The organism is Streptomyces litchfieldiae (genome assembly GCF_031845365.1).
Taxonomy (GTDB): domain Bacteria; phylum Actinomycetota; class Actinomycetes; order Streptomycetales; family Streptomycetaceae; genus Streptomyces; species Streptomyces litchfieldiae.
In genome coordinates this window covers 1-55,947 of record NZ_JAVREL010000018.1, presented here as the reverse complement: position 1 = coordinate 55,947, position 55,947 = coordinate 1, and the positions used below count along the sequence as shown (strand labels likewise).

Genomic DNA, 55,947 nt, shown 5'->3' with positions numbered 1-55,947 from the left:
GGAGATGTGCGCCTCCAGCGAGGGCAGGTCGCGCGTGCGGCGCTCCTCGTCCACGTACGTGATCATGTACGCGGCGAAGTAGATGACCTTCTCCAGGTCCTTCGGCGCCAGGTCCAGCAGGTAGCCCAGGCGCGACGGAACGCCCTTGAAGTACCAGATGTGGGTCACGGGCGCGGCCAGCTCGATGTGGCCCATCCGCTCGCGACGCACCTTGGCACGGGTCACCTCGACGCCGCACCGCTCACAGATGATGCCCTTGAAGCGGACGCGCTTGTACTTGCCGCAGTAGCACTCCCAGTCCCGGGTCGGACCGAAGATCTTCTCGCAGAAGAGTCCGTCCTTCTCGGGCTTGAGGGTGCGGTAGTTGATGGTCTCCGGCTTCTTGACCTCGCCGTGCGACCACTGACGGATGTCGTCAGCGGTGGCCAGGCCAATGCGCAGTTCGTCGAAGAAGTTGACGTCGAGCACTCTCGTCAATCCCTCTCAGGGTCGTGTCAGTCAATGGTCTGTCGGGGTCCGGGTGGGGAGGCCGGACGGGATGGTGCTCCCGTCCGGCCCGACCCGTCAGACCTCTTCGACGCTGCTCGGCTCGCGCCGGGACAGGTCGATGCCGAGCTCCTCCGCGGCGCGGAAGACGTCCTCGTCGGTGTCCCGCATCTCGATGGACATGCCGTCGGACGACAGCACCTCCACGTTGAGGCACAGGGACTGCATCTCCTTGATGAGCACCTTGAAGGACTCGGGGATGCCGGGCTCCGGGATGTTCTCGCCCTTGACGATCGCCTCGTAGACCTTCACGCGGCCGGTCACGTCGTCGGACTTGATGGTGAGCAGCTCCTGGAGGGCGTAGGCGGCGCCGTACGCCTCCAGCGCCCACACCTCCATCTCGCCGAAGCGCTGACCGCCGAACTGGGCCTTACCGCCCAGCGGCTGCTGGGTGATCATGGAGTACGGGCCGGTCGAGCGGGCGTGCAGCTTGTCGTCGACGAGGTGGTGGAGCTTCAGGATGTACATGTAGCCGACCGAGATCGGGTCGGGGAACGGCTCGCCGGACCGGCCGTCGAACAGCCGGGCCTTGCCGGAGGGCAGCACGAGCCGGTCGCCGTCGCGGTTCGGGATGGTGGACTCGAAGAGACCGGCCATCTCGTCCTCGCGGGCACCGTCGAACACGGGCGTCGCGACATTGGTACCCGGCGCGACGTCGTCGGCGCCGATGGCCGCGAGCCGCTCCTTCCAGTCCGCGTCGGCGCCCTCGACCTGCCAGCCCTGGGAGGCCAGCCAGCCCAGGTGGATCTCCAGCACCTGACCCGGGTTCATCCGGGAGGGCACGCCCAGCGGGTTGAGGATGATGTCCACGGGGGTGCCGTCCTCCATGAACGGCATGTCCTCCACGGGCAGGATCTTCGAGATGACGCCCTTGTTGCCGTGCCGGCCGGCCAGCTTGTCGCCATCGGTGATCTTGCGCTTCTGCGCCACGTAGACGCGGACCAACTGGTTCACGCCCGGGGGCAGTTCGTCGCCCTCCTCGCGGTCGAAGACGCGCACGCCGATGACCTTGCCGGTCTCGCCGTGCGGCACCTTCAGCGAGGTGTCGCGGACCTCACGGGCCTTCTCGCCGAAGATCGCGCGCAGCAGGCGCTCCTCCGGGGTCAGCTCGGTCTCGCCCTTCGGGGTGACCTTGCCGACCAGGATGTCGCCGGCCTCGACCTCGGCGCCGATGCGGATGATGCCGCGGTCGTCGAGGTCGGCCAGGACCTCCTCGGAGACGTTCGGGATGTCCCGGGTGATCTCCTCGGGGCCCAGCTTGGTGTCGCGGGCGTCGACCTCGTGCTCCTCGATGTGGATCGAGGACAGGACGTCGTCCTGCACCAGGCGCTGGGAGAGGATGATCGCGTCCTCGTAGTTGTAGCCCTCCCACGGCATGAACGCGACCAGCAGGTTCTTCCCGAGGGCCATCTCACCGCGCTGGGTGGAGGGGCCGTCGGCGATGACCTGGCCGGCCACCACGCGCTCGCCCTCCTCGACCAGGACCTTCTGGTTGTAGGAGGTGCCCTGGTTGGACCGGTGGAACTTGGCGAGCCGGTGCGTGACGTGGGTGCCGTCGTCGTTCTGGATGGAGATGTAGTCGGCGGAGACGTCGGTGATGACGCCGTCCTGCTCGGCCTTGATCACATCGCCCGCGTCGACGGCGGAACGGTACTCCATGCCCGTGCCGACCAGCGGCGACTCGGCCTGGATCAGCGGCACGGCCTGCCGCATCATGTTCGAGCCCATCAGGGCGCGGTTGGCGTCGTCGTGCTCCAGGAACGGGATCATGGCGGTCGCGACCGACACCATCTGGCGCGGCGAGACGTCCATGTAGTGGACCTCGGTACCGGACACGTAGTCGATCTCACCGCCGCGGCGGCGGACCAGCACGCGGGCCTCGGCGAAGCGGTAGTCGTCGGTCAGCCTCGCGTTGGCCTGCGCGATGACGTACCGGTCCTCCTCGTCCGCGGTCAGGTAGTGCACCTCGTCGGTGACGACACCCTCGGAGACCTTGCGGTACGGGGTCTCGACGAAGCCGAACGGGTTCACCCGGCCGAAGGCGGCGAGCGAGCCGATCAGGCCGATGTTCGGGCCCTCGGGGGTCTCGATCGGGCACATCCGGCCGTAGTGCGAGGGGTGCACGTCACGAACCTCGAGGCCGGCCCGCTCACGGCTCAGACCGCCCGGGCCCAGCGCGTTGAGGCGGCGCTTGTGGGTGAGCCCGGAGAGCGGGTTCGTCTGGTCCATGAACTGGGAGAGCTGGCTGGTGCCGAAGAACTCCTTGATGGAGGCGACGACCGGCCGGATGTTGATCAGGGTCTGCGGCGTGATCGCCTCGACGTCCTGCGTCGTCATCCGCTCGCGGACCACGCGCTCCATGCGCGCCAGACCGGTGCGGACCTGGTTCTGGATGAGCTCGCCGACGTTGCGCAGGCGGCGGTTGCCGAAGTGGTCGATGTCGTCGGTCTCGATGACGATCGTCCGGTCCCCGGCGACGACCGTCTCGGTCTCCCCGGCGTGCAGCCTGACCAGGTACTTGATGGTCGCGACGATGTCCTCGACGGTGAGCACGCCGGCGTCCAGCGGCTCGTCCCCGCCGAGCTTCTTGTTGATCTTGTAACGGCCGACCTTGGCCAGGTCGTACCGCTTGGGGTTGAAGTACAGGTTCTCCAGGAGGGTCTGCGCGGCCTCGCGGGTCGGCGGCTCGCCCGGGCGGAGCTTGCGGTAGATGTCGAGCAGCGCGTCGTCCTGCCCCTGGGTGTGGTCCTTCTCCAGGGTGGCGCGCATGGACTCGTAGTCGCCGAACTCCTCCAGGATCTGGTCGGAGGTCCAGCCCAGCGCCTTGAGCAGCACGGTCACGGACTGCTTGCGCTTGCGGTCGATGCGCACGCCGACCATGTCGCGCTTGTCGATCTCCATCTCCAGCCAGGCGCCCCGGGAGGGGATGACCTTGGCGGAGAACAGGTCCTTGTCGGAGGTCTTGTCGATGCTGCTGTCGAAGTAGACGCCCGGCGAACGGACCAACTGCGTGACGACGACACGCTCGGTGCCGTTGATCACGAAGGTGCCCTTGTCCGTCATGAGCGGGAAGTCGCCCATGAAGACGGTCTGGGACTTGATCTCGCCGGTCTCGTTGTTGGTGAACTCGGCGGTGACGAAGAGCGGCGCGGCGTACGTGAAGTCGCGCTCCTTGCACTCGTCGATCGAGTTCTTCGGCGGCTCGAAACGGTGGTCGCGGAAGGTCAGCGACATGGACCCCGAGAAGTCCTCGATGGGGGAGATCTCCTCGAAGATCTCCTCAAGACCCGACTTCGTCGGGACGTCCTGTCCACTCTCCAGCGCGGCCTCGACGCGGGCTTTCCAGGCGTCATTCCCGAGAAGCCAGTCGAAGCTCTCGGTCTGCAGCGCAAGGAGATTCGGAACCTCTAGCGGCTCCTTGATCTTCGCAAAAGAGACACGCAGGGGTGCGGTGCTGGTGCCATTATTCGTACTGTTGGTCGAGGCGTTGCGCGAGGCGGCCAAGAGGGGGTCCTTCCGAGGGCTCGGACTCTCTGCGCGCGTGCCGACCCTCCTGGTGACGGGCAGGGAGTAGCCAGGCAGCGCAAAGGGTCAGTGTAGCCACAAGACCCACTGATGTCCAATGTGCTTATCCAGCATCGAGGAGCCACCCTCGGAATGCCTCACGCACTGCCCATCCGTCGCCCTCCGGACCTGCCTCCGACGGCCTCGATCGCCGGGTGCTGATCCACCTGCCGCATCACTTCCCGCCCCGCCGGGGATTCATGCCTCGAATCCCGGACCGATCTGGCGGCGCGAGAGGAGAATCGCGCGCCCAGTGCGGTTCGTCAAGGCCCCAGTTCCCTCGTCACCCGTCCCGGGTGTGGCCCGTGAGCGACCGAAGATCACCATACCCCGCGCTGCGCCGGGGGCAAGGAGCCAGTCGCCACAACGCCCAGGGGCGACCACCCGACTGGGTGATCGCCCCTGGCAGGACTACGCGGAGCGTCCCGAGGTCACTTGACCTCGACGCCGGCGCCGGCGGCCTCAAGGGACTCCTTCGCCTTCTCGGCGGCCTCCTTGTTGACCTTCTCGAGAACCGGCTTCGGCGTGTTGTCGACCAGCTCCTTGGCCTCCTTCAGACCCAGGGAGGTCAGCTCGCGCACGACCTTGATCACCTGGATCTTCTTCTCGCCCGCACCGGTGAGGACGACGTCGAACTCGTCCTTCTCCGGCTCGGCCTCGGCGGCGGCACCCGCGCCACCCGGGGCCGCGGCGACGACGGCGGCCGGGGCGGCGGCCTCGACGTCGAACTTCTCCTCGAACTTCTTCACGAAGTCCGAGAGCTCCAGCAGGGTCATCTCCTCGAACTGCGCGAGCAGCTCGTCCTGGCTCAGCTTCGCCATGATGGCGGTCCTTCCACTTCAGTCGGCAGGTGCCGGTTTGATATATCGGGCGTGGGCGATTGCCTACTCGGCCGGAGCCGGCTCGCCGGCACCGCCCTGCTCCACCTTGCTGCGCAGCGCGTCCGCGGTGCGGACGAACTTCGTGAGCGGGGCCTGGAAGGTCGCCGCGGCCTTCGCCATGGACGCCTTCATGCCGCCGGCCAGCTTGGCGAGCAGCACCTCGCGGGGCTCAAGGTCCGCGAGCTTGGTGATCTCCTCGGCGCTCAGCGTCTTGCCGTCGAGAACGCCGCCCTTGATGACGAGCGCGGGGTTCTCCTTGGCGAAGTCGCGCAGACCCTTGGCCGCCTCGACCGGGTCACCGGTCACGAAGGCGACGGCCGTCGAGCCCTTGAAGAACTCGTCGAGCCCGGTGACCCCGGCCTCGTTGGCCGCGATCTTGGTCAGCGTGTTCTTCGCCACGCGGTACTGGGCGTTCTCACCGAGAGAACGGCGGAGCTGCTTGAGCTGCGCCACGGTGAGCCCGGTGTACGCGGTGACGACGGCCGCGTTGGAGTTCTGGAAGTTCTCCTTGATCTCCGCGACAGCCGCACCCTTGTCGGTACTCGCCATAACCTCGGCCCTCCTTCCGGGTCATTCGGGACCGCACGGAAGGGACCGGACAAAAACGAAACGCCCTGGCGCAGGCGCACAGGGCGGACGAAAAAACTCGTCTCTCCACGGTCACCTGCGCAGGCCGTCCGCGTGAGCGGATCCTTCGGCCGCCCGGAACCCCCTGAGGGATCTCCGGGACAACAACCAGCGGTCTTTGGCTACCCTGAGAGGCTACGTGAACGGGCGGGCGCGAGGCAAATCAGCCCAGATCCATCCCCGATTCCAGCTCGCCCATCAGGTCCATGAAGTCCAGCACCGAGCCGGCCGGCGGGGCCTCGACCGTGACGTCCGCGCCGAAGTCGCTGTACCGGACCTCGTACTCCACCGGCCCCGAGTCGGTGTCGTAGGACTGGTTGATGCGCACCGGAAGGTCGTTCTCGTCGACCCAGACGTCCAAGTGGTAGCTCTCGATGCCCTGTTCGCCCATGGCGTCGGCGAGCCGCCGGCGCTCCTCCTCGGTGAGGAGACCCGCGCCGCCGCCGTTCTCCAGGGCGTCCTCGGTGGAGATCGTGCCCCGGTAGTGGCTGACCTCGACGCCGTCCAGGGTCTCCTCGCCCACCAGCTCGATCTCGGGCGACTCCAGCAGCAGCGCGAGCTGCTGGGCCGGGTCCTGGTTGGCCGAGTCGAGGCCGAAGGACATGGCGTCCGCGACCGCCTCGTCGCCCGTCTCCTGGGCGAGGGCCATCAGGTCCATCGCCATCCAGTTGCGGCCCTCGAACTCGGCCGCGAAGTCCTCGCCCATGTCCATGTACATCACGTCGTCCACCCAGCGGACGGACACCTCGGCGGGCATGCCCGGCGCGGCGGCAAGTCCGTCCCCGGACATCGTGAGGTCCATGGCCAGCTCGGGCTCCCACGACATGGAGCCCGTCATCTCCAGGTCGCCGCCGGCCGACTGCGGCGAGCTCATCACGGCCTCGAAGTTGGCGGAGGTGACCTCCTGGGTGGTCTCCGCCGCGGCGGCCACCGCCTCGAAGGCGTCGCCGCCGGGCGCGGTGTCCCCGCCCCTGCTGTCAAACGGGCTGCCGGACTCGGAGCCGCCGCACGCGGCCGTGCCCGCCAGCAGCACTGCGGTCGCGGCGCCCAGCGCGACCCTGCCTGGTGAACGCATGGTGTCCCCGGTTCTTCCGTGGTGTCCCGACTTGCCGGTTCTCCCCCAAGCCTCACGCTAACTCAGCGGCGGGACGACGAAAATGCCCGTCCCCGCTCTGTGACAGAACGGGGACGGGCGGGCACGAGCGGTCAGACGGCCGTTTCCTCCGCGAGCAGGTCACGGGTGCGGTTGGTGTCCACCGGCACACCCGGGCCCATCGTGGTGGTGATGGTCGCCTTCTTCAGGTAACGCCCCTTGGCCGCGGACGGCTTGAGCCGGAGGATCTCCTCCAGCGCGGCGGCGTAGTTCTCCACGAGCTGCGCCTCGGCGAAGGAGACCTTGCCGATGACGAAGTGCAGGTTCGCGTGCTTGTCCACGCGGAACTCGATCTTGCCGCCCTTGATGTCGGTGACGGCCTTGGCCACGTCAGGGGTGACGGTGCCGGTCTTCGGGTTCGGCATCAGGCCGCGGGGGCCCAGCACCCGGCCGAGGCGGCCGACCTTGCCCATCAGGTCCGGCGTCGCCACGACGGCGTCGAAGTCCAGACGGCCGCCGGCGACCTCCTCGATCAGCTCGTCGGAGCCGACGATGTCGGCCCCCGCGGCTTCCGCGGCCGCGGCACGCTCACCGGTCGCGAAGACCAGGACCCGGGCGGTCTTGCCGGTGCCGTGCGGCAGGTTGACGGTGCCGCGGACCATCTGGTCGGCCTTGCGCGGGTCGACGCCCAGGCGCATGGCGACCTCGACGGTCGCGTCGAACTTGGCCGGGGAGGTGTCCTTGGCGAGACGGACGGCCTCCAGCGGCGCGTAGACGCGGGTCCTGTCGACCTTCGCCTCCGCGCTGCGGAAATTCTTGCTGCGCTTCACTACTGCTCCTGCAAGCTCTTCGCTTCTCAAAACGGGCATGGAGTCGTGGTCCGGGCCAGCGCCTGGCCCTGCCACGGAGTTCCGGAACGGCGCGAGGTCAGCCCTCGACGGTCACGCCCATGGAACGGGCGGTGCCGGCGATGATCTTCTCGGCGGCGTCCAGGTCGTTGGCGTTGAGGTCGGGCATCTTGGTGGTGGCGATCTCCCGGACCTGGGCGCGCGTGATCTTGGCGACCTTGGTCTTGTGGGGCTCGCCGGAGCCCTTCTCCACGCCCGCGGCCTTGAGGATCATCTTGGCGGCCGGCGGCGTCTTGGTGATGAAGGTGAAGGAACGGTCCTCGTAGACCGTGATCTCCACCGGGATGACCCACCCGCGCTGCGACTCGGTCGCGGCGTTGTAGGCCTTGCAGAACTCCATGATGTTGACACCGTGCTGGCCCAGCGCCGGACCGACAGGCGGGGCGGGGTTGGCCGCGCCAGCCTGGATCTGGAGCTTGATCAGCCCTGTGACTTTCTTCCTAGGCGGCATGCGCTCGCCCTCCGGGTCCTTCGTCGTGGATTTCGATCCTGCCCCCGGGCGGCCTGATGGACGTCATCGGCGTCATCGGCACGGAGGCATACCGCACCACGGTAACGGGTCACGTCATCCGGCCAAAATCCGCCCGGTCGGTCAGGAGTCCCCGAGACCCGCGACGATGAAGTCGAGCCCGGCGTGGAACTCCGCCTCCGGGCTGCTCCCGGCCGCCGCCTCGGCGATCTCGATGAGCCGGGGGAAGCGCTCCTGCGGCAGCGCGCGCACCCGCTCGATGATGGCGCCGGCGTCCTCGTCCGGCGCGATCGACAGCGGGCCGGCCAGCTCCGCCTGGGCGAACCCCATCACGAAACCGGTCACGGCCCGGAAGGCGACCAGCAGTTGGGCCCCCGAGCGCCCGCCGCGGGCCAGCGTGCCGAGCAGCTGCTCGGCGCCCGCGAGCGAGGACGGGTCCACGCTGCGCCGGGTGAGGATCAGCGGGATCACGTCCGGGTGGGCCCGGACCGCGCGCCAGTGCGCCTCGGCGACGGCCCGCACATCGGCCCGCCAGTCCGCCGAGGGAACGCCGGGGACCTGCCGGACGCCGCTCAGCACGGCGTCGACGAGCAGCGCCTCCAGCCCCTCGCGCCCGTCGACGTAGTTGTAGATCGTCATGGCGCCGGTGCCGAGGGCGGTGGCGACATTGCGCATGGTCAGGGCGGACAGGCCCTGTTCGTCGACGAGTGCCAGCGCGGCGGCCCCCACCTGTTCCCGACTGAATTTGCGTGGCGCCGGCATGACTTCCTCTCCTTGACCTACGTACATCGTACGTGTTCGACTGGGCGGCCCCGTTTACGTACGTGGTACGCGAACGCGTGCCCGTTCCCCCTGTCCAGGAGGAATCCATGGCCCCTGCCCAGCCGTTCACGCCCCCGGTCCAACGGACCGGCCGGCCCCCGGACCCGGCTCCGCCGCCCCGCGGGCGGCTGCTGGCCGTCGTCCTGACCGTGCAGTTCATGGTCGCGCTCGACGTCTCGGTGGTGAACGTCGCGCTGCCGGACATCCGCGCGGACCTCGGCTTCACGGGCGACAACCTGACCTGGGTGATCAACGCCTACGCGCTCGCGTTCGGCGGGCTGATGATGCTCGGCGGGCGGCTCGGCGACCTGGCCGGGCGCCGCCGCACGCTGCTGGCCGGGCTGGTGGTGTTCGGCCTGGCCAGCCTGGCCGGCGGCCTGACGCAGTCCCCGGGCTGGCTGATCACCGCCCGCGCCGTGCAGGGCGCGGGGGCGGCGGCGCTGGCGCCCGTCGCGCTGGCGCTGCTCACCACCGGATTCCCGCGCGGGCCCGCGCTCTCGCGCGCGCTCGGCCTGTGGGGTGCGACGGCGGCGGTGGGCGGCGCGGTAGGCGTGCTGGCGGGCGGCCTGCTGACCGAGGCGTTCGGCTGGCGCGCGGTCATGCTGGTCAACGTGCCGATCGTCGCCTTCGCGCTGGGCGCGGGCCTGCGGCTGGCCTCCGAGCCCCGGGCGGGGGGCGCCGCCCGGCGGCCGGACCTCGCCGGGGCGCTGTTCGTGACGGCCGGGGCGGCGGCGCTGGTGCTCGGCGTGGTCCGCACCGGCGAGGTCGGCTGGGCGTCGCCGGCCACCGCGCTGACGCTGGCCGCCGCGGCCGTGCTGCTGGCGGCCTTCGTGGCCGTCGAACTGCGCGTCCGGGAGCCGCTGTTGCGCATGCGGCTGCTGGCCGTGCGGCCGGTCCTGGGCGCCAACCTGTTCATGATGCTGCTGTTCTCCGGCCAGTTCGCCGCGTTCTTCTTCACCTCGCTCTACCTGCACCGGGTGCTCGGTTACGGGCCGACCGCGGCCGGGGTGGCGTTCCTGCCGTTCTGCGTGGGCATCGTGCTCGGTTCGGCCATCGCCACCAGGGCCGTCGCCCCGCTCGGACTGCGGCTGCCGCTGGTGCTCGGTGGGCTGGTCGGCGCCGCCGGATTCGCCTGGTTCGGCCTGGCCTTCGCGGCGAACGGCGGCTTCTGGACGGCGATCCCGGGCCCGTCGCTGGTGGCCGCCACCGGCATCGGGATGTGCGTCGTGCCGCTGGGCACGGCCGCGACATCCGGCGTCGAGCCGGGCGAGGCCGGCATGGCCTCCGGGCTGATCAACACCTCGCGCCAGGTGGGCGGCTCGATCGGGCTGGCCGTGCTGGACACCCTCGCCGCCACCGTGATGGGCGGCCACGGCGGCGCCTCGACCGCCGCCGCGGCCGACGGCTACGGCGCGGCCCTCGGCGCGGCCGGGGCGCTGCTGGCCGTCGCGGCGGCGGTGGCCCTCGCCCTCATCCCCGGCCGGCGCCCCGCGTCCTGACCGGCCCCGGGCCGCACGACAAAGCCCCCACCGGCGGTGAACCGCCGATGGGGGCCTGCCCGCGTCGCGCGAGCGGTCAGTTCTTCTGGATCTGGTCGAAGCTCAGCTCGACCGGGGTCTCCCGGCCGAAGATCTCCACCAGGCCCTTGACCTTCTTCGAGTCGGGGTTGATCTCGTTGATCGTCGCCTGGAGCGTCGCGAACGGGCCGTCGGTGACCGTGACCGAGTCGCCCACCTCGAAGTCCAGCACCTGGACCTCGACCTTGCGCCCGGCCGGGGCGCCGCCCTCGGCCGCAGCCTCCGCGGCGGCCTTCTGCTCGGCCTCGGGGGCGAGCATCTTGACGATCTCGTCCAGCGTCAGCGGGTACGGGTCATAGGCGTTCCCGACGAAGCCCGTCACGCCCGGGGTGTTCCGCACGACGCCCCAGGACTCGTTCGTCAGGTCCATCCGCACCAGCACATAACTGGGGAGCTTGTTCTGCTTGATGGTCCGTCGGTCGCCGTTCTTGATCTGGACGACCTCTTCCTGGGGCACCTCGACCTGGAAGATGTAGTCCTCGACGTTCAGCGAGACGGCCCGCTGCTCCAGATTCGTCTTGACGCGGTTCTCATAACCGGCATACGTGTGCACGACGTACCACTCGCCAGGCAGAACCCGCAGCTCCTCGCGGAGCTGGGCGACGGGGTCGACCGGCTCCGGCTGCTCCGGCTCCGCCGCGGCGGCTTCGTCCTGCTCGACGGCGTCGGCCGACTCGGCCTCGGCTGCCTCGCGCGCGGTGTCCTCGCCCTCGGCGTCGGGCGCGGCGTCATACGGATTCGGGTCGGACACGGTAGCTGCTTCTTCCTGACTGCTGGACGAGGGGTGCGACATCAGCCGAAGACGTACTCGACGGTGCGGCTGAACCCCCAGTCAAGCACGGTCAGGAGACAGATGACGACGATGACGAAGACGATCACCGCGGTGGTGTAGGTGGTCAACTGGCGCCGCGAGGGCCAGACAACCTTCCGCAGCTCGGCGATCACCTGCCGGTAGAAACGCGCGAGCCGACCCAGCGGGCCCTTCTTTGCGCGCCTGCCGCCCCGGCGGCCGGTGCTGCCCTCGCCCCGGGGCTCTCGGGGCTCTGGCGTCTCCACGGAGTCCGTGATCCCAGCCACTCGTCCTCACCTGATCCCGGTCATGGTCATAAGCCGCCCGGCCACCCGGACGGCTGTTCACTTTGTGTAGCAGGGCCGGAGGGACTTGAACCCCCAACCGCTGGTTTTGGAGACCAGTGCTCTACCAATTGAGCTACGACCCTTTGCCGCGTGGTGCCCGACAACGTACCGCATCGGAGGCGCCACAGGTGAGGAGTGTACGTGCTGAATCGCCAGTCGTCGAACGGTTGGTGGTCCGCCGGGGGCGGTCGAGGGGCGGTCGAGGGCCTCGCGCGCGCCCGCGACCGCCCCCTAACCCGGGTGCCGCGCCCCGGGGCCGTCTGCGACGATGCCCCTATGACTGCCGCATCCTCCTCCCCAGCAGAGCGCCGGGTCTCCGCCCGGATCGGCGCGATCTCCGAGTCCGCGACCCTGGCGGTGGACGCCAAGGCCAAGGCGCTCAAGGCCGCCGGGCGCCCGGTGATCGGCTTCGGCGCCGGTGAGCCGGACTTCCCCACCCCCGACTACATCGTCGAGGCGGCGGTGGCCGCGTGCCGCACCCCCAAGTTCCACCGCTACACCCCGCCCGGCGGGCTCCCGGAGCTCAAGGAGGCGCTCGTCGCCAAGACGGTGCGCGACTCCGGGTACCACGTCCAGCCCTCGCAGGTGCTGGTGACCAACGGCGGAAAGCAGGCGATCTACGAGGCGTTCGCCGCGCTGCTCGACCCGGGCGACGAGGTGATCGTGCCCGCGCCGTACTGGACCACCTACCCGGAGTCGATCCGGCTGGCCGGCGGCGTCCCGGTCGACGTGGTCGCCGACGAGACGACCGGCTACCGCGTCTCCGTCGAGCAGTTGGAGGCGGCCCGCACCGAGCGCACCAAGGTGCTGCTCTTCGTCTCCCCGTCGAACCCGACCGGCGCGGTCTACACCCGCGAGCAGACCGAGGAGATCGGCCGCTGGGCCGCCGAGCATGGGCTGTGGGTGCTCACCGACGAGATCTACGAGCACCTGGTCTACGGCGGGGCGACCGCGTCGTCGCTGCCCGTGGTGGTGCCGGAGCTGGCCGACCGGTGCGTCGTGGTGAACGGTGTGGCCAAGACGTACGCGATGACCGGCTGGCGGGTGGGCTGGCTGATCGGCCCGCAGGACGTGGTCAAGGCCGCCACCAACCTTCAGTCGCACGCCACTTCCAACGTGAGCAACGTGGCGCAGGCCGCCGCCCTCACCGCGGTCTCGGGCGATCTGGCCGCCGTCGCGGAGATGCGGGAGGCGTTCGACCGGCGGCGCCGGACGATCGTCCGGATGCTGAACGAGATCGAGGGCGTCACCTGCCCCGAGCCGGAGGGCGCGTTCTACGCCTACCCGTCGGTCAAGGCGCTGCTGGGCAAGGAGATCCGCGGCCGGCGGCCGGCGACCTCCCTGGAGCTGGCCGGGGTGCTGCTGGAGGAGGCGGAGGTCGCGGTCGTCCCGGGCGAGGCGTTCGGCACGCCGGGCTATCTGCGGCTGTCCTACGCGCTGGGCGACGACGACCTGGTCGAGGGCGTCTCGCGGTTGCAGAAGCTGCTGGCCGAGGCCACGGACTGAGGCTCGTGAGAGTCGCACAAGCGGGCAGCCGGTCTCGACCGGCTGCCCGCTTGTGCGTTCAGGTAAGCACTCGTTCGGTGAACTCGGCTTCCTGGGCCAAGACCCCTTGCGGCAAGATCTTGGAGTGACTCCTCCCCCTGATTCGGGGGCTTCTCGCTCGGCCGTCGGCGACCTCGCGACGGACAAGCCCTGCCCGGCGCCCCAGGGACACGCACAGGAGTCTACTGGTAACGGAGAGCCCATGAAAACCACTCGTGACGTCCGCTCGCTGCCGAAGGCCCATCTGCATCTGCACTTCACCGGCTCGATGCGCCCCGGCACCCTGATGGAGCTCGCCGACAAGTACGGCGTCCATCTGCCGGAGGCGCTCGGCAGCGGCCGGCCGCCGCGGCTGCGGGCCACGGACGAGCGGGGCTGGTTCCGTTTCCAGCGCCTGTACGACATCGCGCGGTCCTGTCTGCGGGCGCCGGAGGACATCCAGCGCCTGGTGCGGGAGGCGGCCGAGGAGGACGTGGCCGACGGCTCGCGCTGGCTGGAGATCCAGGTGGACCCGACGTCGTACGCGCCGCGGCTGGGCGGGCTGATCCCGGCGCTGGAGATCATCCTGGACGCCGTGGAGACCACGGCCCGGGACACCGGGCTGGGCATCCGGGTGCTCGTCGCGGCGAACCGGATCCGGCATCCGCTGGACGCCCGGACGCTGGCCCGGCTCGCCGTCCGCTACCGCGACCGGGGCGTCGTCGGCTTCGGCCTGTCCAACGACGAACGCCGCGGTTTCGCCCGGGACTTCGACCGGGCGTTCGCGATCGCCCGGGACGGCGGGCTGCTGGCCGCGCCGCACGGCGGGGAGCTGTCCGGGCCGGCCAGCGTGCGGGACTGCCTGGACGACCTGCGCGCGGCCCGGATCGGGCACGGCGTGCGGGCCGCGGAGGATCCCCGGCTGCTGGAGCGGCTGGCGGAGGCGCGGGTGACGTGCGAGGTGTGTCCCGCGTCGAACGTGGCGCTCGGCGTCTACGAGAAGCTGGCGGACGTGCCGTTGCGCACGCTGTGGCGCGCCGGGGTGCCGATGGCGCTGGGGGCGGACGACCCGCTGCTGTTCGGCTCGCGGCTCGCGGCGCAGTACGAGATCGCGCGGGAGCACCACGGCTTCGACGACACGGAGTTGGCGGAGCTGGCCCGGCAGTCGGTGCGGGGGTCGGCGGCGCCGGACGACGTGCGGGACAAGATCCTGCTGGAGATCGACGAGTGGCTGGCGGTGTAGGCCGGTAAATCGTTCAGAGGCTGACGTCGACGGTGACCGGCTCGTTGACCAGGGTCACGCCGAACGCGTCGCGCACGCCGTCGCGCACCTCGCGGGCGAGGGCCAGCAGGTCGGCGGTGGTGGCGCCGCCGCGGTTGGTCAGGGCCAGGGTGTGCTTGCCGGAGATGCGGGCCGGGCCGGTGCCATAGCCCTTGGCGAAGCCGGCGCGGTCGATGAGCCAGGCGGCGGACGTCTTGGTGCGGCCCTCGCCGGCGGGGTAGGCGGGCGGGGTGACGTCGGGGCCCAGGCGGTGGGCGACGCGGTCCCGGAAGTCGGCGAACTCGGCCTGTTCCAGCACGGGGTTGGTGAAGAACGAGCCGGCCGACCACGTGTCGTGGTCCTCGGGGTCGAGCACCATGCCCTTGCCGGTGCGCAGCTTGAGCACGGCGTCGCGCGCGGTGGCGGCGGGCACCCGCTCGCCGGGCTCGACGCCGAGCAGGCGGGCGGCCTCGGCGTACTGGATGGGGGCGGAGAGCCCGCCCGCGTCCTCCAGCTCGAACCGGACGCGGAGTACCACGAAACGCCCGGGGTCGGCCTTGAAGCGGCTGTGCCGGTAGGCGAATCCGCAGTCGTCGGCCGGGATGGCGCAAACGGCGCGCTCGGCGCGGTCGTAGGCGATGACCTCGGTGAGGACGGCGGCGACCTCCTGGCCGTACGCGCCCACGTTCTGAATGGGGGTGGCGCCGGCCGAGCCGGGGATCCCGGCCAGGCATTCGAGGCCGGCGAGCCCGGCCTCGACGGTGCGGGCGACGGCGGCCGACCAGTTCTCCCCGGCGGCGAGCGTGAGCCGGGTGCCGTCGAGGTCGAATCCGGTGGTGGCCACGCGCAGCGCCGTGCCGCGGAATCCGGCGTCGGCGATCACCAGGTTGCTGCCGCCGCCGATGATCAGCAGCGGGGTGCCGGCGGCGTCCGCCTCGACGACCGCCGCGACCACCTCGTCGTCGGTGACGGCGGTGACGAGCCGGTCCGCGGGCCCGCCGAGCCGCAGGGTGGTCAACGGGGCGAGCGGGGCGTTACGCGTCTCGTGCACGTCGTTCAGCATACGGCGCGGCCGTCGGGCGGGTCGCGCCCGACGGCCGCGCGGGCCGGACAGGGTCTAGGAGTCGGCGGTCACCGGGGTGCGGGCGCGCGGGGGCGCGGACGCGGCCGTCGCGGCGGGGGCGGCGGCGGCCCGGCGGCGGCCGGGGGCGATGAGCACGACGGCCGTCGCGGCGAGCAGGGCGATCACGCCGACCCACAGCGCCGGGACGAGGCCGTCGGTGAAGCGCTCGGGCGTCTCATAGCCGCCCTGGGTGGCGAAGATGGAGGCCAGGAGCGCGACGCCGAGGGCGCCGCCAACCTCGCGCAGCGCGTTGTTCACGCCGGAGGCGATGCCCTGTTCCGCGGCCGGCACGGCGCCCATCACCATGGCCCCGGTCGGCGCGAAGAACATGGCCATGCCGATGCCGCACAGCACGAACGCCGGCACCTGGCTGGCGTAGCTCACGTCCGGCTCGGCCAGCAGCGCGAACCAGCCCAGGCCCACGGCCATCAGCGTCAGCCCCGAGGCGACGATGGACCGGCCGCCGATCCGGTCGGTCAGGGCGCCCGCGATCGGCGCGACGACCATGGGCATGGCGGTCCACGGCAGCATCCGCAGCCCGGCCTCCTGCGGCGAGTAGCCCTGGATCAACTGGAGGAACTGGGTGAGCAGGAAGATCGAGCCGAACATCCCGAGGTACATCAGCAGGCTGGCCGCGTTGACGGCGGAGAACGTCCGGGAGCGGAAGAAGCGCATCGGCAGCATGGGGTTGGGGGTGCGCATCTCGAACAGGACGAACGCGATCAGCAGGGCGCCGCCCACGATGAACCCCGTCAGGACCGGGCCGGAGGCCCAGCCGTGCTCGTGGCCGCGGACGATCGACAGGACGACGCCGAACAGGCCGCCGCTGGCCAGGACGGTGCCGACGAGGTCCAGCCGGTCGTTGGGGCCCCGGCTCTCGGTGAGGCGGAAGAGGACCAGGGGCAGCACGGCCAGGCCGATGGGGATGTTCAGCCAGAAGATCCACTGCCAGGACATGTGTTCCGTGATGGCGCCGCCGATGAGCGGGCCGCTGGCGATGGCGAGTCCGTTGACCGCGCCCCAGATGCCGAACGCGGTGCCGCGCCGCTCGGGCGGCACGACGGCGGAGATCAAGGTGAGGCTGAGCGGCAGCAGAATGGCAGCGCCCGCGCCCTGGGCCGCGCGGGCGGCGATCAGCACCTCGGTGGACCCGGCCAGCGCGGCGGCGGCGGAGGCGACGGTGAACAGGGCCACGCCCGCGGCGAAGACCCGGCGGCGGCCGAACCGGTCGCCGAGCGCGGCGCCGAGGAGCAGCAGGCAGGCGAACGGCAGGGTGTAGCCGTTGACGATCCACTCCAGGTCGGAGAGGTCGCCGCCGAGGTCGTCGCGTATGACGGGCAGCGCGGTGGTGACGACGAGGTTGTCCAGGGCGGCCATGAACGTGGCGGCGCCGGTGACGATCAGGGTCCAGACGACGAGGCCGCGGTGGGCCGTTCCGTTCGGTGGTGCTTTCTCCTGCATGACCCCTCCCGGGGAAAGACGGTGAACGAGCATCCAGCTAGTGATCGATCAATAACTTTCCGGGACAGGCGTATGCCCCGACAGGCCTGGAAGGGACCCCCTCGGCCCTTCTCAGCCCTCCTCAAAGATGTCGCAGGCCGCCCAGACCCGGTGGCCCTCGGTGAACCCCATGGTCAGCAGGACGTTGATGAGCATGCCGGTGCCGAAGAAGTCACCGACCTCCTCGTCGTCCGCGCCGAGCAACGGCCGTACGGCGTCCCACAGTTCGAGCCAGGCCCGGCGGATCACATCGCCGAACTCCGTGTCCCCGGACGCCGCGGCGTGCTGCACCGCGACATACATCTGCATCTGGAAGAGCAGCTTGTCGCGGTCGGCGATCAGCTCGACATAGGCGCGGCTCATCGCCATCCGCGCCTCCTCGGGGTCGTCGAGGCCCCGGGCCGCCCGCTCGAAGGCCAGACGGATCTCGTCGGTGCCGCGGCGGGCCGCCGCCAGGAAGATCTCCCGCTTGTCACTGAACAGGCGGAAGAGGTAGGGCTGCGAGACCCCCACCCGGCGGGCGATGGCGGCCGTCGAGGTGCCCGCGTATCCCCCGCGTGCGAACTCGGTGATGGCCGCGCGAACGACGCTCTCGCGCCGCTCGTCGGCGGACATCCGGCTGCTCTCCTTGGCCATGGGCAGAAAGTTAGTGGTCAATCACTAACTAGTCAACCCTCTTCATCGGGCGAGCAAGCTCGTTGGGTCAATCCTCACCGTCAGGCGAGCCGGACCACCGCGCGCGCCATGCCGAGCACCTTCTCGCCGGCGCTGTGCGCGGTCAGGTCCACCCGCACCGTGCGGGCCTCGTCGTCCAGCTTGGCGGCCACCTTCGCGGTGACCTCGATCAGCGCCCCGGTCTCGTCGTTCGGCACCACCACGGGCTTGGTGAAGCGCACTCCGTACTCCACGACGGCCGCCGGGTCCCCGACCCAGTCGGTCACCACGCGGGCCGCCTCCGCCATGGTGAACATGCCGTGCGCGATGACGTCCGGCAGGCCCACCTCCCGGGCGAACTTCTCGTTCCAGTGGATCGGGTTGAAATCTCCCGAAGCGCCCGCGTACCGCACCAGCGTGTCGCGGGTGACCGGGAACGAGGCGCCCGGCAGCTCGGTGCCGGCCTCGACGTCCGCGTAAGCGATCCAGGCGGTCAACGCCCCTCCTCCTCGTCATCCTTCTTGCGGGCCACCAGCTTGGTGAACGCGGTCACCACGTGCTCGCCCATCGCGTCGTGCACCTCGCCGCGGACGTCCAGCACCTCGTTCCCGGCCATGGACCGCACCGACTCGACCGTCGAGGTGACCGAGAGCCGGTCCCCCGCGCACACCGGGCGGGTGTAGACGAACCGCTGGGCGCCGTGCACCACCCGGTCGTAGTCCAGCCCCAGTTCGGGGTCGCGGAGCACCACGCCGGCGGCGGCAAAAACGATGGCGAACACGAACGTGGGCGGCGCGATCACATCAAGGTGACCCAGCTCCTTGGCCACGTCCGGCTCGGTGTAGGCCGGGTTGGCGTCCCCGATGGCCCGCGCGAACTCGCGGATCTTCTCCCGGCCCACTTCATACGGCTCGGTGGGCGGATAGGTCCGTCCGGCGAAGGACTGGTCGAGGGCCATCGGCGGGTTTTCCTCCGTCTGATGCGAGGAGGCCGTCCCCGGACCCGGGGACGGCCTCACACGGCAAAACTACGTTCGGGGTGCGCGCTCAGCGGGTCTCGCGGTGCGCGGTGTGCGCGTTGCAGCGCGGGCAGTGCTTCTTCATCTCCAGGCGGTCCGGGTCGTTGCGCCGGTTCTTCCGGGTGATGTAGTTCCGCTCCTTGCACTCCACGCAGGCCAGCGTGATCTTCGGGCGGACGTCGGTGGCAGCCACGTGAGTGCTCCTTGACGGATGGACGGGTTTAACACAGAGAGAGTAGCCGATCGGAGGACCGACCCCGCAATCGGCTACTGTGCGTAGCGGCGACCGGACTTGAACCGGTGACACAACGATTATGAGCCGTTTGCTCTACCGACTGAGCTACGCCGCCATGAGACGAGAGACGACTCCCACACCGGGTGGGAGGTCTCACACCTCAGAGCCCCAAAACGGAATCGAACCGTTGACCTTCTCCTTACCATGGAGACGCTCTGCCGACTGAGCTATTGGGGCGAGCGCTCAAGAGATTACACGCTCAGGGCCGCAAGGCGAAATCAGAAAAGTGCGGAGCCAACCGCCCAGGCCGCCCCGAGGGCGGCTCCGCCGGTACGACTATTCCGTCGTTCCCGGTCACGGCCCCGCGCGCACCGTAATCTCGCTTCCGATGCCAGAGCGCCTCGTACTCAGCGGACCGCGGCTCGCCGACGGGCGGCGCGTCGATGTGCGGCTGAGCGCCGGCCGCATCGAGGCCGTCGGCACCCCCGGCAGCCTCTCCGGACCGGCCTCCGACGCCGGTACCCGCGTCGATCTGTCCGGCTACCTGCTGCTCCCCGCCCCCGCCGAGCCGCACGCCCACCACGACACGGCCCTCACCGGCGCCGCGCCGGGGCCGCCGCCGGACGGGCCCGAGGAGCTGCGGCGGCGCATCACCGAGGCGGCCCTGATCCAACTCGGCCACGGCGCCACCGCCCAGCGCAGCCATGTCCGGGTCGGGGACGCGGGCGGGCTGGCCGCCCTGGAGGCGGCGCTCGCCACCTCGCGCGCGCTGCGCGGGCTGGCCGACCTCACCACCGTCGCCGTCGCGGGGCAGCTCACCGGGCTCGCCGGCGCGGACAACCGGGCGTGGCTGCGGGACGCCGCCAAGATGGGCACGGGCGCGCTGGGCGGCTGCCCGGACCTGGACCCGGACCCAGCCGACTATCTCGACACGGTGCTGCGGCTGGCCGACGAGCACGGGCGACCGCTGGACCTGCACACCGAGGGCGACGACCCGGCGAAGCTGACGCGGCTCGCGTCCGCCGCCGGTGCCTGCCGTTTCGGGGTGGCCATCGGCCCGTGCACCGGGCTGTCCCGGCTGCCGGCGCCGGTCGCCACGCGGGTGGCGGACCGGCTCGCCGCGGCGGGGGTCACCGTTGTCTGCCTGCCGCAGGGCGGCTGCGGGCTGGCCCCGGCGCGGCCGTGGGAGCCGGCCGGCACGCCGGTGCGGCTGCTGGCCGCGGCGGGGGTGCGGGTGGCGGCGGGCGGCGGGGCGCTGCGGGACGCGGCCAACCCGGTGGGCCGCGGCGATCCGCTGGAGGCGGCGTTCCTGCTGGCGTCGCGCGACGGGTGCGGGGCGCTGGACGCCTATGGCGCGGTCAGCGGCCGGGCCAGGGCGGCGCTGGGGCTGCCCGAGGTGCGGGTCGAGGCGGGCTTCCCCGCCGAACTGCTGGCCGTGCGCGGGGAGTCGGTGGCCGGCGCGCTGTCCCAGGCGTACAGCCGGCTGGTGATCCACCGCGGCCGGATCGTGGCGCGCACCAGCGCGGTACGGGAGTTCTGCGGCTCGCCGGCGGACGGCGGCTTGGAGCTGCCCCGGCAGGCGACGGGCTGACGTTCCCTCGCCCGCCGCCGGGGAGGCGTACGGTCGGGACATGCGCGCAGTCATCGCTGGGGGACACGGCAAGATCGCCCGGCGCCTGGAGAAGCTGCTGTCCGGGCGCGGGGACCAGGTGGCCGGGCTGATCCGGAATCCGGGCCAGGCGGGGGCGTTGCTCGCCGCCGGCGCCGAACCGGTCGTCTGCGACCTGGAGTCGGCACACGTCGAGGAGGTGGCCCGGCATCTGGCGGGGGCCGACGCGGCCGTCTTCGCGGCGGGCGCGGGGCCGGGCAGCGGCGCGGCCCGCAAGGAGACGGTGGACCACCGGGCGGCGACGCTGTTCGCGGACGCGGCCCAGCGGGTCGGGGTGCGGCGGTTCCTCGTCGTCTCGGCCATCGGGGCGGACGAGGAGCCGCCGCCGGGGACGGATCCGGTCTTCGCCGCCTATCTGCGGGCCAAGGCCGCCGCGGACGCGGACATCCGGGCGCGCACCGGGCTGTTCTGGACGATCCTGCGGCCCGGCCGGCTCACCGACGACCCCGGAACGGGCCTGGTGCGGCTCGCTCCGACCACGCCGCGCGGCGAGGTGACGCGGGATGATGTGGCGGCCGTGCTGATGGCGTTGCTGGACCAGCCGGGCACCTCTGGTCTGACGCTGGATCTGATCGGCGGCGAAACCCCCATCCCCCAGGCGGTGTCCGAGCTCGTGGGCTGATGTTCGCCTTGTCGTGAACGCCTTTGTCCCCCTATCGTCCAGGAGGTCGGATGTCTCCGGCCGCCCCGATCAGGTGGATCGCCCGCAAGCCAAGGAGCCAGTGAAGCGATGACGTCCCCGATCCCGGTCATGCGTGTGCTCTTCGTGACGGCGGCCCTGGGGGCGCTGGCCACCGCGGCCGTCGCCCTGGCCGATCCGGGTCCGGGTGGTGATGGGCAACGGCCCAGCGCGCGCCCCGGGAAGTGCGACTCCTCCGTGCCGTTCACCTCCGGCGAGGACGGTTACGACACCTTCCGGATCCCGGCCGTGCTCACCACGACCGAGGGCACCGTGCTGGCCTTCGCCGAGGGGCGGGTCGGCGGCGCGGGCGACGCGGGCAACATCGATGTGGTGGTGCGGCGTTCGCTGGACGGCGGCTGCACCTGGGAGCCGCTGACCGTGGTCGCGGCGGGCGAGGGCGACACCCGGGGGAATCCGACGCCCGTCATCGACCCGGCCACCGGCGACATCGTGCTGGTCACCTGCTTCAACGGCGGCGAGGCCAGCGAGGCGGAGATCATGCGCGGCGAGGTGCCGCCCGAGGAGAGCCGCCGCGTCTTCGTGCAGACGAGCCAGGACGACGGCCGCTCGTTCTCCCCGCCCCGGGACATCACCGCCGAGGCCAAGCTGCCGGACTGGCGCTGGTACGCCACGGGCCCGGGCCACGCGATCGCCCTCACGCACGGGGAGCACGCGGGCCGGCTGCTGATTCCGGCCAACCACTCCACCGCGCCGCCGGCCGGCTCGCCGGACACCGGCCAGGAGGCCAAGTACTACGGGGCGCACGCGCTGTACAGCGACGACGGCGGCGCCACCTGGCAGATCGGGTACGTGGACGACTCCTACGACGGCGTTCTCAACGCCAACGAGTCGCTCGCCGCCGAACTGCCGGACGGCCGCGTCTACTTCAGCTCCCGCGACCAGAACGGGACCGAGCCGGGGAACCGGCTGGGCGCCTACTCCAGCGACGGCGGCGAGACGCTGGACGCCCCGTTCGCCGTGCAGCCCACGCTGAACGACGTGCCGGTCGTCCAGGGCAGTGTGCTCCAACTGACCGGCCGGAACGCCCCGTTGCTGTTCGCCGGGCCGTCCAACCCGCAGGCCCGGCAGGCGATGGCGCTGTGGCGCAGCGACGACGCGGGGCAGTCGTTCACCCGGGTGACGACGCTGTCGCAGCAGCCGGCCGCCTACTCCGATCTGGTGCAGTTGGACCGGCGCACGGTGGGCGTGCTGTACGAGACGGGCGTGGCCGGGGCCTACGAGACGATCGAGTTCCGGCGGCTGACCGACCAGCTCTAGGGTCCGCCTCCTCCTCGTCCTCAGAGCAGGCCGGCCGCGGTCAGCCGTTTGGCGACGTCGTCGGTCTCGCCCTCGCTCAGCGGGATCTGCGGCGGCGCGGTGGTCGCATGGTCGATGACGCCGCGCAGCCGCAGCGCCGCCTTGAACGCGCCGATTCCGGCCGATCCCCGGCCCATCCGGGCGGGTGATCCGGCGTCCACGATGCCGAACAAAGCGCACAGCCGCTCCTGTTCGGCGCGGGCGCGGTCCCACTCGCCGGCGGCGCAGTGCCGCACCAGCCGGACATAGCCGTGGGGGTCGACGTTGCCCAGGCCCGGCACGACGCCGTCGGCGCCCATCAACAGGGCGGTGTCGACGAGGAGTTCGGATCCGGTGAGCACGGAGAACCCGGGAACGCGGGCCGCGATCACCTCCCGCAGGGTGCCCTGGTCGCCGCTGGAGTCCTTCAGCCCGGCCAGCACGCCGTCCCCGGCCAGGCCCAGGACCAGGTCGGCGCCGAGCTTGGAGTGCACCGAGCCGGGCAGGTCGTAGGCGAGGACGGGGGCGCCGGTGGCGGCGGCGAGCAGCCGGAAGTGCCGGTCGATCTCGGCGGGATGGGTGCGGGTGTAGAACGGCGCGGTGGCGACGACGGCGTCCGCGCCGGCCGCCAGCGCGGCGCGGGCGTGCTCGGCGACGCGGGGCGTGGTCATGTCGATCGCCCCGGCCAGCACCGGGATGGCCCCGGCGACGTGACCGGTGACGGTGCGCACGACCGTGCGGCGCTGGGCGTCGGTGAGGAAGGCGACCTCGGAGGTGGAGCCGAGGACGAACAGCGCGTCGACGCCGGCCCCGGTCAGATGGTCCACGAGCCTGATCAGCGAACCGGTGTCCACGTCGCCGTCGGGGGTCAGGGGGGTGCAGACGGGTGGGATGACGCCGGTCAGGCGGGCGGGGAGGCTCATGTGCGTTCCTTGGAGCTCGTTGCTTGGGCGACCAGATCGGTGGTGGACTCGGTTTCCCCGACGGGGTGATGGCAGCGGAACCGGTGCACATCCGGAGTTTCCCGGCCGTCCGCGACGAAGTCGGGCATCGACGCGGCGCACGTCTCGTCCGCCTTCCAGCACCGGGTGCGGAAGGGGCAGCCGCTGGGCGGGCGCACGGCGGACGGGACGGGACCGGCCAGGGGTATCGGTTCGATCGGGTCGAGCAGCCCGGGTGTCGCGGAGAACAGCGCGCGGGTGTACGGGTGCCGGGCGCGGGTGGTGATCTCCCCGGCCGGCGCCTCCTCGACGATGCGGCCGAGGTACATGGTGATGACGCGGTCGCTCATGCGCCGCACGGTCTGGATGTCGTGCGAGACGAAGACGAGCGCGAGACCGAGGCGTTCCTTCAGGTCGAGCAGCAGGTTGAGGATCTGGGCGCGCACGGAGACGTCCAGGGCGCTGGTGGGCTCGTCGGCGATCACCAGCTCCGGCTCCAGGGCCAGCGCGCGGGCGATGGCGACGCGCTGCCGCTGGCCGCCGGAGAGCTGTCCGGGCAGCGCGTCGGCCAGCCAGGGCGGCAGGCCGACCAGCGACATCAGCTCGCGGACGCGTTCCTCGCGCTGGGCCGGGGTGCCCCGGCGGTGCACGTCGAGGGGGTCGCGCAGCACGCGGCGCACGGGCAGCCGGCGGTTGAGGGCGGTGGCCGGGTCCTGGAAGATCATGCCGAGCCTGGTGCCGATGGTCTCGCGGCGCTCGGCCGCGCCCATCGCCCACAGGTCCCGGCCGCGGTAGGCCACCGTGCCGCTGGTGGGGCGTTCCACGCCGACGAGGACCCGGGCGAGCGTCGACTTGCCGCAGCCCGACTCGCCGACCACGCCCACGGTTTCGCGCGGCGCGACGGTGAGGTCGGCGCCGGTGAGCGCGTACACCCGGTCGGAGCGGAAGAGGCCCCCGGTGCGGGCCGAGTAGACCATGTGCGCGTCGCGGACGGTCATGAGGGTCACCGCGCGGCCTCGCTTTCCGTGCTCGGCGTGCTGTTCGGTTCGGTGGGCGCCGGGTGGTGGCAGGAGACGAGGTGCAGCCGCCCGGGAGCGGGCGTCTCGGGAACGGCCGTGGCGCAGACCTCGTCGGCCAGCGGGCAGCGGTCGGCGAAGCGGCAGCCGGGCGGGAAGTCGGCCGGGGAGGGCACGACGCCGCGGATCTGGGTCAGCCTCGTCGCGGCCGACTCCAGGGAGAGCACGGAGCCCAGCAGGCCGCGCGTGTAGTGGTGCGCCGGGTGCTCGACCAGGTCGGCGGTGACGCCCGTCTCGACGAGCTGCCCGCCGTACATGACGACGACCCGGTCGGTGACGTCGGCGACGAGCGCGAGGTCGTGGGAGACCAGGATCAGCGCGAAGCCGAGTTCGGCGCGCAGGCGCAGCAGCAGTTCGATGATCTGCGCCTGCACGGTGACGTCCAGCGCGGTGGTCGGCTCGTCGGCGACGATGAGCCGGGGGTCGCGGGAGAGCGCCATGGCGATGAGCACGCGCTGGCGCTGGCCGCCGGAGATCTCGTGCGGGTAGGCGCGCAGGGTGCGTTCGGGGTCGAGGCCGACCAGTTCCAGCAGTTCGGCGGGGTCGCGCCGGCCGCCGCGGCGGACGAGCTGTTTGAGCTGGGCGCGGATGGTCATGGCCGGGTTGAGGGAGGACAGCGCGTCCTGGTAGACCATCGCCATCTCGTGGCCGAGGAGGCGGCGCCGGGCGCGGGCCGGCAGGCCCAGCAGTTCGCGGCCCTGGAACAGGACGCTGCCGCCGACGCGGGCGGTGCGCGGCTGGAGGCCCATCAGGGTGAGCGCGGTCAGCGACTTGCCGCAGCCGGACTCCCCCACCAGTCCCAGGACCTCGCCGGGGCGGATGTCGAACGAGACGCCGTCGACGATGTCCTTGTCGCCGTGCTGCCCGTCGAACCGGATGGTCAGATCGCGGACGGAGAGCACGGGTTCGCCGGTGACCGGCGGCCGGGCCCTCTCCCGCAGCCGCCGGCCGGCCTCGGCCAGCCCGGGCAACGGCAGCACACCGGGGGCGCCCTCGGGCCGCTCCACCGCTGCTGTTTCCGCGGTCTTCGCCACCGCCTGCGGCGGGATCGTGCCGCCGTTGTCCGGCACCCGGGGCACGGATCCCGGCACGCGCAGGGCGCGCGCCCGGGGCGCGGCCCAGGCGTCGGACACGCCCTCGGCGAGGACGTTCAGCGCCAGCACGGTGAGCAGCATCAGCAGGCCCGGGAAGACGGTGGCCCACCAGCCGCCGAGCAGCACCAGGTTCTTGCCGTCCGCGATGACGCTGCCCCAGGATGGCTCCGGCGGTCGCACGCCGGCGCCGATGAACGACAGCGACGCCTCGAAGACGATCGCGTCGGCGACCATCACCGTGCAGAACACCAGGATGGGCGCGGCGCAGTTGACGGCGACGTGCCGGATGAGAATGTGCGGGGTGCGGGCGCCGATGACGCGTTCGGCGGTGACGTAGTCCTCACCGTACTGGTCCATGACGTTGGCCCGCACGACCCGGGCGATGGGCGGGGTGTAGAGGAAGGCGATGGCGCAGATCAGCACGGGGATGCCGCCGCCGAACACGGAGATCAGCACGGCGGCCAGCGCGATGCCGGGGAAGGCCATCACGATGTCGAGAACGCGCATCAGTGCCTCGTCCACGGCCTTGCGGGAGGTGGCCGCCACCGCCCCGATGAGCGCGCCGGCCGCGAGCGCGAGCAGGGTGGCGCCCAGGCCGATGGCCAGCGACCAGCGGGCGCCGTGCATCAGCCGGCTGAGGATGTCGCGGCCGAGGCTGTCCTGTCCCATCCAGTGCTCGCCCGAGGGCCCCTCGGACACTCCGGCCTGGGCGTACGGGTCGTGCGGCGCGAGCAGCGGCGCGAGCAGGGCGGTCAGGATGATCGCGGCCAGGACCACGAGCGCGGTCCGGGACAGCACGGGAAGGCGGGTGAACCACTTCACGCGGCGCTCCTCAGCCGTGGGTTGACCAGGAGATAGAGGATGTCGATGACGAGGTTGATGACGACGAAGCCGGCCGCGGTGGTGAGGACGACGCCCTGGACGACGGCGGGGTCGCCGTTGCGCACGGCGTCGATCATCAGCTTGCCCATGCCGGGCAGCGAGAAGATCGTCTCGATGACGACCGCGCCGCCCAGCAGATAGCCCACGCGCAGGCCGAGCACGGTCAGCGGGTTGATGAGCGCGTTGCGCAGCACGTTCCGGCCGACGACGACGACCGGCGGCAGGCCGCTGCCGATCGCCGTGCGCACATAGTCCTTGTCCAGCTCCTCGACCACGGCCGTGCGCACGACGCGCGTCAACTGCGCGGCGACCGGCAGCGAGAGGGCCAGGGCGGGCAGGGTCATGGACTCCAGCCAGCCGGTGAAGGAGTCGTTCGGATTGACATAGCCGCCGGTGGGGAACCATCCGGCCTCCACCGACAGGTACTGGATCATCAGCAGCGCCAGCCAGAAGCTGGGCGCGGCCACGCCGGTCAGCGAGACGACGCGGATGATCTGGTCGGGCAGCCGGTCGCGGTAGATCGCGGCGGTGACGCCGAGCAGCAGGGACAGCACGACGCCGACGCCGAGGCCGAGGAACGTGAGCTGCATGGTGAGCGGCAGCGCGGTGCTGACCTGGTCGATGACGGGCGTCCGGGTGAGCACGCTGATGCCCATGTCGCCGGTGAGCAGGTCGCCCACGAAGGCGACGTAGCGGACGGGCAGCGGGTCGAGCAGGCCGTTCTCCTCGCGGAACTGGTGCAGTTGCTCCTGCGTGGGGTTGGCGCCCTGGAAGTACGCGGAGGCCGGGTCCATGTCCGAGAACCGCATCACGAGGAACACGAACAGCACGATCCCCAGCATCAGCGGCACCAGGAGGAGCACCCGGCGCAGCAGCATCCTGGCGACGATGATCACGCGGGCCTCGCCTGGAGGACGTTGATCCCCGGGTACGCCTGGGCCCGGATGCCGGTGATCCGGCTGGGGTCCCAGGCGGTGAGCAGTTCGTTGTGGACGACGGGGTAGAGGACGGCGTGCTCGGCGATGAGGTCCAGGTACTGGTGGGTGAGGTCGAGCTTGGCCTGCGGGTCCGCCTCGCGGGTGGCCCGGTCCATCAGCTCGAACAGTTCCCGCGCGTCGTCGCTGTCCTGCCAGCGGGCGTACTGCATCCACAGGCCGTCGGCCGTGTAGTTGTAACGCATGATCAAGTCGGCGTCGAGGCCGAACTGGTTGGGGTTGGAGACGGCGGCGACGACTTGATAGTCCTGGTTCTGGTCCATCTTGGTGAACAGGGCCGAGGTCTCCTGCGGCTCCAGGGTGGTGGAGACGCCGATGGCGTCCCAGGACTCCTTGATGGTGGGCAGGCAGTCCACCAGCCAACTCACGTTGACGGACATGAGGTTGACGCTGAGGCCGCTGACCCCGGCCTCGTCGAGCAGCGCCTGGGCCCGCTCGGGGTCGTAGGTGTAGACGGTGGCGGCGGGGGCGTGCGAGGGGTTGTCCTCGTTGAGGAACGAAGTCGGCGCTTTGCCATAGCCCTTGAGGCCGACCTCGATCAACTGGTCGGTGTTGATCGCATGGAGGAGCGCTTGGCGCACGCGGACGTCGTCGAAGGGCGGGTTGCCCGTGTTGAACATGAGGAAGGCATGGTTCATGCCGGCGCCGCCCTGCACCTCCAGGCCGTCGCCGCGGAGCTGCTCGACGTTGGCGTAGGGGATGTTGTCGGAGATCTGGGCGTCGGCGCTGCCCCCGGAGATCTTGGCGACGCGGGGGGCGGCGTCCACGATCGTGAGCCAGTTCATGCGCTTGAACGCGGGCGGGCGCGGGCCGTTGTAGCCGTCGAAGGCCACGAAGGTGGTGTTGGTCTTGGGCTGGTGGGAGTCCAGCGTGTACGGCCCGGAGCCGACGGCGAGACCGCCGGTGGCCTCGTCCCAGGCGCCCTCGCGGCCGAAGATGTGCTTGGGCATGATCTTGGCGATACCCAGCCGGGCGGCGGCGTCGGGGAAGGGGAAGTGGAAGTCGAGTTCGACGGTCCGCTCGTCCACCTTCCTGGCCTCCCGCAGCCAGGTGACGAAGAACGAGCGGGCCAGCGTCCGGACATCCGGGTTGAGTATCCGCTCGAAGGTGAAGACGACGTCGTCGGCCGTGACCGGCTCGCCGTCGTGCCAGGTCGCGCCGTCCCGGAGGGTGAACTGCCAGGTGGTGGCGTTGCGATCGGCGGGCAGGGCGGCGGCCAGGGCCGGGTAGGGCTCGCGGGTGATGGGATCGGTGTCGAGCAGGCCCTCGTAGATGTGCTGGATGCCCGCCATCGCGAACGCCGAGGCGGTCTGGGTCGGGTCCCAGCTCTGGTCGTTGCCGTAGCCGATGACCGCGGTCAGCTCTTCCAGCCCGCCGCCGTCGCCGTCCCCGCTTCCGTCGCCGGTGGTGGAGGCGGGGCCGGAGCAGGCGCTCAGGCTCGCGCCGATCGCGCCCGCCGCGCCCAGCGCGCCCGTGAACTTGAGAAAGGCCCTGCGATCGAAACTCTGACTCACGACGCCTCCAGCGCGGCTCTGAGGGGAGGTTCAGCTCGGGGAAGTTCGAGGAAGTTGGGGAAAGTTCGAGGGGTCGTTCAAGGGATGTCCTACGTTCTACGTCCAGGGCGAACGTAGGAGTGCGCCGCCGAAGAGGTCAAGACCTGTGCGCCGACTGTCAACGGACCAGACATCCCATGTCCTATCTCCGGTGGCAGAATGTGAACTCAAGGTCAAGACTTGGTGATCATCGCTCCGGGTAGAGGGAGGGCCGGCCATGGCAGCTCGCCGCATGATGTCCGAAGAGGTGCAGGGCCAGATCAAGAAGCTGATCCTGCGCCGCCGCCTCGCTCCGGGGGACCCACTGCCCACGGAGAGCGAGATGATGAGCCTGTTCGGCGTCAGTCGCAACTCCGTGCGGGAGGCGCTCAAGGCGCTTCAGGCGGTCAGCATCGTTGACATCCGGCACGGCTTCGGCACGTATGTCGGCTCGCTGAGCCTGGACTCGTTCGTCGAGGGCATGGTCTTCCGGGCGGCGGTCCGGCACCGGCGGGGCGAGGCCAGCCTGGGCGAACTGCTGGAGGTGCGCGAGGCGTTGGAGGCCGGGCTGATCCTCAGCGTCGCCGGGAAGGTGCCGGACGACGACCTGGAGGCGCTGCGCGAGCTGGTGCGGACGATGGAACGCGAGGCCGGCGTCGGCCGGGTGACCGCCGCCACCGACCGCGCGTTCCATCTGGCGCTCTACCGCTCCCTGGGGAACCACCTGCTCAGCGAGGTGCTGGACGCGTTCTGGGCGGCGTTCCACCGGGTGCGGGAGGACTTGAAGGAGGACCATCAGGATCCGCGCGTCACCTGCGCCCGGCACCAGGACATCCTGGCGGCGCTGGAGGCCGCGGACGGCCCCCGGGCGGCGGACGCGATGCGCCATCACTTCGCCGGGATCCGCCAGTTGCTGTCCGAGAGCGCGGCGGGCCGGGCATGAACGGCGCCGTTCAAGTCCCGGGTGTGACCGGGGCCGTTCATGCCGGTCCGCCGGGCTCCTCGACGACCTCGATGTCGGTGCCGCCGCCGTTCGCGGCCCAGGTGCCGGCCTGTCGCGCCTCGCTGGCGTAGGGGAACGGGCCGAAGGTCCGCGGGGTGCCGTCCGCCGCGCGCCAGCGCAGGTAGAACTCGCCGCGCGGCTCCCGGGGCCCGGCCGGCCGCGGCCGTTTGCGCCGGTTCCCGCGGGGCGCGCCCGGGCGGGTGCGCCGCCAGTGGGCGATGCGGCCGCGCGTGGCCTGGGAGTCGGGGTGCTCGGGGCCCAGCAGTTGCTCCCGCTCCGCGAGCAGGTCCTCCAACTCGCGGACGGCGCCCGCCCGATCGCCCGCCTCGCCGCGCCACTCGGCGATCCGGGCGCGGGTGGCCAGGGTGTCCCGGTGGCCGGGCTTGAGCACGCGCCGCTGATCGGCGAGCAGGTCCTCCAGGGCGGCGAGGGCGTCGGCCGGTGTGCCGGTTCTCCCCCGCCACTCCGCGATCCGGGCCCGGGTGATCAGGGTCGACCGATGGTCGGGGCCGAGCACCCGGAGCTGGTCGGCCAGCAGCTCCTCGAACGCCCGCAGCGCGCCCTCCCGGTCCCCCGCCCGGCCGCGCCAGTCGGCGACGTCTGCCCGGGCTATCAGCGTGGACCGGTGCTCGGGCCCCAGGATCCGCAACTGGTCGGCCAGCAACTCCTCCAGCGCCTTGACCGCGCCCGCCGCATCGCCCGCGCGGCCCCGCCACTTGGCGATGCGCGAGCGGGTGATCAGGGTGGCCCGGTGGTCCGGGCTGAGCAGCCGCAACTGGTCGGCCAGCAGCTCCTCCAGCGCCTTCGCCGCCCCGGCCGGATCGCCCGCGCGACCCCGCCACTGCGCGATGCCCGCCCGGGTGGACTGGGTGTCGGGGTGGTCCGGCCCCAGCAGCCGCAACTGGTCCGCCAGCAGCTCCTCCAGGGCCTCCACCGCGCCGGCCCGGCCGCGCCACTGGGCGATCCGGGCCCGGGTGACCAGGGTGTCGCGGTGGTCCGGGCCGAGCACGCGCAGCCGGTCGGCCAGCAGCTCCTCCCAGGCCCGCACCGCCCCCTCCCGGTCCCCGGCCGGGCCGCGCCACTCGGCGATGCCCGCGCGGGTGGCCAGCGTGTCGGCGTGGTCCGGCCCCAGCAGCCGCACCCGGTCGGCGAGCAGCCGCTCCAACGCCTCGACCGCGCCCGCCGGATCGCCCGCGCGCCCGCGCCACTCGGCGACGCCGGCCCGAGTGGCCAGCGTGTCGGGATGGTCCGGGCCGAGCAACCGCTCCCGGTCGGCGAGCAGTTCCTCCAGCACCTTGACCGCACCGGCCGAATCGCCCGCCCGGCCCCGCCACTCCGCGATGCCCGCGCGGGTGGCCAGCGTCTCGGGGTGGTCGGCCCCCAGCAACCGCTCCCGGTCACCGAGCAGTTGCTCCAGCGCCTCCACCGCGCCCCACTGGTCGCCGGCCTGCCCGCGCAGCTCGGCGACCCGAGCGCGGGTGGCCAGCGTGTCGGCGTGATCGGGGCCCAGCAACCGCAGTTGGTCGGCGAGCAGGTCCTCCAGCGTGCGGACGGCGCCCGCGCCGTCCTGCGTCATCTCCTGCCACTGGGCGAGCGAACTCCGGGCGGTCAGCGTGTCCTTGTGGTCGGGGCCCAGCAACCGGAGCCGGTCGGCGAGCAGTTCCTCCCAGGCCCGCACCGCTCCCCTCCGGTCCCCGGCCTCGCCCCGCCACTGCGCGATCCGCGCCCGGTTGGTCAGCGTCTCGGGGTGGTCGGGCCCGGCGATCCGCAGCCGGTCGGCGAGCAGGTCTTCCCATTCCTGAACCGCCCCCTTCCGGTCCCCCGCCTCACCGCGCCACTGCGCGATCCGCGCCCTGACAGCGAGCACATCGGGGTGGTCGCGGCCCAGGTGCCCCTCGGCGGCGTCGCGCAACTGCCGCCAGTGGGCGCCGACCGAGAGCACGAACCGCGTTCTCTCCAGGCTGAGCCCGACTTGAAGCAGGACGGGGTGCACGCCCGAAGTCCACAGCCGGGGCCCGGCGTTCGCCTGTAGCGCCTCGGCGTTGGCCCGCAGCACGCCGCCGCCCGTCTCCTGCTCCACCTCGGGCCAGCCCTCCAGCAGCGCCTGCGCGGCGGCCGTTACGGCCCGGTCGGCCTCCTCGTCACTGAGCTCGTCGCGGGTGGCGCGCTGGATCATGCCGTGGGTGCGCACGCCGCCCTCGCCGCCGTCGCCCACCAGATCCACCAGGTTGAGCCGGTGCAGGCAGCGCAGCGCGTCGCGCGCCGCGTCCTCGTCGACAAGTCCGCCGGGGCGGCACGACGCCACGTACTCCAGGGCGGCGGGGCTGGTCAGCACGGCGGCGGGGATGCCGTTGGCGTCGAGCATGCTGGCCAGCCGGAGCATGGGCCGGGCCAGTCCGACGGGCTTGAGCTGGTCGGCCCGTTCCACCGACAGGGACCAGGTGGCGGCCATCACCGTGCGCTGCTCGTCGGGCAGCGCCTCCTCCTCGGGCAGCACGTCCGCGAGGGTGCGCCGCCGGTCCGCAAGCCGCTCCCGGTAGTCGGCGCAGCCCAGGCCGGGGCGGTCGACGATATAGGCGGCGGCCTGCGCGAGGGCCAGCGGCAGGTAGCCCAAGTCCTGGGCGAGCGCGACGAGTTGCTCCGGATCCTCGCGCACGCCGCGGGCGGCGAGCGTGGTGGCCAGATAGGCGCCGGCCTCCGCCGGGGTGAACAGCCCGACGTTCACCACACACCGCCCGTCCTCGGTCAGAGCGGCGTCCCGGCGCCGGGTGGTGGCCACGGTCCGGCCGGTGGGGCGGCGCGGCGGCCAAAGCCCGTTCGCCTCACGGGGCGCGACCAGGTCGTCCAGCACGACCAGCCAGCGCCGGCCGGTGGTCCGCAGCCAGTGCAGAAAGCGCTCGGCGGCCTCCTCGGGGTCCTCCCCGTCGGCGCCGGCCACGCGCCGGCCCGCGCGCGCGTAGGCGGACACGATCGCGTCCCGGGTACCGGCGCTGATCCACACCAGCAGGTCCAGCTCCCCGGCCTCCCAGCGCCGCCGGGCGTAGTGCGCGGCCAGTTGCGTCTTGCCCACCCCGCCGGTGCCGGACAGGATCTGGCACAGCACGGCCGTCTCGCCGCCGGCCACCGCGGCGTCGAGCGCGTCGACGGCGTGCCGGTGCTGGAAGCAGTGCGCCTGCCGCGGGATCACGCCGATCTGCTGCGGCCAGGCCACGGGGGCGGCGGGCGCGGCCTGGTTGATGGTCACCGCGCCGATGCTCCCGGCGGCGATCCCGCCGTTGTTCGCGATGAGGGCCGTGGATGCGGCGCCGGGTCCGGTCAGCCCCTCTCCGGACCCGGCTGGCGAGGGCGGTGGACGGTCACATCCCTCATGCTCAGGGCGGCGACCGAACCGTGGTCGGCCGTGAGGGACACGTCCCCGCCGAGGACGGCGACCGCCCGCCGTAACGCGTCGGCGAACGCGGGGTCCCGCTCGGCGGCGTCCTCCAGCGCGTCGGCCAGCCGGCGCCGGGTCCGTTCCGTCGGTTCCGCCCGTCCGGCCGCGGCCTCCTCCCGCGCCCGCCGCAGCGCGGGGTCCTGCCCGAGTCTTTCCCGGACGAGTTCACACAGCCGGTCGAGTTCGGGCAGCCGGTCCAGTTCGCGCGGCAGGCCCGGCTCGGGACCGGCCCGCCGTTCCGCGTCACCGTGGGCGGCTCCCGCGAACAGATACCCGACCACTCGCTCCATGTCTGTCACCGTCCCCCCGGACTCCGCACCGCAACGGCCTTGAACCGTACCTCTCATCCTGCCCGCGAACGGACGGGGTCACCCGGAAAGGACGGCCGGGGCTCCGCGGCCGGTTCCAGCAGGCGGTGGCGGAGGGCGGCGAGCAGGCCGGTGCGGTCCTTGCCGGAGGCGCGGTGGAACACCGCCGGGCCGCCGTCCGGGTCCGGGTAGCCGCCCAAGTCACGGAAGCTGTAGGGCCGTTCGAAGGCCAGGTGTCCGTTCGCGACGCTTGACTCCATGTCCCTCCGGTCACCCAGGAGTTACTTTCACCACAAAGATCTCATGGCGGAGATCACCGCACTCCACGCCGTCAACGCGCCCAAATCCGCGGCGTGACGAGTATGGACACCGCTCAATCGCCGGGGATAAGTTCTGCGCCGAAGCCAACGCCGCCCTGGACCGGTTGAGCGCTGCTCTCCTTGCGCGGGGGCGCCGACCGGTGTGTGCCGTGGCCGGTGGCGGAGCCGATCAACCGGACGGAAGACCCAGTTCATGCGCGGAAGAATCCTGCGGCGACTCGCCGTGCTGGGGAGCGCGATGGCGCTTCTCAGCTCATGCAGTGCGATCGGTGGCGGCGACGACGGAGTCGTCACCCTTGACTTCTGGTGCTGGGGGGACGTCCCGGGCGACCGGGTCGACGCGTTCAACGCCTCGCACTCCGACATCCAGGTCCGGCGCACCGACGCCGGCGGCGGAACGGACTCCGCGACCAAGCTGCTGACCGCGAGCAGGGCCGGCAACGCCCCCGACGTCTCCTGCATCGAGTACCAGACGATCCCCGCGATGGTCGTGTCCGACGTGTTGGCGGACATCGCCGACCACACCGGGCCGCTGACGGGCGAGTTCACCGAGGAGACCTGGCAACTGACCAGCTTCGAGGGCCATGTCTACGGCGTCCCCGACGACATCGGGCCCATGGTGCTGCTCTACAACCGGGCGCGCTTCGAGGAGTTGGGCCTGTCGGTGCCGACGACCTGGGAGGAGTTCGCCGAGGTGGCGGCGCAGGCCCGGGAGCGCGACCCCGACACCTACATCACGACGTTCTCGCCGACGGAGTTCGGCAACTTCGCGGGCCTCGCCCAGCAGGGCGGCGCCACCTGGTGGACCGTTCAGGACCGGCAGTGGACCGTCGGCATCGACGACGAGGCGTCGATGCGGGTCGCCGAGTACTGGCAGAGCCTCATCGACGAGGACCTGGTCACCGCCGAGCCGCTGCTCACGCCGGAGTGGAACAACCGCGTCAACCGCGGCGAGATCCTGACCTGGCCCGCCGGCCTGTGGTCCCCCTCCGTGATCCACGGCATCGCCGAGGGCCAGGCCGGGGACTGGGCGATCGCGCCGCTGCCGCACTGGGAGGGGGAGTCGGACGCCGTCGCGTTGCAGGGCGGTTCGGCACTGAGCGTGACGAAGAACTCCGACGAGGTCGAGGCCGCCGTCGAGTTCGTCACCTGGATGGAGACCGCGCCGGAGTCCACGGACCTCCAGATCGCCGGCGGCCAGTACCCCGCCTCCCTCAGCGGCCAGGAGGCCGCGGGCGAGAGCGCGCCGCCCGCCCTGACGGGCGACCAGGCCGACTACTGGGACGTCGCGGCCGCGGCGGCCCGGAACACCGTGCCCCACATTCAGTGGGGGCCGAACGTGACCACCGCGAGCGACGCGTACGGAGACGCCTTCTCCGCGGCGATCCGCAACCGGACTCCGCTGACCGACGCCCTGAGAAGAACCCAGGACGAGGTGGTCGACGAGATGAAGCGCGTCGGATTCCACGTCACCGGCTGACGGCCGGCGCCTCCCGGCGGCGCGCCCCCGCGCCGCACCCCCCGTCCAGCACCAGCCCGGAAAGCAGCCATGCCAGGAAACGCCACGCCACCGCGCGCCGCCTCCCCCGACGCCGCATCAGCGCGTTCATCGCCCCCTATGTCTTCCTCACCCCGGCACTCGCCCTCTTCCTCGCCTTCTTGGCGATCCCCGTCCTGTACTCCCTCTACCTCAGCGTTCAAGGGCTGCGCATCGTCGACGAGGGCGTCTTCGGCACCCGCGACGAGGTGTTCGTCGGGTTCGCCAACTACGCCGACCTGCTCTCCGACGGATCGTTCTGGGCCGGATTCGGGCGGATGGCGCTGTACGGGGTGCTCGCCGTGCCGCTCACCCTGGGCTCGGCCCTCCTGTTCGCGCTGCTGCTCGACCACGGAGGCTCGCGCGCCCGCCGGTTCTCCCGCGCGGCCATCTTCATTCCCTACGCCATTCCGGGTGTGGTCGCCTCGCTGCTGTGGGGATTCATGTACCTCCCCTCGACGAGCCCGTTCAGCTACGTCACGGACAAGATGGGGCTGGGTGTCATTCCGTTCCTGGACGGCAACGGGATCTATCCCTCGCTGGCCAACATCGCCATCTGGGGCGGCGCCGGCTTCAACATGATCATCATCTACACCTCGTTGCGCGGCATACCGCCCGAACTCCTGGACGCGGCCCGCATCGACGGGTGCTCGGAATGGCGCCTGGCCCTGCGGATCAAGGTGCCGCTGGTCGCGCCCGCGCTCGTTCTCACCGGGCTGTTCTCCTTGATCGGCACGCTTCAGGTCTATGGCGAGCCGACCATGCTCACCCCGATGACCATTGAGATCTCCCAGACCTGGGTCCCGCTGATGCACATCTACCGGGACGGCTTCATCCGCGACGAGCTGCCCATGGCCGCCGCCGGCTCCATCATCCTGGCCGTCGGCACGCTGATCCTCTCCGTGGGGCTGCTCAGAATCACCCAGCGCCGCACCTTCGGAGGCTTCCAGTGACCGCGCCGTCCACCGGGTCCCGCCCCCGCCCCACGCTCCTGCCCCACCAGCGGGCCAAGGTCCTGCCGACCGTGATCCTGCTGATCGGCGCGTTCTACTGCCTGGTTCCCGTGGTGTGGATCGTCGTCGCCTCCACCAAGTCGAACGCCGAGCTGTTCTCGACGTTCACGTTCAGCCCCGGCACCGGCCTGATCGACAACCTCCGCGACCTCTTCGCCTACGACAACGGCGCGTACGGACAGTGGGCCCTCAACAGCCTGCTCTACGCCGGCGTCGGCTCGCTGCTGTGCACGCTGATATCCACCGTCGCCGGATACGCCTTCTCCCGTTACGAATTCCCCGGCCGCACCGTGCTGTTCTACGCGATCCTGGCCGGAGTGCTGCTGCCGGGAATGCTGCTGGCGATTCCGCAGTACATCATCATGACCAAGGTCGACATGGTGGGCAGCTACTGGTCCGTTCTGCTGCCGGGGCTCATCTCACCGTTCGCGATCTATCTCGCCCGGGTCTACGCCGATGCCGCCGTTCCGCTCTCGACGATCGAATCGGCGCGCATGGACGGCGCCAGCGAGTACCGCATCTTCGGAACGATCGCGCTGCCCATGATGCTGCCCGGAATGGTCACCATCTTCATGCTTCAATTCGTCGGCAACTGGAACAACTTCCTGCTGCCCTACATCATGCTTTCCGACGAGAGCAAGTTCCCGATCAACCTCGGCCTGTACACGGTCCTTTCCAAGGGCTCGGGAGAACCGGCCCTGTACGGAATCGCCATCGTGGGCACGGCGGTCTCGGTCCTTCCCCTGATAGCCCTGCTGCTCTTCCTCCAGCGCTTCTGGCGACTGGACATGATCAGCGGCGGCCTCAAGGGATAACGATCATGGGCATAACCGGAAGGTGCCCGGTTGATCACCGGGCGCTCGTATCCTTGCCCCTGTGAGCATGGGGCAGAGCATGAACGATCAAGGGTCGCCGATCGAGGCCTGGCGGTCGGCGCCCCGGCCCTCGCGGCCGGTGCTGCGGGAGCTCGTGATCCACGGGCCGCAGTCGCGCACGGACCTGGCGAGGAAGCTCGGCCTGTCGTCCGGGAGCCTCACCCGCCTGACCAAACCCCTGGTCGAGGCGGGCCTGGTCGTGGAGCGCGACATCCGTCACGATCCCGTGAACGGCCGCCCCACCCGCCCCCTCGAAGTCGTCGCCGACCAGCTCCTCTTCATGGGGATCAAGCTCACCTCCGAGCGCGTCTACGCGGTCCTCACCAACCTCCGCGCCGACATCGTGGAACGCGCCAGCGCGCCGCTCATGGACCTCACCCCCGCCACGGTGGTCGCCGAGGCGGGCCGGCTGGCGGACCGGCTCACCGCGTCGGGCGCCACCCCCGTCGCCGCCGGCATCGTGCTCGGCGGCAACGCGCACGCCCCCGCTCAAGTCGACGAGAGCGACCTCCTGGACTCCGGCATCCTCGGCTGGCAGGGCGTTCCGGCCCGCCGCCTGATGGCCGAGCGGCTGGGCATCCCCTGCTTCGTGAAGAACGACGTCACCGCCCTCGCCCAGGCCTACCACTGGTTCGGGGAGGCCCGCGGCGTCCGGGACTTCGCCGTGATCACGGTCGGCGACGGCATCGGGTACGCCCTGTTCGCCCACGGCCGGGCCGTGCGCATGACGGAGGCGGACCTCGGCGAGTTCGCGCACCAGATCCTCGACCCTGGCGGTCCCATGTGCCCGAGCGGGCACCGGGGATGCACCGCCTCCTACGCCACCACCCGTTCCATCCTGATGACGGCCGCGCAGGGCATGTGCCGCTTCCCCACCTACGCCGAGGTGCTGCGGCTGGCGCTGGACGGCGACTCGGTGTGCCAGGAGACCGTGCAGCAGGCGGCCTGGGCGGTGGGCGCGGTGATCGCGAACGTCGTCAACACCACCACGGTCAAGACGGTGATCCTCGCCGGCGAGGCGGTCGACGTCGTCCGGATCGGCCGCCCCGGCCTGGAACGCGGCCTGGCCGCGCGCCGCCGGGACGTCAGCGGCATCGACATCGCCGTGCGCGAACACGACTTCCACGACTGGGCCCGCGGCGCCGCGGTCGTGGCGATACAGGCGCACCTCTCCGACCAGCACTGAGGGCGGAAGCGCCCCTATCCGAGCGGCGGTTGGGGAACACTCCCCGGAACGGGCATCGGCGGCGCCTCGGGTGATGGTGAGCGTGGGCTACCCGCTGCTCGGCGGCTGAGGGCGAGGGCCGCGGGGAGCCGAGCCCCCGTAGATCGCCTCGCGATCGACACGTTCCCCCGTCGGCACCAGATCCGACGGGCTCAGCATGTATGCCGTGTCGCCGATGAAGACGGCGTACATGCGCCCGTTCTCGCCCTCCGAGATGCCGAGAACGACCCCGCGAGCCCCGCCCACGCCCAGCGCCGCGGCACACGTTGTCCTCAGCACGTCCACCACGTCGTAGAAATCGAAGTCGCTCATCGGCGCGCAACCTTTCCCAACGGGTGGACCGCGATGCTACTGGGATTCATTCGCAGTGCTTCGCCCTTCAGGGCGGGGGTGAAGCGAATCTTTAGCCTGCTCTGACCTTGGCTGGTGGGCACGGGTCTGCGCTGTTGGCGCGCGCCCGCCGCGAAGGGTCAGGTGGGCCGGTTCTGCTGCTCGATGTACTGCCGGACGACCGATAGGGGGGCGCTCCCGACCGAGCCGGCGAAGTAGGAGCCGGACCATAGTTTGTTCGCCCGCCAGTAGTGCTGCACGAGATCGGGGAACTCCTGGCGCAGGCGGCGGGAGCTGACCCCCTTGAGGCTGTTGACCAGCTTCGACACGGCCGCCTTCGGCGGGAAGTTCACGAGCAGGTGGACGTGGTTGTTCTCGCCGTTGAACTCCACCAGCTCCGTCTCAAAGTCCTCGCAGACGGCCCGCATGATCTCCTCGCACCGCTTCAGGTGCCGGTCGGCGAACACCTTGTGCCGGAACTTCGTCACGAAAACCAAGTGCGCATGGAGGACGAACGTGCAGTGCCTGCCAGTCCGGATGTTGTCGTACTCAGCCATAAACCACGTATGTATGGTGATCCGTGTGCAGCTCAGGTACCAGTTCCGCGTGTACCCGAGTGCTCCGCAGCGGCAGCAGCTCGCGAGGGCGTTCGGGTGCGCCCGTGTCGTCTTCAATGACGCGCTCCGCGCCCGCCGGGACGCCTACAAGCAGGGCGCCAGGCGCCCGAGTGCGGCCGAGCTGTCGCAGCGGTTCATCACCGCAGCGAAGCAGACCGACGACCGGGCGTGGCTCGGTGAGGTGTCCGCGGTGGTCCTCCAGCAGTCCCTTCGGGATCTGGAGACGGCCTACAGCAACTTCTTTGCCTCGAAGAAAGGCCTCCGTAAGGGGCCGAAGATGGGGCCGCCGAAGTTCAGGAAGAAGACCAGCCGTCAGGCGGTCAGGTTCACGAAGAACGCCCGGTTCTCCGTCACCGCGGACGGGAAGCTCAGGCTTCCGAAGATCGGTGACGTGGAGGTGCGCTGGTCGCGCACCCTGCCCCGTGATCCGTCGTCCGTGACGGTGATCAAGGACGCGGCGGGAAGATACTTCTGCTCGTTCGTCGTCGAGGCCGAGGACAAGCCCCTCCCGGAACTGGACGCTGAGGACACCGACACCGGGATCGACCTGGGGCTGTCCACGTATGCGGTGCTGCGCGGGCGGAAGATCAGGACACCGAAGTTCTTCCGCCGCGCCGAGCGCAAGCTCAAGCGCGCCCAGCGCAAGCTGTCCCGCGCTCAGAAGGGCTCCGGCAACCGCCGGAAGGCCAAGCAGGCTGTAGCGAAGGTCCATGCGCGCGTTGCCGACCGGCGGCGTGACTTCATCGAGCGGGAAACCACCAGGATCATGCGCGAGAGCCAAGCCGTGTACCTGGAAGACCTGGACGTGAAGGGCATGACCAAGACCTTCGGCAAGAGCCTGCACGACCAGTCACTAGGCCGGTTCGCCCGCACCCTGGAAGCCAAGTGCGCCAGGTACGGGCGGACTTTCGTCAAGGTCGACCGGTTCTTCCCTTCCACCCAGTTGTGCTCCGCACCCCGATGCGGAGCCCTCACCGGCCCGAAGGGGAAAGCCGGTCTGCGGATACGCACCTGGACATGTGCCGCGTGCGGGACCGTCCATGACCGGGACGAGAACGCCGAACACAACCTCCGCGCCGAAGGCCGGCGCATCGTGGCCGAGGGACGCCCGGACACATAAAACGCCTGCGGAGCCCGTATAAGACCCGGCAAGCCGGGCGGTGGGTGATGAAACAGGAACCATCTACGACCGCCGCCCAACAGCGGCGGCCCGGTGGGAATCTCCACCCCACCCTTCAGGATGGAGAGCGTCAATGGACGGCGGTGCCCTCCAGTTCGACCATCAGGGTGGGGATCGCCAGCCGGGTCACCCCGAGCATCGTGGTGGCCGGCGCCACCCCGGCGGCGCCCAGCCGCGACGCCAGCACGCCGTAGTGCTGGAAGAGCAGATCGACGTCGGTGGTGTAGACGTTGAGCCGGACGAGGTTCACCAGGGACATGCCGCCCTCGCCGAGAACCGCCTCCAGGTTGTCGAGGCTCAGCGCCAACTGCGCCGCCATGTCACCGGCATGCTCGGGCTTGCCGTCGCCGCTCATCGCGGTCTGCCCCGCGCAGTACAGGGTCCGGGTGTGCCCGGAGACGATCTCACCCTGGTTGTAGCCCAGTTCCACCGACCACGTCCACGGGTTGACCGCCGTTCGCTCCACAGCCACATCAGCTCCATTCAAGTCATCGACAGTACGCACGTCCATCGGCTCGGCTAACCGGCCGCCTCCGACGTCACGTTGAAAGCCTCCCAACGAATGACGACATCCTGTGTCGTGTATCTCGGTAGAGTTTTCCCATGCGCGCCAACCGGTTGGTCTCGCTGGTGCTGCTGCTGCGCCAGCGCGGTCGGCTGTCCGCGGCCACGCTGGCCCGCGAGCTGGAGGTATCCACCCGCACCGTGCTGCGCGACATAGAGGCGCTGTCCGCGGCCGGCGTCCCGGTCTACGCCGAACGCGGCCGGCACGGCGGCTTCGCGTTGCTGCCCGGTTTCCAGACGGAGCTCACCGGGCTGAACCACGACGAGGCGCTCGCCCTGCTGGTCGCCGGTTCACGGCGCGGCGCGCAGGTGTTCGGCCTCGGCTCGGCGCTCGCCTCCGCCATGCTCAAGGTGGTTGACGCGCTGCCCGAAAGCCTCCGGGAAACGGCGGCCGGCGTCGCCGAGCGGCTGCTCATCGACCCGGAGACCGACCTCCTATCCCGCCGGCTGGTCCCCGAAGAGGTACCCGACACCGTGGTGGCCGAGGTCCGGCGCGCGGTGCTCGCCGGACACAAGCTGCGCATCCACTACGCGGCGGTGGACCAGACCCCGAAATGGCGCACGGTGGACCCGATCGGCCTGGTCACCGTGCGCGACCAGGGCTACTTGCTGGCCACGAGATCCGGCGCGGACCGCACCTACCGGCTGTCCCGGATCCTGGCCGCCGAGGCACTCGCCGAACCCGCACAGCGACCGGACCGGGTCGATCTGGACCGGGCCTGGCAGGAACGCAGCACGCGGTTCCGGACGGGCGGCGAGCAAGTCGCCGTGCTGGTACGGCTGGACCCGGCACGGCGGGCGGACCTGGTGGGCACCGCGCTGGCCGTCCGCACCGAAGAAACCGACCCGGACGGCTGGCTGCGGATGGAGGTGACCTTCCAGGATTCACGACACGCCGAATGGGCGCTGTGGCAGCTCGCCACGAACGCGGAAGCCCTGGCCCCGCGATGGCTGCGCGACGCCCTGCGCGACCGCGCCGCCGCGATCGCCACCCGCTATGCAGGGTCGTCCTGACGACACCCAGGCCGGGGCGGCGTCATGAACGACACACTCGGGCAACGCCTAGTATCCGCCTGTGTCACTCAACCTTCGCCTACTCTCCGAGGCCGGTCTCCCCAGCGGCCGCGTCATCACCTCCGGTGCCGGGAACGGCGGCGTTCAAGCTCTGTGGCTGAGCGACGGCGCGGCCTCCGGCGAGTTGTGGGCCCGTCTCCGGGCCGAGCACGCCAACTCCGGCCTGTGGCCCCTGCTTCTGGACTCCTGGGAACCGGCCACCGAGGCGTTCGGGCCCTGGGCAACGGGCGAGTTGTTCCGCGAACGGATGACGTCCCCCGACGCCCACCGGCCGGCCGAACTCCTCGCCCAGTGGTGGTCGGAATTCACCGCGTACGACGAGGAGGACGATCACCTCTCGCTGGACCAACGCATGGACATCACCGCCCCCTTCGGGCAGGACTGGCCGGGTCTCGTACCCGGGCGCGAGTCCCCGGCCGACCCCGACGACATGGCCGCCGCGTACGCCCAGGTCCTCACCGCCCGCCAGCCGCACGCCCGGCTGGGGCTCGTGGCCGCCGCGCACGGCGCCGACGCCCTCGCGGCCGTTGGCTGGAGCGGGCCCGTCAACTACGACAACGACACCGGGAAGTACGCCGCCGTCGTCCGCGACTGGGAACGGCGTTTCGGCGCGCGCGTCGTGGCCCTCGGCGCCGACACCCTTCATCTGAGCGTCGCCGCGCCCCCGACCAGCGCGGCGGAAGCCCTGCCCATCGCCGCCGAGCACTTCGCCTTCTGCCCGGACAACATCTGGCAGGGACCCCACCCCCAGACGCTGGCGGCCTACGCCGACCGCATCATCGACGCCAACTCCTGGGAATTCTGGTGGGATTGACCATCCCCAGGCGGGAGACCGGCCGACTTCACCCCTCCTCGCCCTCCATGCCCTCGTCGCCCGCCGAGCCGGGCAGCAGCGGGAAGAGCCGGGCGATGAGGGCCACCGGGCGGGCGGCTGCGGGCCGGGCGGCGGGCTGTTGCTCCCGGTCCTGGTAGGGCGCGAGCGCCTGGCGCACCGCGGCGGCGACCGCGCCCAGCTCCTCGGGGGTCAGATAGACCACCGCGCTGAACGCCTCGTCCCGGCGCCACTCGTCCGGGGCCCGGTCGCGCTGGGCCAGCCACCGCCGGTAACTCTCGTCCTCCAGCCCGCGCGCCAGTTGGCCGAAGCCCTCACCCGAGGCGTCCGCGGCCGGTGGCTCCGCCTGCCGCAGGCGCCACGGCCGCGCCCGGCCGCCGGTCACCGGTACCTCCTCGATGTGCCCGTAGCGCGCGAGTTGCCGCAGGTGGAACGAGCACAGGCCGGAGCTGTAACCGAGCCGCCCGGCCGCCTCGGTCGCCGTGACGGTGCCCAACTCGGCGAGCAGCTCCAGCAGGGCGGTGCGGACCTCGTGCTCGGGCATGCGGTCATCGGTGTGACGCGGGCCGCCGGCCTCCGCGGGCGGGGACGCCGCGTTGACGTCTTCTTCAGTCACTTTGCAAAGTCTGCTACTTTGCAAAGCGCTTCGCAATGGCCCCCGCACCCCAACCGCCGTGAGAGCGCGCCAGGTCGCGATGCCGGCCAGCTCCGCCCGTGTGAGAGAAGAAGGTGTCCGCAGTGTCCGTGCCGCAGGATCAGCCCGGGATCACCGACCGCCGGGTCCGCGTTCAGGGGAAACCGGTCGACTCCTACCCGGCGTTGCCGCCCGGCGCCGAACGCGCCACCGTCCGCCGGATCACGGTGGTCGGCGAGGAGATCCTGCACCGCCCGTGCCAGGAGGTGACCGAGTTCGGCACCCCCGAACTGTCCGCCCTCATCGACGACATGTTCCTCACCATGCACATCGCCGACGGCGCCGGATTGGCCGCGAATCAAGTCGATGTCGACCTGCGGCTGTTCGTGTACGACTGCCCGGACGACCACGGCGTCCGGCACGTCGGCCACATCATCAATCCGGTCCTCGACGAACTCGACTCGGCCGGACGGCACTTGGTCGACGACTCGGAGGGCTGCCTGTCCGTGCCCGGCGCGGTGATGGACGTTCCCAGAACCGACCACGCGGTGGCGCGCGGCTTCGACAAGGACGGCAATCCGCTGGTCATCGAGGGAACGGGCTACTTCGCCCGGTGCCTCCAGCACGAGACCGACCACCTTCTCGGCCACCTCTACCTGGACCGGCTCTCCCGGCGCGACCGCAAGGACGCGTTGCGGCAGATGGCCGACCGCGCCGAGCAGGTCTTCGCCCAGCGCGCCGCCAAGGCGGCCGGCCTGAACCGCTGAGTTCAGGAAGCGGAGGGAGAGAGGTTCAAGCGTAGGTGCAGCCCTCCAGCATGTCGTCGCCGTAGTGCCGCAGCAGGACGTCGCGAAGCAATCCCTCGGGACGGTCGGGGCCGCCTTTGCCGTAGGTGGTGAAAAGGCTCTGCACGGCGTGCTCGGTCTCGATGACAGGCTCGACACCGCGCCTCGGCCCGCCCCCGTCCGGATCCATGTAGTCGGGGTTGTCCCGCTCGTCCCACAACGTCGTCGGCTCGGCCAACCCGTAGACCGCGAACGTCCGGGTTGCTCCGGCCCTGATACGGCTCGGCGACCCGCGGGTTGTCGAAGTCCAGCCCGGTGAAGCAGACGGCGACGTCCCCGCGGCCGGCCGGCAACGCGGTGAGCGCCGCGGCCACTTCGGTGGCGGAGCCGAACGCCTCGACGGTCATGGCTTTGCCGTACAACTCAACGGTCTTGCCGAGCAGTTCGGTGCGCAGCGCCGTGCGCCAGGCGTCGGCCACCTGGTTTGCGATGGACAGCGGGGTGGACGCGCCGAGTCGGCCCGTCACCAGCGCCCATCGGGGCTGCACGACACGTTCGTCGAGGAGGTCGGCGCACACCCGCGCCAGTTGTTCGTGGGACATCCGGACCGGCTTCGTGGTCGTGACCCACATGTGTTCCCACACGCCCATCCGGGAGCTCGCTTCGTCGTCGGTAGTCGGCCACAGAGGATCCCCATGGTCCATCGCTGATCATATGACTGCCGGTTGGCCGTGGTGCGTCCGCAACGGCGCGACCTAGAAGCGACGCACGAGGCCGTTCAGACGGCATCGGCTCGTCACCGACTTCAGCAAGCGGGCCGGCTGGGCCGGAGCAACGCGCCACCTGGGTCCGGCGGGCCCCGCCCGGGCGCGGCAGGCGTCCGGGCGGGGCTGGTGGCCGGTGGCTCAGAAGGTCACGTCGCTGCAGAAGAAGTAGATCTGGTCGGCGTGCGAGGCCTTCCAGATCGTGTACACAACGTGGTGACCGCTGCGGCCAGGCGCGCTGACGTCGACGGTGTAGTGGTTGGCGGGCGCGTACCTGCCCGTCGAGGCGACCTGCTCCAGGTCACCCCAGTCCAGGGCGTCCGTCTGGGCGTTGTAGCCCTGCCTGGTCACGTAGACCTGGAGGTAATCGGCGCCGTGGTACGCCTGGTCGAGGACGTCGACCGTGAAGTTGCTGCTGATCTGGTCGGTCTTCCACGCGCCCGGAACGTCCATGGAGTTGTACCGGCCGTCACCGGTGTGGCCGGCGCTGCAAAGCTGGTTGTCGGGGATGAACGCCTGGAAGTTACCGCCGGTGCCCTCGCGGTACAGGCCGTTCCAGTTCCACATGGCGTTGGTGTCGTGCTGCCACGCCTGCCAGCACATCGGGTCCGTCTGCGCCATGGTCGGGTTCTGGAAGTCGCTGCCCCAGCGCTGCCAGCAGCCGTAGTTACGGGAGACGGGGTCCGCGGTGGAGCCGTGTGCGGAGGCGGTCGGGGCGGTCCAAGGCGTCACGAGAAGCGTGGCGGCGGCCAGGACTGCCAGAAGTGCACGGAGGGTCCAGCCGCGCGCGTCGGTGCGGTCGTGTCGAAGCGTTAACACTGCGACTCCTCGTCCGGAGGGGGGTGGATGTCCGGTTGGGAGCGCTCCCAGTGAGGAGTTCTTTTCCCCACCGATACGCGATTGAAACGTTACACGGAGGGCATGTTCGGCTCCGCCGGGTGATGGATGCCCCCGCTGCCTGCCCTGCGGGGCGGGCAGCGGGGCGCTTCTGCCGTTCGAGGGGTTATGCGCCAAGCGTGTCGTTGACAACGCCCGCGACGAACGCCCGGGCCGCTGCCGCCGACACCCACAACTCCGGGCCGGAGCCCTGCTGCTTGGTATCGCGCAACCCCATTTCGCCGGACGCCGTGGCTACTTCCACGCACGCCTGGTTGCCATTGCTGTAGCTGCTGGTGCGCCAACGCGCGTCAGTGCTGCTGTTCATAGCTCCTCGCCACTTCAGCGATCAGGCGCAGTGACGCCTGCTCATCCAATGCCGCATCCCACATGCGCTGAAATGCAGCGTCGTACTGGTCTACCTCACTCGGCTTGTCCAAGTAGAGGCCACCTGTGAAGCCGTCCGCGTAGACGGTGGGGGGCTCCGAGGCCGTGCCGTTGCCGTCTTCGGGGAACCGAAGAACGATGAACGGGCCCGTGATGATCCCGGCATGTGCCCCTGCGGCGAAGGGTACGACACGGAGCGCCAGGTTCGGGATCTCCGCCTCGAAGATGATGTGCGCGAGCTGCCGCGCCATGACGGCCGGGCCACCAATCGGCCGACGAAGGACAGCGTCGCTCAGCACAAACCGCACCGCGGGCGGAGCGATCGGCCGACGGAGGATCGCTTGCCGCCTTGTGCGGACTCGTACGCGCCGTTCCATCTCGTGGTCGGAGACGTCCGGGGCGTGTGCCCTGACGATTTCCCGGGCGTACTGCTCCGTCTGGAGCAGCCCCGGCACGATGTCGGACTCGTACCACGTCATGGCCGACGCCGCTTCCTCCAATCCAACGAAGAGGTCGAATCCATCCGGGATGACGTCGCCGTAGGCGTGCCACCAGCCGCGCGCCTTCGTCTCGCGGGCAAGGCCCATGAGGGCCTCGGTCCACTCGACGTCCGCGCCATACGTCTCGCACATGGCGCGGACGTCGAGCGCGCGAAGCGCCACCTGCCCCGTTTCGATCCGCCAGAGCTTCGGCTCCGACCACTCCAACGCCTTGGCGGCTCCGCGCACGGTCATGCCGGCTTTCATTCGGAGATCCCGCAGATAACGGCCCAGTTGGCGTCTGGGGACCGTTGATCCCGTTGTGTGTTCTGACACTTCGCGCCCCTCCCATGTCACCGCTTTGCAATACCGACGGCTGTTAAACGAAGGACCCCCGCTGTCCGATACGCAATGCACGTCAAGAAGTTGGGGCACAACGGGTGGATACCCCGGTTCGTAGCCTTGCGATTCGGGATGCGTGGGCGGGAGCCTGAATTCACCGGCCACCGTGCGTACCGATCCGATCACGCACGAGGGAACGGGAAACGCACTGCGCCCGGAGGCACTTATGACGTTGAACCCGCTCAGACCCACCGCACCCGCGGCGTCCAACGATGACGCCCGCGACGTGCTCGCCGCCTTGAAGGCGGCGCTCGCCGAGCACGGCATCACGCTGCCGTCCCTCGACGTGGACCACTCCACGTGGACCAGTCCCTACTCCGACACCCTGATTGAGCTCGGCCGAGGCAACATCAACACCGCTCGCGCCATCGCCGCCGCACTGACCCGCTCCTGAGGCGGGCAGCGCGCCCGGTCGCGCTCGGGGCGCTGTCCTGCCTCTCGACGATGGATCGCTAGGAGCGCACCCGTGCCCGGATGCCACCACACCGGCCAGCTTGACCGCCGCGCGGACGGCGCGCACTGCGCAGATTGCGACGCACTGATCTACGCCGCGACCGCGACCGCGCCGGCCGAGCCACCGCCCCCGGTGGCGCCGCCAGCCCCACCGCTGGCGGACGCCTCACCGTGACCACCGCCTCTTCACCCACACGGGAGAATCACCATGGGCTTCCGTCCCGCACCCCGCATAGCCATCCCGCCGACCGCCCCGGTTCTGGTCTCCGTCGAGGTCAACGCCCGCACCGTCCTGCGCGGCGACCAAGTAATGGTCGGGGGCCAAGCGTTCACCGTCCACGACATGACCGCGCTGGGCCCCGGCCGCAAACGCCTGGCGTTCGCCACCGGGGAGATCCTGACGATGACCCCCACCACCGTGCTGTGGGCCGTCCGCCACCTCGACCCGCGCCACCACCGATGGACACCGAGATGAGCACGGGGATCCAAGCAGCCGACCGCACACGACTCCCGCCCCGGCGCTCCACGCCTGCACAGCTCAGGGCGCCGGGACGGGCCGCACCACTCCAACCAACCCAGAAGGGAAACAGAGTGAGCACTGCAACCGTAGCGCGCGACCCCCGACACCTCCTCTCCTCGGAGGAGTTCGCCGCGGTGGCCGCCACCGTGCTGGACAACAACCCCGGCATGCGGCCCGGGGTGGCCAGCCGCATCGTTGCCCAGGGCCTCGCGTACGTGGCCACGGCCGGCGACACCGAGATGCCCCTGGCGCCCTCCCGCGTGGTGGATGAGGGCTGGCACGCGCTGATTTCTCCACACGTTCCTCTACCTGTGCAGGCGCCTGGGAACATACGTGCCCCATGTGCCTGAGCGGCCCGGCAGCACCCGCGACAGCTACGACCCCGACTGGCTGGAGCACACGCAGACCGCCATCGCGGCAGCCGGCTACGAGGTTGACGCCGAACTGTGGCGTGGCCCGCACGACGACACGTTCCGGGTGGGCGCACCGGCGCAGCACAGCCCGGGCCCGAACTGCGGGCCCACTGTCACGACTCCCAAGCCGAAGAAGCAGCCGACTCCGGCGGTGACCGGTACCGTCTGAGACGAACCACTGCCGGAGGGAGCCAGTCATGGCGGTGTACAGCGGCGACCAGCCGGACGACAGTCGGCCCGTCGTGTGGACGGATCCCAGGTACGCGGACATCGTCGCGCGTATCGACGCCCTGCGGCGCGACGGGCGTCCTGTGCGCGGCCTCATGAACGAACTGCCTGCCGACCGCCGCCCCCCGGCGACGTAAAGCGACAGCGTGAACGCCCCGGCCGCTGCCCACGAGGTGGCGGCCGGGGCGTTCACGTTCCCGGAGGGGTGTTCCCGTGGGGACGCGACGGCGGGTTGTCGCGTGCAGCCGCAGCCCCCGTTGCTGGTGGGCTGGGCGCTCGCCAGTTCAAGCTTTTTCAAGGGAGCGTCGTCGGCGAACAGCTTCTTGCCGCCTGGAACCGGCCGATTCATGTCAGCCCGGCGCCTTGCGGCTGAGGCTTTCCCACGCGCGGTACCCCTCCGTTCTCGCCCGGTCCATCTCCTGGACCAGGTCGTAGGACCGGCTGCCGACGATGAGGCGGAGGGGCGGGTCGGGCAGGTCCACGAGCTCCATGATGACGGGCGCGGCCGTGCTGGGGTCGGGACCGGCGTCGTCGCCCCACATCTCGGCCAGCCGGGCCCGCAGGGGCTCGTAGAGCGGGTCGGGGTCGGTCGCCGTGATGCCCAGCGTGAACAGCCCGGTGTTGTAGCCGCCCGGCTGGACGATGGTGACCTTGACGCCGAACGGTTCAAGCTCCATGGCCACCGACTGGCTGAGCGCGTCGAGCGCCGCCTTGCCCGCCGCGTACGGCCCGACCGAGGCCACCCCTCCCCCGCTGCCCATCGAGGTGACCTGCAGGATGTGGCCGGAGCCCTGGGCCCGCAGGTGGGGGATGACGGCCTGGGTGACCCAGACCGCGCCGAAGAAGTTGACGTCGAAATGCGCGCGGATCTGCTCCTCCGTGGCCTCCTCCAGCATGCCGAAGAGCAGGCCGCCGGCGTTGTTGACCACGATGTCCAGCCGGCCGAACGCCGCCGCCGCGCGGTCCACCGCGGCCATGACGGCGGCGCGGTCGGACACGTCGAGCGGCAGGCACACCAGGCTGTCGGGATGCTTCCCGGCCAGGTCCGCCAGCGGCCCGACATCGCGCGCCGCTCCCACGACACGGTCCCCCGCGGCCAGCGCGGCCTCGGTGAACGCCCTGCCCAGACCGCGGGACGCGCCGGTGATGAACCACACCCGAGAGGTCGTCACTGACTCCCACCCTTCTCTTGTCTCAGCCGAGACGGAACGCTCCGTCTCGTTGCAGTGCCCTCAGTGTGCCACCAGAGGGCGGTGGCTTGTCAAGACGGACCGTCTCGTCTTTTGTTCGCGCTATGCTCGGGGCATGTCGTCCGGCACCAGACACCCCGATCCCACGCGCCGCAGCGAGCGCTCGCGGCAGGCGGTCCTCCGGGCCGCGCGCGAACTCATCGCCGAGGTGGGGTACGCCAAGCTCTCGATCGAGGGAATCGCGGCCCGCGCGGGCGTCGGCAAGCAGACCATCTACCGCTGGTGGCGGTCCAAGGGGGCGGTGGTCCTCGACGCGATCCTGGCGCTGAGCCAGGGCGCGGACGGGATCGCGCTGCCGGACACGGGCGACATCGAGGCCGACCTCAAGGCGGTGATGCGCGCGACCGTCGCCGAGTTCGCGGATCCCGCGTTCGAGGCGCCGATCCGGGCGCTCAACATGGAGATCGCCATCGATCCCGAACTGGCCGCCCAGTACCGGGAGAAGCTGGCGGGGCCGGTCGACGAGGCCAAGAAGGAACGACTTCGCGCCGCGCAACGGGCCGGGCAGCTCGCCGCGGACGCGGATCTCGACCTGGCGCTCGAACTGCTCTACGCGCCCGTCTACCAGCGCTGGTTGCTCCGCACGGCCCCCCTCACACCCGAGTACGCCGACGCCCTCGTCGACCACCTGCTCAAGGCGCTGCGCCCGTAGGATTCCCGACAGCAACCGATCCGAAGGCCACACAGTCAGCCAGTCAGGACCAACACCGCTCAGCCCGGGGCGGCTTCCGGGCGTCGGCGGCTGTCCCCTGCCATGGTGGGGTGTGAAGCGTCGGCAAGAACAAGGGGGCGTTCGACGTGAGGTTCCAGGTGCTGGGTTCCCTGGCGATCCTGCGGGGCGGCCACACGGAGAGGCTCACCGGGCGGCTGGAGCGCACGCTGCTCGCCGCGTTACTGGCACGGGCCGGAAAGCCGGTGCCCGTGGAGGCGCTCACCGACGCCCTGTGGGGCGACCGGACGGATCCCCGCACCGGGCAGCGGCTCCAGCTCACGGTTCACCGGCTGCGCCGCAAGCTCGGGGAGCCGGACCGGCTCTCGTTCGGCCCGGCCGGCTACCGACTGCGGGTGCGGCCGGGCGAGTTGGACGCGGAGCGGTTCGAGTCGCTGGTCGGGGAAGCGGTCGAGGGTGCGCGGCACGATCCGCGGGGCGCGGCCACGTCGCTGCGCGGGGCGCTGGACCTGTGGCGGGGCACGCCGTTCGCCGGGGTGGACCTCCCGGCCCTGGACGACTGGACACACCGGCTCGTCGAACGCCGCCTCATGGCCCTGGAGACGCTGTACGAATCGGAGTTGGCCTGCGGGCGGGCCGCGGAGGTCGTGGCCGAGCTGACCACTCTGGTGCGCGAGCATCCGCTGCGCGAGCGGCTGCACGCGCTGCTGATGACGGCCCTCCTCCGGGCCGGCCGCCCGGCCGACGCGCTGGCGGCCTATCGCACGGCGCGGGACACGCTGGAGGCGGAGCTCGGCCTCGGCCCCGGACCCGAACTGCGCGAACTTGAACGACGCATCCTCATGGGCGAGCCGGCGAAGGGGAAGGCGGCGGCGGCCGAGGACACCGAGCGGGCCGGGGCGCGCACGGCACGTTCGGCCGTTCCGGCGCAACTGCCCCTGAACGTCCGGGCGTTCGTCGGCCGCGACGCCGAACTGGCCGAGCTCGACGGCATGGTGGCGACAACGCGCGCCGCCATCGCGACCGTGGCCGGGACCGCGGGCGTCGGCAAGACGGCGCTGGCGGTGCACTGGGCACACCGGGTCCGCGAGCGGTTCCCGGACGGCCAGCTCTACGTCGATCTGCGCGGTTACGACCCCGACCAGCCGGTCTCTCCGGGGGACGCACTGGGCGGGTTCCTACGGGCGCTGGGCGCGGCGCTGCCCCAGGACCCCGCCGAGCGCACGGCCCGTTTCCGTGCCATGACCGCCGGGCGCCGGATGCTGATCGTGCTGGACAACGCCCGGTCCGCGGAGCAGGTGCGGCCGCTGCTGCCGGACAGCGCGTCGTGCTTCACGCTCATCACCAGCCGGGACACGCTGGCGCCGCTGGGCGCCCGGGAGGACGTCCGCCCCATCCGCCTCGACCGGCTGCCGCCGGCGGACGCCCACCGCCTGTTGCGGGAGTTGCTCGGCGCGCGGGCGACGGCCGAGCCGGCGGCGGCCGAGGCGTTGATCGGCCAGTGCGTCCGGCTGCCCCTGGCGCTCCGGATCGCCGCCGAGCTGATCAGGTCGCAGCCCGACCTCAGCCTGGCCGATCTCGCCGGTGAACTCGCCGAGCGGCAGGGCGCCCTGGATCTGCTGGACATCGACGGAGATCCGTACACCGCCGTGCGCCCCGTGTTCTCCTGGTCCTACCAGCGGCTCGACCCGGCCGCCGCCCGGGTGTTCCGGCTGCTGGGCCTGCACCCCGGCCACGACACCGACGCCCACGCGATGGCGGCGCTGGCCGGGCACGGGCTCCCGGAGACCCGGGGGTCCCTGGACGTGCTGCTGCGCGCCCACCTCGTGGACCGGGGCGCCGACGGCCGGTACCGGCAGCACGACTTGCTGCGCGCCTACGCCGCCGAACTGGCCGCGGCCACCGACCCGGCCGCCGAGCGCGAGTCCGCGCTGAGCCGCCTGCGCGGCCACTACCTGTACGCCGCCTCGGCCGCCATGGCCATCTTCGCGCCCAACGATTACGCGCCCAGGCCGAAGGTGCCGCCACCGGACGGCCCGCGCTCCTCGTTCGCCGGCTACGACGACGCCCTGCGCTGGCTGGACGCCGAACGCGCCAACCTGCTGGACGCGACCCGGCACGGCGATCCGGCGTTCGTCACCCGCATCTCCGAGACGGTGGCCCTGTACCTGCGCGTGCGCGGGTACTTCGACGAGGCGGTCACCCTGCACGGGCGGGCACTTGAAGCGGCCCGGACGATCGGCGACCAGATGGCCGAGGCGAACGCGTCGCGCGTCCTCGGCACCATGATGAATCTGTCGGGTGCCAGTCCCGAGGATGTGAACGCCCATTTCCGGCGGGCGTTGGCGGCATATGAACGAGTCGGTGACCAGGGGCTTCAAGCCTATGTGCTCAGCAGCCTGGCGTGTGTCCGCCTGCGGCTGGGTGAACTCACGGGCGCATTGGGCCAGTTCGAGCGGGCCCTCGCGCTGAACGGCGTGAACGGCAACTGGCGGGTCCGTTGCGCGATCCTGGTCAACATGGGCCGCACGCTGCGCACGCTCGGCCGGCTCGACGAGGCCAGGAACTGCCTGGAGAGCGTGCTTGAGCTCTGCGAGACCCACGGCGACAAGTCCGTCGAGGCCAACACCCACTGCATCCTCGCCGACGTCTACACACGACTGGGCCAGCAGGCACCGGCGTTCGAGCACGCCCGCCGCGGCATGGCCCTGGCCCGCGAGACCGGCTACCGCCAGATCGAAGCCCACTGCCTGGGCAAGCTCGGCACTCTCCACCGCCAACGCGGCGAGCTCACACAGGCGTTGCACCTGCACGGCGAGAACCTCGCCCTGGCGCGCGCCGTGGGCGAGACGGAACTGCTGATCGAGGCGCTGAACACCCTGGCGACCACCCACACGGCCGCGGGCCACGCGGCCCAGGCACTCCGCCTCCACGGCGAGGCCCTGACCCTGGCCACCGTGGCCGGCGAGCGGGTGGCACAGGCGCACTCGCACGCGGGAATCGCCGCGGTACACGCGTCGCTCGACGAGCGCGACGCGGCCCGGTCGCACTGGCGGCAGGCACTCGCCACCTACGAGGCGGTCGGCCTGCCGCAGGCCACCGACGTGCGGGCACGCCTGGACGAGCTCGATGGCCGGGACGGCGAGTAAGGGATCCCGGTCCGCGTCACTGGCCGACCCGTCCGTCGATGCACTCGCGCAGCAGGTCGGCGTGCCCGCAGTGGCGGGCGTACTCCTCGATCCTGTGCACCAGCAACTCCCGGACCGACGTCCTGTCCTTCCCCAGGCGCTCGCCGAGGTCCGGGTGTTCGGCCAGTGCGGCGTCGGTCGCGGCCTGCTCGCGTTCCAGGTCGGCGTACGCGGCGTCGACCGTCGCCCGGTCGGCGACGGCTCCGTCGAAGTCCCCGTCGGGGTCGCCGTACAGCTTCGGCAGCGGGTCGCCGTCGGTGATCCAGTTGCGCCAGTCCCGTTCCACCTCGGCGAGGTGCCGGATCAGGCCGAGCAGCGACATCGTCGACGGCGGAACCGACCGGCGGGCCAGTTGTTCCGCGTTCAGGCCCTCGCACTTCATCCGCAGGGTCAGGCGGTAGTCCGTCAGGAAGTCCTGCAGTGTCGCCAGCTCGCCGTCCGGACTGGCTCCCTCTTTGTTGCGGGGGTCGTCGTCCGGGTCGGCCCACATGTCGGGGTAGACGGTCGCCTGGGTCCATCGCGCGGGTTGGTCGGTCATGCGGTCATGCTCGTCCGTGAAGGCCCAGCTCACAAGCACTTTTTGCGGGCGTCGGCCACGCAGGCGGGCGCTTTCGGAAACACCGTTTCGCAGTGCGGGCGGAGCCGAGGCATTCAAGCGTGGCCAACTCAACCGGTTCCGGCCCCGGCAGGGGTGTGGGGCTCCTACCCTGGACGGGTCGGGTTGGCTGTCTCGTGGGGGTGGGTGCTCATGGATATTCCGCTGGTGGAGGCGGTCGCCGCGATGCGGGATGAGTTGTTGGCGGCGGCTCGGTGCCGGTCCGCGAGCGCTCCGCCCGGCCACCCGGGCGGAGCGTCACGCGGAGACCGTCAGGACTCCAACTGCGTGGCCAGCGCGCGCCGGGCGCGGTTGACGCGGGACCGCACCGTGCCGACCAGGCGGCCGGCGAGGGCGACGCCGTCCTCGAAACCGGGCCGGTTCTCGCGGCGTTGAGCCGTTTCCGCGACGGTCTCCCAGGAGTCGGTGGAGATCAGCGCGGGCCGCGCCCGGTCGTGGCGGATCCGGTCGACAACGGTGCGGCGGGCGATGGCCAGCAGCCAGGTGCGGGCGGTGGCGCGGCCCTCGAAGCGGGGCAGGCTGCGCAGGGCGCGCAGGAACGTCTCCTGCGTCAGGTCCTCCGCGCCCTGCGGGTCGCCGGTGAGGTGGACGACGTACCGGCGGACGTCCGAGCGGGTGGCCCGGATGAAACGTTCCGCGGCGTGCTGGTTCCCGGTGCGGGCGGCGAGCGCCCAGTCGGTGACCGCGGCGTCGTCGTCCCGTCTGCGGGCCTGCCGACGGGAGGGGGTGGGGTTCATGCGGTCAAATTCTCGGCCCTGAAGGGGACCGAGCTTGTTGGCTCGGTCGGGAGGGCGTTGATTGCAAGTGGAGCGCGGCTGGCTGCGGCGTGGTTCCCCTGCGTCCGGAACTAGCGTGTGCTGGTTCT

General features: G+C 71.2%; 57 protein-coding genes and 3 tRNA genes (1 of these 60 only partly in view). 22 read left to right on the top strand and 38 right to left on the bottom strand.

The window, feature by feature from the left end:
* From RM590_RS26310 to RM590_RS26275, 8 genes are all read right to left on the bottom strand, one after another.
* Positions 1–468 carry the beginning of a DNA-directed RNA polymerase subunit beta' gene (locus RM590_RS26310; RefSeq protein ID WP_311707205.1) on the bottom strand. The gene continues 3,432 nt to the left of window position 1, outside the view, so only the first 468 of its 3,900 coding nucleotides appear in the window; it begins with the start codon at positions 466–468; its stop codon lies off the left edge, out of view.
* Between the two features lie 96 nt (positions 469–564).
* On the bottom strand, positions 565–4,050 hold the full coding sequence (gene rpoB / locus RM590_RS26305) for a DNA-directed RNA polymerase subunit beta (protein ID WP_311707204.1): 3,486 nt from the start codon (positions 4,048–4,050) through the stop codon (positions 565–567).
* Between the two features lie 491 nt (positions 4,051–4,541).
* On the bottom strand, positions 4,542–4,931 hold the full coding sequence (gene rplL, locus RM590_RS26300) for a 50S ribosomal protein L7/L12 (RefSeq protein WP_311707203.1): 390 nt from the start codon (positions 4,929–4,931) through the stop codon (positions 4,542–4,544).
* A gap of 63 nt (positions 4,932–4,994) precedes the next feature.
* Complete coding sequence (gene rplJ, locus RM590_RS26295) at positions 4,995–5,540, bottom strand: 50S ribosomal protein L10 (RefSeq protein ID WP_311707202.1); 546 nt, start codon at positions 5,538–5,540, stop codon at positions 4,995–4,997.
* Positions 5,541–5,781: 241 nt separating this feature from the next.
* Complete coding sequence (locus RM590_RS26290; RefSeq protein ID WP_311707201.1) at positions 5,782–6,693, bottom strand: hypothetical protein; 912 nt, start codon at positions 6,691–6,693, stop codon at positions 5,782–5,784.
* Positions 6,694–6,824: 131 nt separating this feature from the next.
* A complete protein-coding gene (gene rplA, locus RM590_RS26285; RefSeq protein ID WP_311707200.1) occupies positions 6,825–7,541 on the bottom strand; it encodes a 50S ribosomal protein L1 in 717 nt (238 codons plus the stop codon).
* A gap of 97 nt (positions 7,542–7,638) precedes the next feature.
* The gene (gene rplK, locus RM590_RS26280) at positions 7,639–8,070 is read right to left on the bottom strand and encodes a 50S ribosomal protein L11 (protein ID WP_113689416.1); all 432 of its coding nucleotides are present in this window, start codon (positions 8,068–8,070) and stop codon (positions 7,639–7,641) included.
* A 141-nt stretch (positions 8,071–8,211) separates the two neighbouring features.
* Positions 8,212–8,850: a TetR/AcrR family transcriptional regulator C-terminal domain-containing protein gene (locus RM590_RS26275; RefSeq protein WP_311707199.1), complete on the bottom strand. Its 639-nt coding sequence runs from the start codon at positions 8,848–8,850 to the stop codon at positions 8,212–8,214.
* 107 nt (positions 8,851–8,957) lie between these two features.
* On the opposite strand from RM590_RS26275, the gene RM590_RS26270 reads away from it, so the two are divergent.
* Positions 8,958–10,409 (top strand): MFS transporter, encoded by a 1,452-nt coding sequence (locus tag RM590_RS26270; protein ID WP_311707198.1) that lies wholly within the window; start codon positions 8,958–8,960, stop codon positions 10,407–10,409.
* Positions 10,410–10,485: 76 nt separating this feature from the next.
* Here RM590_RS26270 and nusG read toward each other — a convergent pair whose 3' ends face one another.
* From nusG to RM590_RS26255, 3 genes are all read right to left on the bottom strand, one after another.
* Positions 10,486–11,280 (bottom strand): transcription termination/antitermination protein NusG, encoded by a 795-nt coding sequence (nusG, locus tag RM590_RS26265; protein ID WP_311707197.1) that lies wholly within the window; start codon positions 11,278–11,280, stop codon positions 10,486–10,488.
* Positions 11,280–11,555 (bottom strand): preprotein translocase subunit SecE, encoded by a 276-nt coding sequence (secE, locus tag RM590_RS26260; protein ID WP_311707299.1) that lies wholly within the window; start codon positions 11,553–11,555, stop codon positions 11,280–11,282. The genes nusG and secE overlap by 1 nt, the downstream gene beginning before the upstream one ends.
* Positions 11,556–11,634: 79 nt before the next feature.
* Positions 11,635–11,707, bottom strand: a tRNA-Trp gene (locus tag RM590_RS26255).
* A 193-nt stretch (positions 11,708–11,900) separates the two neighbouring features.
* On the opposite strand from RM590_RS26255, the gene RM590_RS26250 reads away from it, so the two are divergent.
* Positions 11,901–13,130 (top strand): pyridoxal phosphate-dependent aminotransferase, encoded by a 1,230-nt coding sequence (locus RM590_RS26250; protein ID WP_311707196.1) that lies wholly within the window; start codon positions 11,901–11,903, stop codon positions 13,128–13,130.
* Between the two features lie 241 nt (positions 13,131–13,371).
* A complete protein-coding gene (locus RM590_RS26245; protein WP_311707195.1) occupies positions 13,372–14,391 on the top strand; it encodes an adenosine deaminase in 1,020 nt (339 codons plus the stop codon).
* Positions 14,392–14,404: 13 nt separating this feature from the next.
* Here RM590_RS26245 and RM590_RS26240 read toward each other — a convergent pair whose 3' ends face one another.
* From RM590_RS26240 to RM590_RS26205, 8 genes are all read right to left on the bottom strand, one after another.
* Positions 14,405–15,472, bottom strand: coding sequence for a UDP-N-acetylmuramate dehydrogenase (locus RM590_RS26240; RefSeq protein WP_394813978.1), 1,068 nt, complete (start codon positions 15,470–15,472; stop codon positions 14,405–14,407).
* Between the two features lie 54 nt (positions 15,473–15,526).
* Positions 15,527–16,993, bottom strand: coding sequence for a DHA2 family efflux MFS transporter permease subunit (locus RM590_RS26235; protein WP_311707193.1), 1,467 nt, complete (start codon positions 16,991–16,993; stop codon positions 15,527–15,529).
* Positions 16,994–17,104: 111 nt separating this feature from the next.
* On the bottom strand, positions 17,105–17,647 hold the full coding sequence (locus RM590_RS26230) for a TetR/AcrR family transcriptional regulator (protein ID WP_311707298.1): 543 nt from the start codon (positions 17,645–17,647) through the stop codon (positions 17,105–17,107).
* Positions 17,648–17,748: 101 nt separating this feature from the next.
* Positions 17,749–18,183 (bottom strand): MaoC family dehydratase, encoded by a 435-nt coding sequence (locus tag RM590_RS26225; RefSeq protein ID WP_311707192.1) that lies wholly within the window; start codon positions 18,181–18,183, stop codon positions 17,749–17,751.
* Positions 18,180–18,644 (bottom strand): MaoC family dehydratase N-terminal domain-containing protein, encoded by a 465-nt coding sequence (locus tag RM590_RS26220; RefSeq protein ID WP_311707191.1) that lies wholly within the window; start codon positions 18,642–18,644, stop codon positions 18,180–18,182. Before RM590_RS26220 ends, RM590_RS26225 begins: the two co-directional genes overlap by 4 nt.
* Positions 18,645–18,732: 88 nt before the next feature.
* Complete coding sequence (rpmG, locus tag RM590_RS26215; RefSeq protein WP_077059582.1) at positions 18,733–18,897, bottom strand: 50S ribosomal protein L33; 165 nt, start codon at positions 18,895–18,897, stop codon at positions 18,733–18,735.
* An 84-nt stretch (positions 18,898–18,981) separates the two neighbouring features.
* Positions 18,982–19,054, bottom strand: a tRNA-Met gene (locus RM590_RS26210).
* A gap of 49 nt (positions 19,055–19,103) precedes the next feature.
* Positions 19,104–19,176, bottom strand: a tRNA-Thr gene (locus tag RM590_RS26205).
* Positions 19,177–19,327: 151 nt separating this feature from the next.
* Between RM590_RS26205 and RM590_RS26200 the strand changes: the two genes are divergently transcribed.
* From RM590_RS26200 to RM590_RS26190, 3 genes are all read left to right on the top strand, one after another.
* Positions 19,328–20,530: an amidohydrolase family protein gene (locus tag RM590_RS26200; protein WP_311707190.1), complete on the top strand. Its 1,203-nt coding sequence runs from the start codon at positions 19,328–19,330 to the stop codon at positions 20,528–20,530.
* A 40-nt stretch (positions 20,531–20,570) separates the two neighbouring features.
* Complete coding sequence (locus RM590_RS26195) at positions 20,571–21,230, top strand: NAD(P)H-binding protein (RefSeq protein ID WP_311707189.1); 660 nt, start codon at positions 20,571–20,573, stop codon at positions 21,228–21,230.
* Positions 21,231–21,338: 108 nt separating this feature from the next.
* Entirely contained in the window at positions 21,339–22,568 is a 1,230-nt protein-coding gene (locus RM590_RS26190) for a sialidase family protein (RefSeq protein ID WP_311707188.1), read from the top strand.
* A 20-nt stretch (positions 22,569–22,588) separates the two neighbouring features.
* On the opposite strand, the gene RM590_RS26185 is transcribed toward RM590_RS26190, so the two are convergent.
* The 5 genes from RM590_RS26185 to RM590_RS26165 are packed head-to-tail and all read right to left on the bottom strand — an operon-like array spanning position 22,589 to position 29,088.
* Positions 22,589–23,509 carry a dihydrodipicolinate synthase family protein gene (locus RM590_RS26185; protein ID WP_311707187.1) on the bottom strand — a complete coding sequence of 307 codons (921 nt, stop codon included), beginning with the start codon at positions 23,507–23,509 and terminating at the stop codon, positions 22,589–22,591.
* A complete protein-coding gene (locus tag RM590_RS26180) occupies positions 23,506–24,525 on the bottom strand; it encodes an ABC transporter ATP-binding protein (protein ID WP_311707186.1) in 1,020 nt (339 codons plus the stop codon). Before RM590_RS26180 ends, RM590_RS26185 begins: the two co-directional genes overlap by 4 nt.
* Before the next feature lie 5 nt (positions 24,526–24,530).
* Positions 24,531–26,519 (bottom strand): dipeptide/oligopeptide/nickel ABC transporter permease/ATP-binding protein, encoded by a 1,989-nt coding sequence (locus RM590_RS26175; protein WP_311707185.1) that lies wholly within the window; start codon positions 26,517–26,519, stop codon positions 24,531–24,533.
* Positions 26,516–27,475, bottom strand: coding sequence for an ABC transporter permease (locus RM590_RS26170; RefSeq protein ID WP_311707184.1), 960 nt, complete (start codon positions 27,473–27,475; stop codon positions 26,516–26,518). Before RM590_RS26170 ends, RM590_RS26175 begins: the two co-directional genes overlap by 4 nt.
* Positions 27,472–29,088, bottom strand: a complete 1,617-nt coding sequence (locus tag RM590_RS26165; RefSeq protein WP_311707183.1) for an ABC transporter substrate-binding protein — start codon at positions 29,086–29,088, stop codon at positions 27,472–27,474. The genes RM590_RS26170 and RM590_RS26165 overlap by 4 nt, the downstream gene beginning before the upstream one ends.
* 256 nt (positions 29,089–29,344) lie before the next feature.
* Between RM590_RS26165 and RM590_RS26160 the strand changes: the two genes are divergently transcribed.
* Positions 29,345–30,049 (top strand): FadR/GntR family transcriptional regulator, encoded by a 705-nt coding sequence (locus tag RM590_RS26160; protein ID WP_394813977.1) that lies wholly within the window; start codon positions 29,345–29,347, stop codon positions 30,047–30,049.
* 37 nt (positions 30,050–30,086) lie between these two features.
* On the opposite strand, the gene RM590_RS26155 is transcribed toward RM590_RS26160, so the two are convergent.
* The 3 genes from RM590_RS26155 to RM590_RS26145 form a co-directional block, all read right to left on the bottom strand.
* On the bottom strand, positions 30,087–33,353 hold the full coding sequence (locus RM590_RS26155) for a tetratricopeptide repeat protein (protein WP_311707182.1): 3,267 nt from the start codon (positions 33,351–33,353) through the stop codon (positions 30,087–30,089).
* A 71-nt stretch (positions 33,354–33,424) separates the two neighbouring features.
* Positions 33,425–33,832 (bottom strand): hypothetical protein, encoded by a 408-nt coding sequence (locus RM590_RS26150; RefSeq protein WP_311707181.1) that lies wholly within the window; start codon positions 33,830–33,832, stop codon positions 33,425–33,427.
* A gap of 53 nt (positions 33,833–33,885) precedes the next feature.
* Positions 33,886–34,110: a tyrosine-protein phosphatase gene (locus tag RM590_RS26145; RefSeq protein WP_311707180.1), complete on the bottom strand. Its 225-nt coding sequence runs from the start codon at positions 34,108–34,110 to the stop codon at positions 33,886–33,888.
* 253 nt (positions 34,111–34,363) lie between these two features.
* Here RM590_RS26145 and RM590_RS26140 point away from each other — a divergent pair, with 253 nt between their 5' ends.
* From RM590_RS26140 to RM590_RS26125, 4 genes are all read left to right on the top strand, one after another.
* Entirely contained in the window at positions 34,364–35,650 is a 1,287-nt protein-coding gene (locus RM590_RS26140; RefSeq protein WP_311707179.1) for an ABC transporter substrate-binding protein, read from the top strand.
* 179 nt (positions 35,651–35,829) lie between these two features.
* Positions 35,830–36,660, top strand: coding sequence for a carbohydrate ABC transporter permease (locus RM590_RS26135; protein WP_311707178.1), 831 nt, complete (start codon positions 35,830–35,832; stop codon positions 36,658–36,660).
* On the top strand, positions 36,657–37,535 hold the full coding sequence (locus tag RM590_RS26130) for a carbohydrate ABC transporter permease (protein ID WP_311707177.1): 879 nt from the start codon (positions 36,657–36,659) through the stop codon (positions 37,533–37,535). The genes RM590_RS26135 and RM590_RS26130 overlap by 4 nt, the downstream gene beginning before the upstream one ends.
* Before the next feature lie 79 nt (positions 37,536–37,614).
* The gene (locus RM590_RS26125) at positions 37,615–38,781 is read left to right on the top strand and encodes an ROK family transcriptional regulator (RefSeq protein ID WP_311707176.1); all 1,167 of its coding nucleotides are present in this window, start codon (positions 37,615–37,617) and stop codon (positions 38,779–38,781) included.
* Between the two features lie 87 nt (positions 38,782–38,868).
* On the opposite strand, the gene RM590_RS26120 is transcribed toward RM590_RS26125, so the two are convergent.
* On the bottom strand, positions 38,869–39,132 hold the full coding sequence (locus tag RM590_RS26120) for an Imm31 family immunity protein (protein WP_311707175.1): 264 nt from the start codon (positions 39,130–39,132) through the stop codon (positions 38,869–38,871).
* A gap of 158 nt (positions 39,133–39,290) precedes the next feature.
* Entirely contained in the window at positions 39,291–39,707 is a 417-nt protein-coding gene (tnpA, locus tag RM590_RS26115; protein ID WP_311707174.1) for an IS200/IS605 family transposase, read from the bottom strand.
* A 13-nt stretch (positions 39,708–39,720) separates the two neighbouring features.
* On the opposite strand from tnpA, the gene RM590_RS26110 reads away from it, so the two are divergent.
* On the top strand, positions 39,721–40,887 hold the full coding sequence (locus RM590_RS26110) for an RNA-guided endonuclease InsQ/TnpB family protein (protein WP_311707173.1): 1,167 nt from the start codon (positions 39,721–39,723) through the stop codon (positions 40,885–40,887).
* Positions 40,888–41,017: 130 nt separating this feature from the next.
* Here the strand turns inward: RM590_RS26110 and RM590_RS26105 are convergent, their stop codons facing one another.
* A complete protein-coding gene (locus tag RM590_RS26105) occupies positions 41,018–41,413 on the bottom strand; it encodes a RidA family protein (RefSeq protein ID WP_311707296.1) in 396 nt (131 codons plus the stop codon).
* 137 nt (positions 41,414–41,550) lie between these two features.
* On the opposite strand from RM590_RS26105, the gene RM590_RS26100 reads away from it, so the two are divergent.
* Together RM590_RS26100 and RM590_RS26095 are read left to right on the top strand one after the other, a co-directional pair.
* On the top strand, positions 41,551–42,525 hold the full coding sequence (locus RM590_RS26100; RefSeq protein ID WP_311707172.1) for a helix-turn-helix transcriptional regulator: 975 nt from the start codon (positions 41,551–41,553) through the stop codon (positions 42,523–42,525).
* Between the two features lie 61 nt (positions 42,526–42,586).
* On the top strand, positions 42,587–43,399 hold the full coding sequence (locus RM590_RS26095) for a DUF4253 domain-containing protein (protein WP_311707171.1): 813 nt from the start codon (positions 42,587–42,589) through the stop codon (positions 43,397–43,399).
* 28 nt (positions 43,400–43,427) lie between these two features.
* Here the strand turns inward: RM590_RS26095 and RM590_RS26090 are convergent, their stop codons facing one another.
* Positions 43,428–44,033: an ArsR family transcriptional regulator gene (locus RM590_RS26090; RefSeq protein ID WP_394813976.1), complete on the bottom strand. Its 606-nt coding sequence runs from the start codon at positions 44,031–44,033 to the stop codon at positions 43,428–43,430.
* Between the two features lie 122 nt (positions 44,034–44,155).
* Between RM590_RS26090 and def the strand changes: the two genes are divergently transcribed.
* Positions 44,156–44,818, top strand: coding sequence for a peptide deformylase (gene def, locus RM590_RS26085; RefSeq protein WP_311707170.1), 663 nt, complete (start codon positions 44,156–44,158; stop codon positions 44,816–44,818).
* A gap of 25 nt (positions 44,819–44,843) precedes the next feature.
* On the opposite strand, the gene RM590_RS26080 is transcribed toward def, so the two are convergent.
* The 4 genes from RM590_RS26080 to RM590_RS26065 all read right to left on the bottom strand — a co-directional run bounded on the left by RM590_RS26080 (position 44,844) and on the right by RM590_RS26065 (position 47,678).
* Positions 44,844–45,074, bottom strand: a complete 231-nt coding sequence (locus tag RM590_RS26080) for a hypothetical protein (protein WP_311707169.1) — start codon at positions 45,072–45,074, stop codon at positions 44,844–44,846.
* 667 nt (positions 45,075–45,741) lie between these two features.
* Complete coding sequence (locus tag RM590_RS26075; protein WP_311707168.1) at positions 45,742–46,419, bottom strand: lytic polysaccharide monooxygenase auxiliary activity family 9 protein; 678 nt, start codon at positions 46,417–46,419, stop codon at positions 45,742–45,744.
* 184 nt (positions 46,420–46,603) lie between these two features.
* A complete protein-coding gene (locus RM590_RS26070) occupies positions 46,604–46,804 on the bottom strand; it encodes a DUF397 domain-containing protein (RefSeq protein ID WP_311707167.1) in 201 nt (66 codons plus the stop codon).
* On the bottom strand, positions 46,788–47,678 hold the full coding sequence (locus tag RM590_RS26065) for a helix-turn-helix domain-containing protein (protein WP_311707166.1): 891 nt from the start codon (positions 47,676–47,678) through the stop codon (positions 46,788–46,790). Before RM590_RS26065 ends, RM590_RS26070 begins: the two co-directional genes overlap by 17 nt.
* A 232-nt stretch (positions 47,679–47,910) precedes the next feature.
* Between RM590_RS26065 and RM590_RS26060 the strand changes: the two genes are divergently transcribed.
* The 5 genes from RM590_RS26060 to RM590_RS26040 all read left to right on the top strand — a co-directional run bounded on the left by RM590_RS26060 (position 47,911) and on the right by RM590_RS26040 (position 49,495).
* Positions 47,911–48,138, top strand: a complete 228-nt coding sequence (locus RM590_RS26060) for a hypothetical protein (protein ID WP_311707165.1) — start codon at positions 47,911–47,913, stop codon at positions 48,136–48,138.
* 267 nt (positions 48,139–48,405) lie between these two features.
* Positions 48,406–48,672 (top strand): hypothetical protein, encoded by a 267-nt coding sequence (locus RM590_RS26055; RefSeq protein ID WP_311707164.1) that lies wholly within the window; start codon positions 48,406–48,408, stop codon positions 48,670–48,672.
* Between the two features lie 116 nt (positions 48,673–48,788).
* A complete protein-coding gene (locus RM590_RS26050) occupies positions 48,789–49,067 on the top strand; it encodes a hypothetical protein (protein ID WP_311707163.1) in 279 nt (92 codons plus the stop codon).
* Positions 49,051–49,299, top strand: coding sequence for a hypothetical protein (locus RM590_RS26045; RefSeq protein ID WP_311707162.1), 249 nt, complete (start codon positions 49,051–49,053; stop codon positions 49,297–49,299). Before RM590_RS26050 ends, RM590_RS26045 begins: the two co-directional genes overlap by 17 nt.
* A gap of 28 nt (positions 49,300–49,327) precedes the next feature.
* Positions 49,328–49,495 (top strand): hypothetical protein, encoded by a 168-nt coding sequence (locus RM590_RS26040; protein ID WP_311707161.1) that lies wholly within the window; start codon positions 49,328–49,330, stop codon positions 49,493–49,495.
* Positions 49,496–49,708: 213 nt separating this feature from the next.
* Here the strand turns inward: RM590_RS26040 and RM590_RS26035 are convergent, their stop codons facing one another.
* Positions 49,709–50,530, bottom strand: coding sequence for an SDR family NAD(P)-dependent oxidoreductase (locus tag RM590_RS26035; RefSeq protein ID WP_311707160.1), 822 nt, complete (start codon positions 50,528–50,530; stop codon positions 49,709–49,711).
* Positions 50,531–50,663: 133 nt separating this feature from the next.
* On the opposite strand from RM590_RS26035, the gene RM590_RS26030 reads away from it, so the two are divergent.
* Positions 50,664–51,260, top strand: a complete 597-nt coding sequence (locus RM590_RS26030) for a TetR/AcrR family transcriptional regulator (protein ID WP_311707159.1) — start codon at positions 50,664–50,666, stop codon at positions 51,258–51,260.
* A gap of 146 nt (positions 51,261–51,406) precedes the next feature.
* A complete protein-coding gene (locus tag RM590_RS26025; protein WP_311707158.1) occupies positions 51,407–54,427 on the top strand; it encodes an AfsR/SARP family transcriptional regulator in 3,021 nt (1,006 codons plus the stop codon).
* A 16-nt stretch (positions 54,428–54,443) separates the two neighbouring features.
* Here the strand turns inward: RM590_RS26025 and RM590_RS26020 are convergent, their stop codons facing one another.
* Together RM590_RS26020 and RM590_RS26015 are read right to left on the bottom strand one after the other, a co-directional pair.
* Positions 54,444–55,004, bottom strand: coding sequence for a DinB family protein (locus RM590_RS26020; protein WP_311707157.1), 561 nt, complete (start codon positions 55,002–55,004; stop codon positions 54,444–54,446).
* A 329-nt stretch (positions 55,005–55,333) separates the two neighbouring features.
* Positions 55,334–55,819: a sigma-70 family RNA polymerase sigma factor gene (locus RM590_RS26015; protein ID WP_311707156.1), complete on the bottom strand. Its 486-nt coding sequence runs from the start codon at positions 55,817–55,819 to the stop codon at positions 55,334–55,336.
* Positions 55,820–55,947: the final 128 nt, after the last annotated feature.

Coding starts and splice junctions, on each gene's coding strand:
- rplL (WP_311707203.1), bottom strand. CDS start 4,931: ATGGCGAAGCTGAGCCAGGACGAGCTGCTCGCGCAGTTCGAGGAGATG.
- rplJ (WP_311707202.1), bottom strand. CDS start 5,540: ATGGCGAGTACCGACAAGGGTGCGGCTGTCGCGGAGATCAAGGAGAAC.
- RM590_RS26290 (WP_311707201.1), bottom strand. CDS start 6,693: ATGCGTTCACCAGGCAGGGTCGCGCTGGGCGCCGCGACCGCAGTGCTG.
- rplK (WP_113689416.1), bottom strand. CDS start 8,070: ATGCCGCCTAGGAAGAAAGTCACAGGGCTGATCAAGCTCCAGATCCAG.
- RM590_RS26275 (WP_311707199.1), bottom strand. CDS start 8,850: ATGCCGGCGCCACGCAAATTCAGTCGGGAACAGGTGGGGGCCGCCGCG.
- RM590_RS26270 (WP_311707198.1), top strand. CDS start 8,958: ATGGCCCCTGCCCAGCCGTTCACGCCCCCGGTCCAACGGACCGGCCGG.
- nusG (WP_311707197.1), bottom strand. CDS start 11,280: ATGTCGCACCCCTCGTCCAGCAGTCAGGAAGAAGCAGCTACCGTGTCC.
- RM590_RS26250 (WP_311707196.1), top strand. CDS start 11,901: ATGACTGCCGCATCCTCCTCCCCAGCAGAGCGCCGGGTCTCCGCCCGG.
- RM590_RS26245 (WP_311707195.1), top strand. CDS start 13,372: ATGAAAACCACTCGTGACGTCCGCTCGCTGCCGAAGGCCCATCTGCAT.
- RM590_RS26240 (WP_394813978.1), bottom strand. CDS start 15,472: ATGCTGAACGACGTGCACGAGACGCGTAACGCCCCGCTCGCCCCGTTG.
- RM590_RS26235 (WP_311707193.1), bottom strand. CDS start 16,993: ATGCAGGAGAAAGCACCACCGAACGGAACGGCCCACCGCGGCCTCGTC.
- RM590_RS26230 (WP_311707298.1), bottom strand. CDS start 17,647: ATGTCCGCCGACGAGCGGCGCGAGAGCGTCGTTCGCGCGGCCATCACC.
- RM590_RS26220 (WP_311707191.1), bottom strand. CDS start 18,644: ATGGCCCTCGACCAGTCCTTCGCCGGACGGACCTATCCGCCCACCGAG.
- RM590_RS26200 (WP_311707190.1), top strand. CDS start 19,328: ATGCCAGAGCGCCTCGTACTCAGCGGACCGCGGCTCGCCGACGGGCGG.
- RM590_RS26195 (WP_311707189.1), top strand. CDS start 20,571: ATGCGCGCAGTCATCGCTGGGGGACACGGCAAGATCGCCCGGCGCCTG.
- RM590_RS26190 (WP_311707188.1), top strand. CDS start 21,339: ATGACGTCCCCGATCCCGGTCATGCGTGTGCTCTTCGTGACGGCGGCC.
- RM590_RS26185 (WP_311707187.1), bottom strand. CDS start 23,509: ATGAGCCTCCCCGCCCGCCTGACCGGCGTCATCCCACCCGTCTGCACC.
- RM590_RS26180 (WP_311707186.1), bottom strand. CDS start 24,525: ATGACCGTCCGCGACGCGCACATGGTCTACTCGGCCCGCACCGGGGGC.
- RM590_RS26160 (WP_394813977.1), top strand. CDS start 29,345: ATGGCAGCTCGCCGCATGATGTCCGAAGAGGTGCAGGGCCAGATCAAG.
- RM590_RS26150 (WP_311707181.1), bottom strand. CDS start 33,832: ATGGAGCGAGTGGTCGGGTATCTGTTCGCGGGAGCCGCCCACGGTGAC.
- RM590_RS26145 (WP_311707180.1), bottom strand. CDS start 34,110: ATGGAGTCAAGCGTCGCGAACGGACACCTGGCCTTCGAACGGCCCTAC.
- RM590_RS26140 (WP_311707179.1), top strand. CDS start 34,364: ATGCGCGGAAGAATCCTGCGGCGACTCGCCGTGCTGGGGAGCGCGATG.
- RM590_RS26125 (WP_311707176.1), top strand. CDS start 37,615: ATGAACGATCAAGGGTCGCCGATCGAGGCCTGGCGGTCGGCGCCCCGG.
- RM590_RS26120 (WP_311707175.1), bottom strand. CDS start 39,132: ATGAGCGACTTCGATTTCTACGACGTGGTGGACGTGCTGAGGACAACG.
- tnpA (WP_311707174.1), bottom strand. CDS start 39,707: ATGGCTGAGTACGACAACATCCGGACTGGCAGGCACTGCACGTTCGTC.
- RM590_RS26110 (WP_311707173.1), top strand. CDS start 39,721: ATGGTGATCCGTGTGCAGCTCAGGTACCAGTTCCGCGTGTACCCGAGT.
- RM590_RS26100 (WP_311707172.1), top strand. CDS start 41,551: ATGCGCGCCAACCGGTTGGTCTCGCTGGTGCTGCTGCTGCGCCAGCGC.
- RM590_RS26070 (WP_311707167.1), bottom strand. CDS start 46,804: ATGAACAGCAGCACTGACGCGCGTTGGCGCACCAGCAGCTACAGCAAT.
- RM590_RS26060 (WP_311707165.1), top strand. CDS start 47,911: ATGACGTTGAACCCGCTCAGACCCACCGCACCCGCGGCGTCCAACGAT.
- RM590_RS26055 (WP_311707164.1), top strand. CDS start 48,406: ATGGGCTTCCGTCCCGCACCCCGCATAGCCATCCCGCCGACCGCCCCG.
- RM590_RS26040 (WP_311707161.1), top strand. CDS start 49,328: ATGGCGGTGTACAGCGGCGACCAGCCGGACGACAGTCGGCCCGTCGTG.
- RM590_RS26030 (WP_311707159.1), top strand. CDS start 50,664: ATGTCGTCCGGCACCAGACACCCCGATCCCACGCGCCGCAGCGAGCGC.
- RM590_RS26020 (WP_311707157.1), bottom strand. CDS start 55,004: ATGACCGACCAACCCGCGCGATGGACCCAGGCGACCGTCTACCCCGAC.
- RM590_RS26015 (WP_311707156.1), bottom strand. CDS start 55,819: ATGAACCCCACCCCCTCCCGTCGGCAGGCCCGCAGACGGGACGACGAC.